The sequence below is a fragment of the Photorhabdus khanii NC19 genome (assembly GCF_000517265.1).
GTDB classification, from domain to species: domain Bacteria; phylum Pseudomonadota; class Gammaproteobacteria; order Enterobacterales; family Enterobacteriaceae; genus Photorhabdus; species Photorhabdus khanii.
This window is the reverse complement of record NZ_AYSJ01000014.1, coordinates 422,740-480,410: the sequence shown is the minus strand read 5'-3', so window position 1 is coordinate 480,410 and position 57,671 is coordinate 422,740. Positions and strand designations below refer to the sequence as shown.

General features: G+C 42.5%; 53 protein-coding genes and 1 pseudogene. 19 read left to right on the top strand and 35 right to left on the bottom strand.

Going from position 1 to position 57,671, the window contains the following annotated elements; all coding sequences use genetic code 11:
• Positions 1-69: 69 nt before the first annotated feature.
• Positions 70-213, bottom strand: a complete 144-nt coding sequence (mgrB, locus tag PTE_RS27455) for a PhoP/PhoQ regulatory lipoprotein MgrB (RefSeq protein ID WP_036849285.1) — start codon at positions 211-213, stop codon at positions 70-72.
• 326 nt (positions 214-539) lie between these two features.
• Between mgrB and PTE_RS17655 the strand changes: the two genes are divergently transcribed.
• Positions 540-923, top strand: coding sequence for a helix-turn-helix domain-containing protein (locus PTE_RS17655; RefSeq protein ID WP_036849283.1), 384 nt, complete (start codon positions 540-542; stop codon positions 921-923).
• Between the two features lie 91 nt (positions 924-1,014).
• Positions 1,015-1,821 carry a sugar-phosphatase gene (gene yidA, locus PTE_RS17650; RefSeq protein WP_036849282.1) on the top strand — a complete coding sequence of 269 codons (807 nt, stop codon included), beginning with the start codon at positions 1,015-1,017 and terminating at the stop codon, positions 1,819-1,821.
• Between the two features lie 50 nt (positions 1,822-1,871).
• On the opposite strand, the gene yddG is transcribed toward yidA, so the two are convergent.
• Together yddG and PTE_RS17640 are read right to left on the bottom strand one after the other, a co-directional pair.
• Positions 1,872-2,777, bottom strand: coding sequence for an aromatic amino acid DMT transporter YddG (yddG, locus tag PTE_RS17645; RefSeq protein ID WP_051477444.1), 906 nt, complete (start codon positions 2,775-2,777; stop codon positions 1,872-1,874).
• A 2-nt stretch (positions 2,778-2,779) separates the two neighbouring features.
• Complete coding sequence (locus tag PTE_RS17640; RefSeq protein ID WP_036849281.1) at positions 2,780-3,280, bottom strand: DUF2165 family protein; 501 nt, start codon at positions 3,278-3,280, stop codon at positions 2,780-2,782.
• Positions 3,281-3,619: 339 nt separating this feature from the next.
• Here PTE_RS17640 and PTE_RS17635 point away from each other — a divergent pair, with 339 nt between their 5' ends.
• Positions 3,620-4,048 (top strand): DUF805 domain-containing protein, encoded by a 429-nt coding sequence (locus tag PTE_RS17635; RefSeq protein ID WP_036849280.1) that lies wholly within the window; start codon positions 3,620-3,622, stop codon positions 4,046-4,048.
• 393 nt (positions 4,049-4,441) lie between these two features.
• Here PTE_RS17635 and PTE_RS17630 read toward each other — a convergent pair whose 3' ends face one another.
• The 4 genes from PTE_RS17630 to icd all read right to left on the bottom strand — a co-directional run bounded on the left by PTE_RS17630 (position 4,442) and on the right by icd (position 11,104).
• On the bottom strand, positions 4,442-5,269 hold the full coding sequence (locus tag PTE_RS17630; protein ID WP_036849279.1) for an N-acetylmuramoyl-L-alanine amidase: 828 nt from the start codon (positions 5,267-5,269) through the stop codon (positions 4,442-4,444).
• 253 nt (positions 5,270-5,522) lie between these two features.
• The gene (locus tag PTE_RS17625; RefSeq protein ID WP_036849278.1) at positions 5,523-6,986 is read right to left on the bottom strand and encodes an alanine/glycine:cation symporter family protein; all 1,464 of its coding nucleotides are present in this window, start codon (positions 6,984-6,986) and stop codon (positions 5,523-5,525) included.
• A gap of 2,142 nt (positions 6,987-9,128) precedes the next feature.
• Positions 9,129-9,530 (bottom strand): hypothetical protein, encoded by a 402-nt coding sequence (locus tag PTE_RS17620; RefSeq protein ID WP_036849277.1) that lies wholly within the window; start codon positions 9,528-9,530, stop codon positions 9,129-9,131.
• Between the two features lie 320 nt (positions 9,531-9,850).
• On the bottom strand, positions 9,851-11,104 hold the full coding sequence (gene icd, locus PTE_RS17615; protein ID WP_036849276.1) for an NADP-dependent isocitrate dehydrogenase: 1,254 nt from the start codon (positions 11,102-11,104) through the stop codon (positions 9,851-9,853).
• Between the two features lie 139 nt (positions 11,105-11,243).
• On the opposite strand from icd, the gene rluE reads away from it, so the two are divergent.
• The 5 genes from rluE (at position 11,244) to purB (ending at position 15,526) form a co-directional block, all read left to right on the top strand.
• Positions 11,244-11,873, top strand: coding sequence for a 23S rRNA pseudouridine(2457) synthase RluE (gene rluE, locus PTE_RS17610; RefSeq protein ID WP_036849275.1), 630 nt, complete (start codon positions 11,244-11,246; stop codon positions 11,871-11,873).
• Positions 11,866-12,315, top strand: a complete 450-nt coding sequence (locus PTE_RS17605) for an NUDIX hydrolase (RefSeq protein WP_036849274.1) — start codon at positions 11,866-11,868, stop codon at positions 12,313-12,315. The genes rluE and PTE_RS17605 overlap by 8 nt, the downstream gene beginning before the upstream one ends.
• 84 nt (positions 12,316-12,399) lie before the next feature.
• Complete coding sequence (mnmA, locus tag PTE_RS17600; protein WP_036849273.1) at positions 12,400-13,503, top strand: tRNA 2-thiouridine(34) synthase MnmA; 1,104 nt, start codon at positions 12,400-12,402, stop codon at positions 13,501-13,503.
• A 2-nt stretch (positions 13,504-13,505) separates the two neighbouring features.
• A complete protein-coding gene (gene hflD, locus PTE_RS17595) occupies positions 13,506-14,132 on the top strand; it encodes a high frequency lysogenization protein HflD (RefSeq protein WP_036849271.1) in 627 nt (208 codons plus the stop codon).
• Positions 14,133-14,155: 23 nt separating this feature from the next.
• Entirely contained in the window at positions 14,156-15,526 is a 1,371-nt protein-coding gene (gene purB / locus PTE_RS17590; protein WP_036849269.1) for an adenylosuccinate lyase, read from the top strand.
• A gap of 283 nt (positions 15,527-15,809) precedes the next feature.
• Here purB and PTE_RS17585 read toward each other — a convergent pair whose 3' ends face one another.
• The 3 genes and pseudogenes from PTE_RS17585 to PTE_RS17575 all read right to left on the bottom strand — a co-directional run.
• Positions 15,810-16,163: a hypothetical protein gene (locus tag PTE_RS17585; protein ID WP_036849267.1), complete on the bottom strand. Its 354-nt coding sequence runs from the start codon at positions 16,161-16,163 to the stop codon at positions 15,810-15,812.
• Positions 16,160-16,462 (bottom strand): hypothetical protein, encoded by a 303-nt coding sequence (locus PTE_RS17580; RefSeq protein WP_036849265.1) that lies wholly within the window; start codon positions 16,460-16,462, stop codon positions 16,160-16,162. Before PTE_RS17580 ends, PTE_RS17585 begins: the two co-directional genes overlap by 4 nt.
• A 193-nt stretch (positions 16,463-16,655) precedes the next feature.
• Positions 16,656-16,955 (bottom strand): annotated as a pseudogene (locus PTE_RS17575) (tail assembly protein); the annotation flags it as partial.
• Between the two features lie 731 nt (positions 16,956-17,686).
• On the opposite strand from PTE_RS17575, the gene phoP reads away from it, so the two are divergent.
• The 3 genes from phoP to PTE_RS17560 all read left to right on the top strand — a co-directional run bounded on the left by phoP (position 17,687) and on the right by PTE_RS17560 (position 21,105).
• Complete coding sequence (phoP, locus tag PTE_RS17570) at positions 17,687-18,355, top strand: two-component system response regulator PhoP (protein ID WP_036849263.1); 669 nt, start codon at positions 17,687-17,689, stop codon at positions 18,353-18,355.
• Between the two features lie 19 nt (positions 18,356-18,374).
• Complete coding sequence (gene phoQ, locus PTE_RS17565) at positions 18,375-19,838, top strand: two-component system sensor histidine kinase PhoQ (protein WP_036849596.1); 1,464 nt, start codon at positions 18,375-18,377, stop codon at positions 19,836-19,838.
• Positions 19,839-19,983: 145 nt separating this feature from the next.
• Positions 19,984-21,105, top strand: a complete 1,122-nt coding sequence (locus PTE_RS17560; protein WP_036849261.1) for a ribosomal protein uL16 3-hydroxylase — start codon at positions 19,984-19,986, stop codon at positions 21,103-21,105.
• Between the two features lie 206 nt (positions 21,106-21,311).
• Here PTE_RS17560 and pepT read toward each other — a convergent pair whose 3' ends face one another.
• The 5 genes from pepT to lolC form a co-directional block, all read right to left on the bottom strand.
• Positions 21,312-22,571, bottom strand: a complete 1,260-nt coding sequence (gene pepT / locus PTE_RS17555; RefSeq protein ID WP_036849259.1) for a peptidase T — start codon at positions 22,569-22,571, stop codon at positions 21,312-21,314.
• A gap of 55 nt (positions 22,572-22,626) precedes the next feature.
• The gene (gene cobB, locus PTE_RS17550) at positions 22,627-23,469 is read right to left on the bottom strand and encodes a Sir2 family NAD+-dependent deacetylase (RefSeq protein WP_036849257.1); all 843 of its coding nucleotides are present in this window, start codon (positions 23,467-23,469) and stop codon (positions 22,627-22,629) included.
• A gap of 91 nt (positions 23,470-23,560) precedes the next feature.
• On the bottom strand, positions 23,561-24,808 hold the full coding sequence (gene lolE / locus PTE_RS17545) for a lipoprotein-releasing ABC transporter permease subunit LolE (RefSeq protein ID WP_036849255.1): 1,248 nt from the start codon (positions 24,806-24,808) through the stop codon (positions 23,561-23,563).
• A complete protein-coding gene (lolD, locus tag PTE_RS17540; protein WP_036849253.1) occupies positions 24,808-25,512 on the bottom strand; it encodes a lipoprotein-releasing ABC transporter ATP-binding protein LolD in 705 nt (234 codons plus the stop codon). The genes lolE and lolD overlap by 1 nt, the downstream gene beginning before the upstream one ends.
• Entirely contained in the window at positions 25,505-26,707 is a 1,203-nt protein-coding gene (gene lolC / locus PTE_RS17535; RefSeq protein WP_036849250.1) for a lipoprotein-releasing ABC transporter permease subunit LolC, read from the bottom strand. Before lolC ends, lolD begins: the two co-directional genes overlap by 8 nt.
• Before the next feature lie 197 nt (positions 26,708-26,904).
• On the opposite strand from lolC, the gene mfd reads away from it, so the two are divergent.
• From mfd to PTE_RS17510, 5 genes are all read left to right on the top strand, one after another.
• On the top strand, positions 26,905-30,351 hold the full coding sequence (mfd, locus tag PTE_RS17530; protein ID WP_036849248.1) for a transcription-repair coupling factor: 3,447 nt from the start codon (positions 26,905-26,907) through the stop codon (positions 30,349-30,351).
• Between the two features lie 698 nt (positions 30,352-31,049).
• Positions 31,050-32,027: an L-tyrosine isonitrile synthase gene (gene pvcA / locus PTE_RS17525; RefSeq protein ID WP_036849246.1), complete on the top strand. Its 978-nt coding sequence runs from the start codon at positions 31,050-31,052 to the stop codon at positions 32,025-32,027.
• 12 nt (positions 32,028-32,039) lie between these two features.
• Positions 32,040-32,885, top strand: a complete 846-nt coding sequence (locus PTE_RS17520; RefSeq protein WP_081738259.1) for a TauD/TfdA dioxygenase family protein — start codon at positions 32,040-32,042, stop codon at positions 32,883-32,885.
• Positions 32,886-33,020: 135 nt separating this feature from the next.
• On the top strand, positions 33,021-33,284 hold the full coding sequence (locus PTE_RS17515) for a GNAT family N-acetyltransferase (protein WP_241826042.1): 264 nt from the start codon (positions 33,021-33,023) through the stop codon (positions 33,282-33,284).
• Positions 33,285-33,495: 211 nt separating this feature from the next.
• Positions 33,496-35,163: a S8 family peptidase gene (locus PTE_RS17510; protein ID WP_036849244.1), complete on the top strand. Its 1,668-nt coding sequence runs from the start codon at positions 33,496-33,498 to the stop codon at positions 35,161-35,163.
• Positions 35,164-35,250: 87 nt separating this feature from the next.
• Here the strand turns inward: PTE_RS17510 and PTE_RS17505 are convergent, their stop codons facing one another.
• The 18 genes from PTE_RS17505 to yceD all read right to left on the bottom strand — a co-directional run bounded on the left by PTE_RS17505 (position 35,251) and on the right by yceD (position 50,599).
• Positions 35,251-36,555: an NAD(P)/FAD-dependent oxidoreductase gene (locus PTE_RS17505; protein ID WP_036849243.1), complete on the bottom strand. Its 1,305-nt coding sequence runs from the start codon at positions 36,553-36,555 to the stop codon at positions 35,251-35,253.
• A gap of 244 nt (positions 36,556-36,799) precedes the next feature.
• Complete coding sequence (gene nagZ / locus PTE_RS17500) at positions 36,800-37,846, bottom strand: beta-N-acetylhexosaminidase (protein WP_036849241.1); 1,047 nt, start codon at positions 37,844-37,846, stop codon at positions 36,800-36,802.
• 50 nt (positions 37,847-37,896) lie between these two features.
• A complete protein-coding gene (gene thiK / locus PTE_RS17495) occupies positions 37,897-38,760 on the bottom strand; it encodes a thiamine kinase (RefSeq protein WP_036849240.1) in 864 nt (287 codons plus the stop codon).
• On the bottom strand, positions 38,747-39,313 hold the full coding sequence (lpoB, locus tag PTE_RS17490; protein ID WP_036849239.1) for a penicillin-binding protein activator LpoB: 567 nt from the start codon (positions 39,311-39,313) through the stop codon (positions 38,747-38,749). The genes thiK and lpoB overlap by 14 nt, the downstream gene beginning before the upstream one ends.
• A 195-nt stretch (positions 39,314-39,508) precedes the next feature.
• Positions 39,509-39,859, bottom strand: coding sequence for a purine nucleoside phosphoramidase (gene hinT / locus PTE_RS17485; RefSeq protein WP_036849238.1), 351 nt, complete (start codon positions 39,857-39,859; stop codon positions 39,509-39,511).
• 70 nt (positions 39,860-39,929) lie between these two features.
• The gene (locus tag PTE_RS17480; protein WP_036849237.1) at positions 39,930-40,715 is read right to left on the bottom strand and encodes a metal-dependent hydrolase; all 786 of its coding nucleotides are present in this window, start codon (positions 40,713-40,715) and stop codon (positions 39,930-39,932) included.
• Positions 40,716-40,740: 25 nt separating this feature from the next.
• The gene (gene holB / locus PTE_RS17475; RefSeq protein ID WP_036849236.1) at positions 40,741-41,730 is read right to left on the bottom strand and encodes a DNA polymerase III subunit delta'; all 990 of its coding nucleotides are present in this window, start codon (positions 41,728-41,730) and stop codon (positions 40,741-40,743) included.
• A complete protein-coding gene (gene tmk, locus PTE_RS17470; protein ID WP_036849235.1) occupies positions 41,730-42,368 on the bottom strand; it encodes a dTMP kinase in 639 nt (212 codons plus the stop codon). Before tmk ends, holB begins: the two co-directional genes overlap by 1 nt.
• A complete protein-coding gene (gene mltG / locus PTE_RS17465; RefSeq protein ID WP_036849234.1) occupies positions 42,365-43,390 on the bottom strand; it encodes an endolytic transglycosylase MltG in 1,026 nt (341 codons plus the stop codon). The genes tmk and mltG overlap by 4 nt, the downstream gene beginning before the upstream one ends.
• A 27-nt stretch (positions 43,391-43,417) precedes the next feature.
• Complete coding sequence (pabC, locus tag PTE_RS17460) at positions 43,418-44,242, bottom strand: aminodeoxychorismate lyase (protein WP_036849233.1); 825 nt, start codon at positions 44,240-44,242, stop codon at positions 43,418-43,420.
• A 222-nt stretch (positions 44,243-44,464) separates the two neighbouring features.
• Positions 44,465-45,706 carry a beta-ketoacyl-ACP synthase II gene (fabF, locus tag PTE_RS17455; RefSeq protein WP_036849232.1) on the bottom strand — a complete coding sequence of 414 codons (1,242 nt, stop codon included), beginning with the start codon at positions 45,704-45,706 and terminating at the stop codon, positions 44,465-44,467.
• A gap of 73 nt (positions 45,707-45,779) precedes the next feature.
• Positions 45,780-46,016: an acyl carrier protein gene (gene acpP, locus PTE_RS17450; RefSeq protein WP_011147052.1), complete on the bottom strand. Its 237-nt coding sequence runs from the start codon at positions 46,014-46,016 to the stop codon at positions 45,780-45,782.
• Between the two features lie 153 nt (positions 46,017-46,169).
• A complete protein-coding gene (gene fabG, locus PTE_RS17445) occupies positions 46,170-46,904 on the bottom strand; it encodes a 3-oxoacyl-ACP reductase FabG (RefSeq protein ID WP_036849231.1) in 735 nt (244 codons plus the stop codon).
• 9 nt (positions 46,905-46,913) lie between these two features.
• On the bottom strand, positions 46,914-47,846 hold the full coding sequence (gene fabD / locus PTE_RS17440) for an ACP S-malonyltransferase (RefSeq protein WP_036849230.1): 933 nt from the start codon (positions 47,844-47,846) through the stop codon (positions 46,914-46,916).
• An 18-nt stretch (positions 47,847-47,864) separates the two neighbouring features.
• Positions 47,865-48,818 (bottom strand): beta-ketoacyl-ACP synthase III, encoded by a 954-nt coding sequence (locus PTE_RS17435; RefSeq protein WP_036849229.1) that lies wholly within the window; start codon positions 48,816-48,818, stop codon positions 47,865-47,867.
• A 6-nt stretch (positions 48,819-48,824) separates the two neighbouring features.
• Entirely contained in the window at positions 48,825-49,862 is a 1,038-nt protein-coding gene (gene plsX / locus PTE_RS17430; protein WP_071992999.1) for a phosphate acyltransferase PlsX, read from the bottom strand.
• 29 nt (positions 49,863-49,891) lie between these two features.
• Complete coding sequence (gene rpmF, locus PTE_RS17425) at positions 49,892-50,062, bottom strand: 50S ribosomal protein L32 (RefSeq protein ID WP_011147057.1); 171 nt, start codon at positions 50,060-50,062, stop codon at positions 49,892-49,894.
• 12 nt (positions 50,063-50,074) lie between these two features.
• Positions 50,075-50,599: a 23S rRNA accumulation protein YceD gene (gene yceD / locus PTE_RS17420; RefSeq protein WP_036849227.1), complete on the bottom strand. Its 525-nt coding sequence runs from the start codon at positions 50,597-50,599 to the stop codon at positions 50,075-50,077.
• A 142-nt stretch (positions 50,600-50,741) separates the two neighbouring features.
• Between yceD and PTE_RS17415 the strand changes: the two genes are divergently transcribed.
• Positions 50,742-51,332 (top strand): Maf family protein, encoded by a 591-nt coding sequence (locus tag PTE_RS17415; RefSeq protein ID WP_036849226.1) that lies wholly within the window; start codon positions 50,742-50,744, stop codon positions 51,330-51,332.
• Here the strand turns inward: PTE_RS17415 and rluC are convergent.
• Positions 51,329-52,288 (bottom strand): 23S rRNA pseudouridine(955/2504/2580) synthase RluC, encoded by a 960-nt coding sequence (gene rluC, locus PTE_RS17410; RefSeq protein WP_036849594.1) that lies wholly within the window; start codon positions 52,286-52,288, stop codon positions 51,329-51,331. The two genes, PTE_RS17415 and rluC, sit on opposite strands and share 4 nt — an antisense overlap.
• 559 nt (positions 52,289-52,847) lie before the next feature.
• Here rluC and rne point away from each other — a divergent pair.
• Complete coding sequence (gene rne / locus PTE_RS17405) at positions 52,848-55,913, top strand: ribonuclease E (RefSeq protein ID WP_036849225.1); 3,066 nt, start codon at positions 52,848-52,850, stop codon at positions 55,911-55,913.
• 166 nt (positions 55,914-56,079) lie between these two features.
• On the top strand, positions 56,080-56,712 hold the full coding sequence (locus PTE_RS17400; RefSeq protein ID WP_036849224.1) for an SDR family oxidoreductase: 633 nt from the start codon (positions 56,080-56,082) through the stop codon (positions 56,710-56,712).
• A gap of 46 nt (positions 56,713-56,758) precedes the next feature.
• Here the strand turns inward: PTE_RS17400 and tmaR are convergent, their stop codons facing one another.
• Entirely contained in the window at positions 56,759-57,076 is a 318-nt protein-coding gene (gene tmaR / locus PTE_RS17395; RefSeq protein ID WP_031280984.1) for a PTS system regulator TmaR, read from the bottom strand.
• Between the last annotated feature and the right edge of the window lie 595 nt (positions 57,077-57,671).

The following is a 57,671-nucleotide window of genomic DNA, read 5'->3' as shown; positions in this document are numbered from 1 at the left end:
GTGGATATTGAAGGCATATGTTAGCACAGATACATGATGGGAAAATGGCTGATGAGTATCAGCAACTAATCAGAAAGGCAGATACCGGGTCACAAAACAAATACCTGAATCAAACTTTTCACCCTGATCACAGTAGCTATCCAAAGCTAACAGATACAAGAACAGACATATTCCAAGTAATACTAAGATTGCAATGGTTTTTTTTATGTCCAATTCTGTTTCCTTCAAGTTCGGTCAGTACGCAATATGTTAAGAATAAAGTTGGAAAACGATATTTTACAATAGTGCAACAGGAAAAATATTCATCTCATGCTTTCCGTTGTGAAAAAAACCGTACTGGCTCACAGTTTTATGACAGCAATGTACCAGAACGAATTTAAACAAATACTAATTATGTGGATTCTATTCACCAGAACAAAAAAATCAATTATCACATTCAGTTATAATTTGAATCGCTATGTCAACGCTTCACCATCTTTAGAAAAAATAGAAAAAGTTGTGTATACTCCCTTTCACTTTCAACCAGAACAAAATTGTTAATGCCACAGGATAATCACTCAGCACTTGTATATGCTCTCAGTAAATGGATTGAGAATCACCTTGGCCGGGTAATCCATCTGGAAGAACTGGCTGCTTACTCTGGCTATTCGCTTTGGCACATGCAGAAAATATTCAAGGAAGTTACCGGAATTTCTCTTGGCAAATATATCCGCCAGCGACGTCTGACCGGCGCTGTTCATCTTTTAAGAAACAGCACTTTGCCTATTTTTGACATCGCTTTGGATTTCGGCTTTGGCTCACAATCTCATTTCACTTATATGTTCCGCAAAGAGTATGGCATAACGCCCTATGATTTCCGGCAGAATCCAGATATTGAGCTGGAGGTTAAACGACCTCTGCATTTCGCCACTAACTGTTCATGACACGGCAACCAGAAAGTGCCTTTTAAACGGCTAATTACCCAACAAACGCAGCCATACCACAATCGGGTTACCAGATTTTCAGGAGAGAGATATGTCAATAAAATTGATCGCCATTGATCTTGATGGCACTTTACTGAACGAGAATCATCAGATCACTCCCTCAGTCAAACAAGCTATCCATCGGGCCAAAAAGCAAGGCGTTCATATTGTTTTGGCTTCTGGTCGGCCTTTTACCGGTATCCAGCGATATTTACAGGAATTAGCGCTGGACGAAACCAACAGTTACTGTATCAGCAATAATGGTAGTGTTGTCCATCAAGCGTATGGTGGTGAACATTTGCTGGAAAATTTACTGGATTTTGAAGACTATCTGTTTTTTGAATCACTATCCCGTGAAATTGGCGTTCATCTTCACGCTTTGGAATTCAATAAAATATATACCGCTAATCGTGATATCAGCCCATATACCGTTAGAGAAGCTTTTCTTACCGACACTCCACTAATTTATTGTCCTGTCAATGAAATGGACCGTGGAATGCACTTTACTAAATTAATGATGATCGACCAGCCTAATATTCTCAGTGATGCCATCAACTTCATTCCTGCCGAAGCTTATAAGCACTATACACTGATTCAAAGCAGCCCCTATTTTCTGGAAATTCTCAGCAAAGAAGTGAATAAAGGTACTGCTGTCAAAGCCGTTGCTGATTATCTCGGTATCACCAGAGATAAAATTATGTGTATTGGTGACCATAATAATGATCTGACTATGATCGAATTCGCCGCTGTTGGTGTCGCAATGGGTAATGCCGAACAAGGTGTCAAAGATATCGCTCAGTTTATTACTACAACAAATGAACAAGATGGGGTGGCAATAGCGATAAACAAATTCTTGTAAAGCGATTTATTCTCTATTAACCCCACCCTGATATCTTGGCTTCACAGGTATTATTTGGCTCTGGTCGCTAACCAACAGACAATTGATCCAACTGTGACCATTAGCACACCTTGCCAAAATGAAAAAGAGAGCGCAGTACTCAGTAGCAAGGATGAAAAAGCGGTAGAGATAATCGGCGTGAAATAAGATAACGTAGCCAATAATGCAACATGTCCTCTGATGATTGCCACTGTCCAAGCCGCATTCGCCACACCAATAGCAGTTCCGGCAAACAATAATATGCTGACACTACGAAGAGTTATTACCATTTCAGGGGGAGATGTGAAGAAGTATTGAATCCATAATGCAAAAGCAGTCAGAATAAAAAACAGCGTCATACCATTTTTACCCTCCGCCATGATTTTTGTAATGTTACAATACACCGCCCAGATAATTGCGCCAGCAAAAGCCAGCCCATAACTTAATGGATTACTCTGGATATTCTCCACCATCTGCCTGAATGACCAGCCATTATCACCACTCATCACCCAACCAATCCCCAGAATAGACAATAACAAACCAGGATAGAGCCACCCGTTCACTTTCTGCTTATTAATAATGACCGCCAATAAGACAGTAAAACCTGGCCATAAATAGTTAACCATACCCAATTCAATTGCCTGAGCACGACTATTGGCAAAACCTAATGAGAGTGATAAACAGATTTCATAACCGACAAATAGCAAACTCCCAAGCCACAAATAGACTCTGGGAAAAGTGCTGATTGTTGGGAAACCTATTAGCAAAACCAGAAAAATTGCGCCAACGGTATAAATAAGCGCCGCGCCACCTACAGGCCCAAAACTTTCACTAACACTTCTTATCAACCCAACGATTGTACTCCACAATACAATCGCCAGTACTCCGTATATTGTCGCTTTGTGTTGTTCGATCCTTGTTTTCACATCTATCCTCATATTTATTCTTGGTCGAGTTCTCTGTCTCGCTGAATCAAATAAATCAATACCAGAATGATAGTAACAAAGAAACGGAAAGCGCTGGACACTCCGTTCCATTGTTTAGACATCCACATCCCAAACCATTCACCACCAATTGACATAAATGCCACCTGCCAGGTCAGGAAACCCAAGGTTAGGCCAGCTATCGCGATAGCTTTCTTTTTATTGAAGACAGCAGCATTAGATTTTAAATTCGCCAGTAAACGGATACCGCCAATCCAACATAACACTGCGGTTAACGTTTCTAAAGAAATAATGACGATATAACCAATGTGATGTAACACCGGTGAATGAATTGCGCGATAGGTAATGGTTGCATCAGGGAAAATGGTATCCATCATCAATACATGCTGTACAAATACGAAATTAGTACCATAGTCTGTGATATTGCCAAAAGCGACCAATGTAGCAAACAGCGCTATTGCACAGACCATCAAAACCTTAGATAAACGAATAATCACTTGTCGGGTTCTCCAAAGAATGACTAAAACACCAGAGAGATCATAAAGAACACAAACTATACCCTATAGATTTCAAGATGCATCGAGACGGCAAGGGAGCGAATCCCCGGGAGCATAGCGAACTATGTGACCGGGGTGAGCGAGTGCAGCCAACAAAGAGGCAACTTGAAAGATAACGGGTATATCATATAATTTAACAATCATCACCTTATTCCCACAAATTAAATCGCAGAATGACTTTTAAAATATTTTCATCTAATATCTGACTTATGTTTTTCTGTTCATACCATCATTAAATCAGTTATTATCTATTTACTCTTATTTACCTGACTGTTATTTATGGATGATTCTCTAGTTAGCTCAATAAAAAACTATTTCAGACAAAAACTGAGTAGGAAAGATTATATTATTAGCTTTATTACAGCGGCAGTTATCCTGGGAATGCTGATTTTTCTCTCTGGTTATCTGGCAGAAAACAATTATGCCGCTTATATGCAATATGGATTATCCGTGTGGCTGTACATGATCTCTATTGGCGTATGGGCAATGTGCTCCTTCGCCACTATTTATTATTTAATCATGAAAACCGCTTTCAGATTTAATGGGGTGGGATTGTATGGTTGGCCAATATCTATTTTTATCTATCTATGCAGTGTGTTACCAAACTATCTTTCTGACAAAATAATGAACTATTCACCGTTTATCAGCCTGGTAGGGATCATTCTTGCATTTACTCTCCCGGCAAGAAAAAGCGATAATAAAAGGTAATATTGACTTTATATCTCAAAAACGTTATTTCATCTGACGATTACTTAAGATAGTAATCGTCATTATAAAATAAAACGACGATTATTTATATACATTGTATTATTACTGATTATTTTATTATTCAACCATGACCGGATTTTTACAATCCAGTCTGACGACTACTTTGTTAAAATAATGATGAAAGAGATCTGGAATCAAGACAGTGGAAATGAAATAGGAAATTCTTGATTAATCATTGCCGAAATAGTCTGCGATTACAGATTAAAACAACGTGAAGAGGGATCCGAAGAGCGAACTATGAAAGTTTTATCGTGCTAATTATCGAAAAGCTATACCATAAAAGTCACCCTGATAAAGCAACTTTTATGGCACGATTTTACTGAATGAGACAAACTACCCTTTATATTTCTCAACCAAAGCCAGAGCTATTGACTCAGTTTGCGCATCAGGATTACCACTGATGTCATCTGGTCTGAAATGCATTTGGAATGCACTGATTGTTTTAAGGGTATCTTCATCAAGTACACCGGTTTGTGGAATGGTATAGCCATATTTAGCTAATGTTTTCTGTATTAACGCAACAGAAGCCATGTCATTCCATTTTCTGCCAGCCATATATTTTTCAACTGTTGCATCATCAGGCCATGCACCGATACCTTGTTCAGCTAAATTCTTCCACGGGAAAAGTTTACCTGGATCATATTTTCTCAGCGGCGCGATATCGCTGTGACCAATAACATTTACAGGCTCAATGCCATAACGCTGAATAATATCTTTCGCTAAACGCGTTAACAGATCGATCTGCTGCTCATTAAACGGATACCACTCTTTCTCAAGTAACCTTTCCGTAAATCCTTTATTGACAATTTCAATACCAATCGATGTGTCATTTAAATCTTTTCGACCATTCCATCCACTGACACCAGCATGCCATGCTCTCTTACCTTCAGGAACCAATTCCAGAATGACCGGCTTCCGGCTCACATAATTCGGTAATGATGGGATCAAGTAATGGGCGCTGACACCGTCCTGAGTCAATATACGTAAAGAATCCTCATCATTGACAGCAGTATAATGGAACACCAAAAACCTTACTCTGTCATTCTGACTTTTCGAAGGAAAAGAGCTATCAACTTTATAAGTGCCCCGATCTTCCAGATGACGCTGGCTGGAACACCCGGCCAATAGCATAAATAAGCCAACCAATATGATCTTCTTCATAATCTCCCTGTCCCACCTATTAATTGAAAACAATATAATAACACAAAGAAATCAAATGAATACAAAATAAATTTTATATTTTATATGATCTTTTTATAAAATTATCGGTTTTATTCTTGATATAAAACACAAGAGAAAGTGCCTTATTCCCATAATTTAAATAGGAATAAGGCAAAAGTAACAAGCAAGACCTAAAAGGTAATCAGCTTCTATCTCATTAAATAATATTAACTATACCTTCTGTCCTGGTATCTCACTTGTGGTCGGTCGCTTGATTCGACTGGGCGAGACTTGCTGTTTCCTCCCAAATACCAACTTCAACCTTTTGCTGAATCTCAGGATATTGATTGATATCAAATGTCGGTAACTTACCGGCACGTCTCTGCTGGTTATAATCTCTTGCAAGTTTAAATGCGACGCGGGAAAGTAACAAAATAGCGGTTAGATTGGTAATTGCCATCAATGCCATAGATAAATCAGCCATTTTCCACACTAAAGGCAATTCAGCCAACGCACCAAACATCACCATACCTAGTGCCGCCAGACGGAGGATCATCAAACCCGCAGTATGATTACGTTCAAGAAATACGATATTGCTTTCAGCGTAAGCATAATTCGCAATGATTGATGTGAAGGCGAAAAAGAAGATAGCTAACGCGATAAACTCAGATCCCCAATCACCGACAGCTGAGGATAATGCCCGCTGAGTCAGCTCTATTCCACTTATTCCTGAAATATCACCATCAAGCACACCCGATGAAAGGATGATAACAGCAGTAGCGCTACAGATAACGAGAGTATCCATAAAGACACCCAGCATTTGCACATACCCCTGAGATGCCGGATGAGGAGGATATGGAGATGCGGATGCGGCTGCATTAGGGGCTGAACCCATCCCTGCTTCATTTGAAAACAATCCTCGCTGGACGCCTTGCGTCATTGCCTGCGCAACACCGTAACCAACGGTTCCTGCAACTGCTTCCTGCAAACCGAATGCACTTTTGAAGATCAATGCAAACACTTCCGGCATTCGTTCAAAATTATGCCCGACGACCCAAAATGCCAGGATCAGATAAGCTGCCGCCATAAAAGGGACAACCAGCTCCGCAACTCTGGCAATAGAACGCAAGCCGCCAAAAATAATGACCCCGCTAAGGATCACCAGGCCAATACCAACATATAACGGATTAAAATTAAACGCGAAAGCAGCAGCCTGAACAATTGAATTTGCCTGGACAGCATTAAATACCAGACCAAAAGCAATAATAAGGAATATGGAGAACATAATGCCCATCCAACGTACCCCAAGCCCTTTTTCCATGTAATAGGCCGGGCCACCGCGGTAATTCCCCTTATCGTCTTTTGTCTTGTACAGCTGGGCAAGTGTGCTCTCAATAAAAGAGGTCGCCATCCCAATCAGGGCAACAACCCACATCCAAAAAATGGCACCAGGCCCACCCGCCGTTAAGGCGATTGCCACACCGGTAAGATTGCCCGTACCTACCCGTGCAGCTAAACTGGTACACAACGCCTGGAATGACGAAATACCTGAACTGTCAGATTTTTTGCTGTTTTTCAGTACTGAAAACATATGCCCAAAGTGGCGTATCTGTATAAAACCTGTACATATAGTGAAGTAAACACCGGCCCCAAGAAGAAGATAAATCAGTACGGAGCCCCAAAGGATGTTGTTAAAAAAGTTAATCAGTTCCGTCAAAATATTTTTCCCCTTAAATTAGCAAACCCAGTCTGACCATAAAATCGTATCCGGCAGAATTCATTGCGCTTAATATGCCTTTATAATTAACAACTAACACAATGCCGTTTAAAAAAAACACAGAGATACTGGTCAGAAAAACGCTATGAATGTAACACAAGTTTGAAATTAATGTGTAATGTTTACTGACATTTTTACATTATCCATCAGATTAAATGAATGTTTGATGTACTGTTCTCTTGGCCGAGAGTTAATAGATTTATGTCATTCAATCAACTATTGCCCACCAGTAACTTCATACACACCATTATCTATCACCTCCCGTCTGTGAATCGCTTGTTAATTAAATCAACAAGCAATTAATATCAAGAAAAAAGATTCAAAAATAAGATATTGTGGTTAATTTTGTGAGCAGATTATCAGCTTTAAGAAAAAAATCGCAATTAATTTAAAAAAATTTCGCATAGTGACGACCATCATATAAAACATTAAAAATCAAAAAGATAACTTATCACCTCTTATCAAATCACAATGCAACACCAATATCGAATGCTAATACCGGGAATATCATTTCAATGAATAACCAACATGCAAAAAACTTATAAAAAGGTAAACCTATAACTGCCCTGCAACTATAGGCTTACCAAATCAAAAGAATAAATGATATTTTTCTTTTGATTATTTGTGTTAAGTTATAATTAACATTAGAAGATTTTAACAAATACTCTGCACTTCGTTATATGGTCACGATTAATACATTATCGCTTGTTTTTTGACCACTTGAATATATATGTCCAATCTCTGTTATTGCTGTATTTTCTGTAAATTTATTGTCCAATATTCCCGCAAATAAATTAAAGTGAAATTACAATAGCCCTGATATAGCAAGATTTTTTCTTATAAAATAATCAGACCATTCTCTGGTCGCCTGCGGGAAATAAATAACGATTATCTGGCAGCTTTCCAGTGCATAAATACAAATTCGATCATCTGCCAAATAGTTGGCTAAATCTTCGACAAAAAGCCCAACTCAGCAATTCATTAATATAACCAGAAAAATATAGCCTAAGCGATTGTTTTCCATGCTATCAAACAAGTTTTCCAATTTAGAGGGTTTACAACATTTTTCGCTAAAATCCTGCTCAATATTTGTTTTAACAACTCTTTTACTTTTAAGCATCAATATTCTCCAAAACTAATATTTTCACGATTAATTACAGTCCCATTAATCTACAAAAACAACAGACTTAACAACCATGCATAGTCACAACCAATTTTTTATTAACACTTATTTAACATTTACTATTAATTTCAATAAAATATTATTGCATAACGGAATTAATTTCGTAAAAAATATGAAAAAACTTCTCTTATATGCAACATAAAACTGGATCTTTTATTATCTACTGCTAATATTTTCATTTGTTATCTTTTACAAAAAAAACATGTCTATGAAGTTAATATTGCAAAAATATCTCACTTTTATTCTCAATACATAATTTAAACAATATACGTTGAGGTTATGAATGACGTTAAGAAGAAAAAGGAAGAATCCTACTGATAACAATTTACCTATAAGAGTCTATCGTGGGAGATCTAAATATGAATACCACCCTCCATCAGGGGGTTCTATATCCATTTGTTGCTTAAGCTCACCATTATCTGTCGTTTGGGAGGAATATGAAAAAATTCTTAATAAGAAAAATAATAACTAAATCATAACGATTAAAATATTATACAGTAAGTACTATATTTACAGTTATAAAAACAGCGGGAGAACAAACTCCCGTTAGCGGCTTTTACTTAGTCACATCTACCATAAAGATTTTTACAAGCCATTAAATTAACTATCCAGTTTTAACTTCTATATTCACTGATCGGTCATCAGACCAAACTGAAATAAAAATGATACTCTATAGCGTCGCATTCCCCACTAAAATCACCCTTGACAGCTCACTAACCAGCTAAGGAAGGTCATACTCTACTTATTACAGGATATAGTCATCAGCTTCTATCCAGCCCATATGACGTGTTACAGATGCGGCTACAGTACCATTCCGATATAAACGGGTAAGGCACCGTAGCAGAAGAGAAAATAGTAAAGTCCAAAAAAAACAACTGTAACGTGCAAAATTTTGCACGTTACTGGATAAGAGCAACCGCCTTAAAAATATATTCTTTAAAAAGAAACGCCAGCGTCGCAGCAACAATAGACCATTGAAGACGATCAAATTTACCTTCAAGTTTGCTAAGACGTACATCCACAGACTCGAATTGTTGGTTAAATGTTTTATCCATAGTTTCAAATCGTTGGTTAAAGGCTTTATCCATAGCTTCAAATCGTTGGTTAAAGGCTTTATCCATAGCTTCAAACCGCTGATTAATATCAAATTTAAGTGACGTAAAGCTAGCCTCATTCTCACGGCGCAGATTATCAACACTTTCCTGAGTTGCAAGATGTTGCATATTCTGCCCTCGATGCAAGAGAGCATTTAACACATCACTCGTGCTGAACTCTATTTTTTTATCATCTGAGTCACTCATCTTTCCCCCTCAATATCAGACAGAACAAATATTAACCTCAGTATACACTCTGGCATATGTGACTTGCAAAATTTTGCATTCAATAAAAACAACAAAATATCGCACTTGGGTACTTGAATCTTTCCAATATAATCATTAAGACATAAACGTGTAAAAATGATAGGTAACTACATGATGGCAAGGGAAAATTGATAAATCATAGCAATATCAATAAATACGTTTTTATGGCTATTTTATAAGAGTTCTATAGCAAAAGTTTCAAGAAATGAGAAAACTCCACGGAAATATCAGCTACCGTGAAGTTTTCAGAAGATAACGGATTACATATGCTGGATAATAGCGTCACCAAACTCGCTACATTTCAACAGCTTGGCACCTTCCATCAAGCGCTCGAAATCGTAAGTCACGGTCTTCGCAGCAATCGCGCCTTCCGTGCCTTTAATGATGAGATCAGCAGCTTCTGTCCACCCCATATGGCGCAACATCATCTCAGCGGAAAGAATAACTGAACCAGGGTTCACCTTATCCTGACCCGCATATTTAGGTGCTGTACCATGAGTTGCTTCAAACAGAGCGCATTCATCACCGATGTTTGCTCCCGGAGCGATACCGATACCACCAACCTGAGCAGCCAGTGCATCAGAAATATAGTCGCCATTCAGATTCATACAGGCGATAACATCATATTCAGCAGGACGCAGCAGAATCTGTTGCAGGAACGCATCAGCAATCACATCTTTGACAATGATCTCTTTGCCATTTTTCGGGCTCTTAATTTTCACCCAAGGACCACCATCCAGCAGTTCACCGCCGAACTCTTCACGAGCAAGCTGGTAACCCCAGTCTTTGAAAGCACCTTCGGTGAACTTCATAATGTTGCCTTTGTGAACCAGAGTGACTGATTCACGGTCATTATCAATCGCGTATTCGATAGCAGCACGAACCAGGCGTTTAGTGCCTTCTTCAGAACAGGGTTTCACACCGATACCACACTGCTGTGGGAAACGGATTTTATTCACGCCCATTTCGTCTTGCAGGAATTTGATCACTTTATCCGCTTCCGCAGAGCCCGCTTTCCATTCGATACCGGCGTAAATATCTTCTGCGTTTTCACGGAAGATGACCATATCGGTCAGTTCAGGGTGTTTAACCGGGCTTGGCGTTCCCTGATAGTAACGAACAGGGCGAAGACAGACATACAGATCTAATTGCTGACGCAATGCCACGTTCAGAGAACGGATACCACCACCAACCGGCGTCGTCAGAGGGCCTTTGATGGCGACGCGGTATTCACGGATCAGATCCAGAGTTTCATCCGGCAACCAAACATCTTTACCGTATACATGAGTAGATTTTTCACCGGTGTAGATTTCCATCCAGGAAATTTTACGCTCACCCTGATAGGCTTTCTGAACCGCTGCATCGACCACTTTCAACATTGCAGGGGTAACATCGACACCAATCCCATCCCCTTCGATATAAGGGATGACCGGGTTATTCGGAACAACCAGTTTACCTTTAGCGTCGACTGTTATTTTTTTACCTTCCGCCGGAATAACTACTTTGCTTTCCATTAACCTCTCCTTTCAAGTAAGCGTAATACCTTGTTAATTTTTTGTAAGGGACCTGTCAATACTACTTGAATATTCTGCAAACGCCAATCGATAGCAGACTCATGTATAATACCCACCCCATTTCGCTTAGTGATCTATGATGACAAATTTCTCTATTAAAAAACGCAAAGTTAACCAATTCAGCCAAAGAAAAACATCACATTCTGCCAAAAAACTAACAGGACCTCGCCGGGTGTTAGTATTTAACAAACCTTACGATGTTTTGCCCCAGTTCACCGATGAAATGGGCAGAACAACGCTGAAAGATTTTATCCCCTTCCCTGATGTGTATGCCGCCGGACGTTTGGATCGTGACAGTGAAGGACTGTTGATTTTGACTAATGACGGTAAACTTCAGGCACATCTGACTCAACCGGATAAAAAAACCGCCAAGGTTTATTATGTTCAGGTTGAAGGAGTTCCAGATGAAGCCTCGCTCGATCAGCTGCGTGACGGTATTGTTTTAAAAGATGGGCCTACCCTGCCCGCAGGTGCCGAGTTAGTTCATGAACCAACATGGCTCTGGCATCGTCATCCACCGATTCGTGAACGTAAAAGCATTCCGGTGAGCTGGTTAAAAATAACACTTTATGAAGGCCGAAACCGCCAAGTGCGCAGAATGACAGCACATATTGGTTTCCCTACCCTTCGGCTGATTCGTTTTAGTATGGGAAACTGGCAATTAGACGAGATGAAACCCGGCGAATGGAAGGAGATCGATTTTGTTTAACCCCCACATTACCGTTGCCTGTGTTGTCCATGCCCAGAATAAATTCCTGGTGGTTGAAGAGACAATTAATGGCAAAGCATTATGGAATCAACCTGCGGGTCATCTTGAAACAGATGAAACGCTATTACAGGCAGCAGAGCGTGAATTATGGGAAGAAACCGGTATCCGGGCTAAACCACAAGCGCTGCTGAAAATTTATCAGTGGGTTGCACCGGACAGCACACCATTTATTCGCTTTCTGTTTCTGGTTGAAATGGAACAGCAAACAGCACCTCATCCACAAGACAGTGATATTGACTGCTGCCACTGGGTTACCGCAGAACAAATATTAAAGAGTGATCGTCTGCGTTCGCCACTCGTTGCAGAAAGTATCCGCTGTTATCTGCAAAACGAAAAACATCCTCTCACCCTGCTGGATAACTATGTCTCTGCGGTTAATTAATGGCAAAACAGTAATGAGTTTAATGCACCCCCGTTTACAACGTGTTAAAGTACGGCGCTTGTTTTTTTCTCCAGTGAGATTCCCATGTCAGATAACAGCCAGAAAAAAGTCATTGTCGGCATGTCCGGCGGTGTAGATTCCTCCGTTTCCGCCTACCTGCTGCAACAGCAAGGTTATCAAGTGGCTGGCTTGTTCATGAAGAATTGGGAAGAGGACGATGATAAAGAGTACTGTTCAGCCGCGACTGATCTGGCCGATGCTCAATCCGTTTGCGATAAACTGGGTATTGAACTTCATACCGTCAATTTTGCTGCCGAATATTGGGATAATGTTTTCGAGCATTTCCTTTCTGAATATAAAGCGGGCAGAACCCCTAACCCAGATATTCTATGCAACAAAGAAATTAAATTTAAAGCATTTCTGGAATTTGCCGCTGAAGATTTAGGTGCGGATTACATCGCTACAGGTCATTATGTCCGCCGCAAGGATATTAACGGTAAGAGCCAATTATTGCGGGGGCTCGATAACAATAAAGACCAAAGCTACTTTTTATATACCCTGAGCCACCAGCAAATCGCGCAAAGCTTATTTCCTGTCGGTGAATTGGAAAAACCAGAAGTTCGTCGTATCGCTGAAAAAATCGGTTTGGTGACGGCAAAGAAAAAAGATTCAACGGGCATCTGTTTTATCGGTGAGCGCAAATTCCGTGATTTCCTTGGCCATTATTTGCCCGCCAAACCGGGCCAGATTATGACTGTGGATGGAGAAACCCTTGGCGAGCATCAGGGGCTGATGTACCACACGCTGGGTCAACGTAAAGGCCTGGGGATCGGCGGAACTAAAGAAGGCAGTGAAGAGCCGTGGTATGTCATAGACAAAGATGTTCAAAATAACATTCTGATCGTGGCTCAGGGACACGAACACCCCCGTATGATGTCTGCCGGCCTTATTGCTCAACAACTTCATTGGGTCGACAAACAGCCACTGACTGAAGAAATCCGCTGCGTGGTTAAAACACGTTATCACCAGCAGGATATTCCTTGCACTGTCACACCAATAAACGAAGACAAAATAGAAGTACGTTTTGCTAACCCTGTCGCCGCAGTCACCCCCGGCCAGTCAGCCGTCTTTTATCAGGGGGAAGTTTGTCTTGGCGGTGGCGTGATTGAACAACGTTTGCAGGAGTAATTGTGGCAAAGAATTATTACAACATTACACTGGCTCTGGCGGGAATTTGCCAGTCAAGTCGTCTGGTACAGCAACTTGCTCACGAAAACCAGTGTGATACCGATGCTGTTGCAACTATGGTTAATAGCATTCTGAACACCAACCCGGCATCTGTTTTAGATGTGTTCGGCAATCATGAACACAATCTGCGAATTGGTCTGGATGCCATGCTAGGGATGTTCAATGGCTCTAACAGTCGTGTTTCTGCCGACCTTACCCGCTATATGTTAAGCCTGATGGTACTGGAGCGCCGCCTGAGTAAAAATCAGGACGCTTCCGATGCACTGGGCAACCGCATTAGCCAGTTAGAACGCCAACAGACTTATTTTGAACCCATGTCAGAAGGCATGTTCAATGCATTGGCCGGTATTTATGTTGATGTTGTCAGCCCATTAGGTCCAAGGATCCAGGTGACAGGTTCCCCTGATATTCTGCGCAATCCACTTGTACAAGCGAAAGTCAGGGCTATTCTACTGGCAGGAGTTCGTTGTGCTGTCTTATGGCAACAAGTTGGCGGTAGTCGCTGGCAATTAATGTTTTCTCGTCAACGCCTACTCCAACAGGCGAAAGATATTCTTGCTCATTGTTAAATAAAATCAGGGAGTTGCTACCAATGGAATTATCCTCACTAACTGCTGTTTCTCCGATTGATGGCCGCTACGGCGATAAAGTCAGTGCATTACGTGCCATTTTTAGTGAGTTTGGCTTATTGAAATTCCGCACGCAGGTTGAAGTACGTTGGCTACAAAAACTGGCAGAATGTGCTGAAATTAAAGAAGTTCCGGCTTTTGATGCAGACGCAAACGCTTACCTGAATGAAATTATCGCAAATTTCAATGAACAGGATGCAATGCGTATCAAAACGATCGAACGCACGACTAACCACGATGTCAAAGCGGTGGAATATTTTCTGAAAGAGAAAGTGGCAGATGTTCCGGCGCTGCATAAAGTTGCCGAGTTTATTCACTTTTCCTGTACTTCTGAAGATATTAACAATCTGTCTTATGCGCTGATGCTGAAAACAGCCCGTGAAGAAGTGATTTTGCCACAATGGCGCCAGGTGATTGATACCATTAAAAAAATGGCGGCTGAATATCGGGACTTGCCGCTGTTATCCCGCACTCACGGTCAACCTGCCACGCCTTCCACGGTGGGTAAAGAGTTTGCCAACGTTGCTCACCGGATGGAACGCCAGTATCGCCAATTGGAGCAAAGCGAAATATTAGGCAAAATCAATGGCGCAGTGGGTAACTATAATGCCCATATAGCTGCTTACCCGCAGGTTGACTGGCACCAATTCAGTGAAACGTTTGTGACTTCACTGGGCATCAAATGGAATCCCTACACGACTCAAATCGAACCTCATGATTATATTGCGGAATTGTTCGATACCATCGCCCGTTTCAACACGATTCTGCTCGATTTCAACCGTGACATTTGGGGTTATATCGCACTCAACCATTTCAAACAGAAAACGGTTGCCGGTGAAATTGGCTCTTCCACGATGCCGCATAAAGTCAATCCAATTGATTTTGAAAACGCTGAAGGTAATCTGGGGTTGGCAAATGCCGTACTGGGTCATCTGGCAAGCAAGTTACCGGTTTCCCGTTGGCAGCGTGATCTGACTGACTCAACCGTATTACGTAACCTTGGCGTTGGTCTGGGATATGCTCTGATTGCTTATCAATCTACAATGAAAGGCTTAAATAAGCTGGAAGTCAATGAACAGAATCTGCTGGATGAACTGGATAAAAATTGGGAAGTCCTTGCTGAACCTATCCAAACCGTCATGCGTCGCTACGGTATCGAAAAGCCTTATGAAAAGCTGAAAGAGCTCACTCGTGGTAAACGCGTTAATGCTGAAGGGATGAAAACCTTTATTGATGGGCTGGATTTACCTGAAGAAGAGAAAACACGCCTGAAAGCAATGACGCCGGCAAATTACATTGGCCGCGCAATCACGCTGGTTGATGAATTAAAGTAATTGATATTCCACAGACGGATAAAATATCCGTCTCAGACCGCTGACAAACCTCGTTGAAAATAACGAGGTTTTTGCTTTTATCATGAATAATAATACTGACTATTGTTCCTTATTAACCTGTTTTAACTGTCTGTAAAGACGGGTAAAAAATTCAATGCTCAACTGACATTGGGAGAGAAAACATCATTTTACCCATAAAAAACCGCAATTAAGCGGCTAGTGGATTTTAAGTAAAAGAAAAGCCTCCGAAGAGGCTTAAGCTAAGCATTTGTATACTATGTAGTTAAGCAGCCTTATGATGCTTATTGGATTTTCTTTTTTCACTTTTCATTACTTTACTGTGAGCTTCGACAAGTATCCGTTTTTTCTCACTATTGGCAAACCGATTTAAAACTTGTCTGATTAATGGCTGATAGCCTAAGCCATTAAGATCGGCTATCATTTTTAAGTCTTCTATCAGAGATCTATTTAATCTGATTGAAATAGGCTGTAACTCCAGCGCATCGTTAATCAGATCTTCTGTTATATCATCAGATACTTTAATGTGAGCCTCACTACAACCAAGCTCACCGTTTTCCCACGCTTCGTCAGTGGAAGCTATCAGGTCATTTGCTCGCTTCTCAGTTTGATTGCTCATTTCTCTGTTCCTAGGCCGTATTTTCTGTAAATTCTCAATTCATCTTCGTTGGGTGCATAAGCTGTCCTTATTGCAATCCCTTTTTCAGGGTAATAGATAAAGACTATTTTTAACTTAACACCGTAATCAGTTTCGGATATAAACCATTTAGTGGGTGGATCGGTTCTGTTATCTTCCCTTGTATCTTCAAGAAAACGCCCAACCCGATTAGAAAAACATTGGAGTATATCTTCTTCATTAACAGGCGGGTTTTTGCCTGCTAATTTCAATCTGATGTTCGATGATATCAAGAGCTTCATGTGCTTTAACTCATGGTTAATCTGTATATACAGAATATACCACGAAACAGATCTAAACAACTCACAAAATATCAATGTGTTTTGCACAATTAAATAGGTGATATGTATTACTTTAATATGAAATTTGTATATACAGATAATGATTAAAATATTTCAGATTTAAGCCATCCCTAGCCGAGCTGACTACTGTTGATTCGGTATATATCCCGGCTGAAATGATTGTTCCGCCTATCTCATGGGTTCCATATAACACAGGAACGGGGTTACCTTGCGCTGTCGTGTTAACCGGGCCGCCAAACGCGTAAGAAGGTTTATTGTCCAGTGACTCACGCATTCGCAAGCCAGGCTGTTGTGGTGAGAGCATTTGGACAACACCGCCGAGGGCCATTGATGCACCTACCATTTCAGTCATTCCCCACAACCCACCCGCCGTAAATGCTGCCGCTATCCCCCGGGATGCAATAACTGCTGTGGTAATTAAAGCAACACCTAACCGGGACATTACCCTGATTTTGTACCTGTGTGTGGTGATTATCCGGCGTTATGCCGGCGGCGATAGCCGGATGAAGGGGATAAACGGCGGTAAGATAAATTAAAAAGATAACTCGTGGCCCTGACCACCGGGGTGTTGCGCTTATCCATCGTACTGTCTCTTTTCTTAAGTTAATCTGGCTTTGGTGATAAAACGGTAATCTTTCCATAGAAAATATTGATAATTTGATAGTGACATAATCAAACTATTCTAATTTGTGATTAATTATCCGCCTGAATGAATAGCACGAAATGTGATCAAGATCGGGTTGTTTAATCCTGATAATGGGGAATGCAACGTATTAAATGCTAGGAAGTGGCGATAAGGATGGAAATACTCTTTTTTATATCAATAAAAGTACTTTCAGTTTCTTAATGGTATTACATCCCCCAACTCAGCAGATGTGTGGCATTCTGCTTATGTATTTTAGGATGTTTTTAAATGGATTGGTCAACAACCTGAGACGAATAAAATATCCATTTTTTTCTATCCTTTTATAAACCAATTCCAAACACACATTGAAGTTATATTCTATATTTCTACTTGATGACTTGCTGTTACAGATCCATATATCTAACATATTCAGCCAGGCCCATTGCATTGCATTTTTTACCGGCAATTTTGTCCATATAACAGTTTGAGTAAATTGATTATTACAATACTGCCAGTTGGCGTTTTAGAAGGAATATTCCATGCGGATATTGATCGTTGAAGACAACATGCTGCTGCGTCATCATTTGACAGTACAGCTTCGTGACACAGGCCATCTGGTTGATGCTGCGGCAAATGCCAAAGAAGCCGATTACTATCTGGCAGAAAGCGAACCCGATATTGCTATTGTTGATCTTGGTTTGCCCGGAGAAGATGGTTTGAGTCTGATCCGTCGCTGGCGCCAAAAAGATGAAAAACTCCCCATTCTTGTTCTGACAGCCCGTGAAAGCTGGCAGGAAAAAGTCACCGTTCTTGATGCAGGGGCGGATGATTATGTCACCAAGCCATTTCATCTTGAAGAAATTATTGCCCGGATGCAGGCACTCCTGCGCCGTAATAATGGGTTAGTTTCTCAGGTTATTGAATTTCCCCCCTTCCGAATTGATCTGTCACGCAAAGAATTAACGGTACATGGTGAAAATGTCAAACTAACCGCGTTTGAATACCGGATTATTGAAATACTGATGTGTAATAGTGACAAAGTGGTTACTAAAGATGCATTAATGCGCCAGTTATATCCCGATGCTGAACTACGCGAAGGCCATTCCATTGATGTCTTAATCGGTCGGTTAAGAAAGAAAATACAAGATATATGGCCTTATGAAGCTATCGTGACTGTCCGTGGTCAAGGCTATCGCTTTGATGTATAAAACTTTGATGGGTAAAACAGTGCTGAAACACAAAAAGAAACCTTTCTCACTCCGTACCCGGTTTTTAATGGCGACTGCTGCCGTTATTCTGGCGCTGACAATGTCTTACGGTATTGTTGCCATTGTCGGTTATCTGGTCAGTTTTGATAAAACCGCTTATACATTGCTACGCAGTCAGAGTAACCTGTTTTTCAGTCTTGCCCAGTGGAATAACAATAAACTGGATATTTCAGCCCCTCCCAATTTCACCCTGAATAACCCATCACTGGTGCTGATTTATAACAACAAAGGGACTATCCTCTGGCGTCAACGTCATCTCCCGAAAATAGAGAACTCGATTCCAAGTGAATGGTTGAAGGAAGATGGTTTGTATGATCTGGATACTGACCTGAAAAACAGCCGGGATTTGTTAAAAGACTCGGCCAATATGCAAGGACAATTAGGTAAACTTAACGAGCTCGACGAAAATGAAGACAATGAGCTGACCCACTCCGTTTCTGTTAACAAATACAGTGCGACAGATCATCTGCCGGCATTAACCATTGTCGTCATCGATACTATTCCCCAGGATTTACAAAAAACGGTTATGGTGTGGGAATGGTTCGGCTATGTATTGATTGCCAATCTGATTCTGGTCATCCCCTTAATCTGGCTGGCGGCACACTGGAGTTTGCGGCCAATTAAGTCGCTGATTCATCAAGTCAGCTCGCTGGAAAAAGGTGAACGGGAAAAACTGGATGAAAACCCACCGACCGAGCTGCGGGGATTAGTGCGTAACCTTAATGTGTTGCTCAATAATGAACGCAACCGCTATACAAAATACCGGACAACGCTGGCTGATCTGACACACAGCCTGAAAACCCCACTGGCTGTTTTACAATCAACCCTCCGTTCTTTACGTAACAGTAAGCAAATGACTATTCAACAGGCCGAACCCATCATGCTTGAGCAAATCAGCCGTATTTCTCAGCAAATAGGCTATTACCTGCATCGGGCCAGTATGCGCAGCGAACACAGTACTATTATGCGGAAAGTTTCTTCTGTTCCTGCTTTATTGGATAGCCTGTGCAGCGCTTTAACAAAAGTCTATCAACGTAAAGGGGTCAGCCTTACGTTAGATGTCTCGCCGGAGATCACCTGGCTTGGTGAAAAAAATGATTTTATGGAAGTCATGGGCAATGTGCTGGAAAATGCCTGTAAATATTGCCTTAAATTTGTCGAAATCTCAGTCAATGTTGATCACGATTCGGTGATGATTATTGTCGATGACGACGGCCCAGGCGTTCCAATTGACAAACGGGAAATGATTTTCCAACGGGGCCAGCGTGTCGATACTTTACGGCCTGGTCAGGGGCTTGGGTTGTCAATTGCTTCTGAAATTATTGAACAATATACCGGCGATATCAGTATCAGTGACAGCCCGCTTGGCGGTGCCAGAATTTGCGTCATATTCCGGTGTCAGCAAATTGATGATGACGATTAAGCGACTGCTCTCCACTCTTATATCTCCGCCCGCGTTGGACGAAGGTTTACGGCTATTTTTGCTAAATATGCCTGTGCAGTCTGATACTCGATTCAACTAATTCGTTATAATATCCTGAAACTCACTTCACACTCAGGATGTCACTATGGACTATCAGTTGAATCTGGACTGGCAGGCGTTTTTGCAAAATCACTGGCAAAAACGCCCTTTACTGATTAAACAAGGCTTCCGTCAATTCATTGATCCACTTACTCCCGATGAGCTGGCAGGTCTGGCTATGGAGAATGAAGTTGACTGCCGTCTGGTCAGCCAGAAAAATGGCCGTTGGGATGTCTCTCATGGTCCATTCGAAAGTTACGATCATTTAGGTGAACAGGATTGGTCACTGTTGGTACAAGCGGTTAATCACTGGCATCATCCTTCCGCTGCATTAATGCAACCATTCCGCGTGTTATCTGACTGGCGAATGGATGATCTCATGGTTTCCTTCTCTGTTCCCGGTGGGGGTGTTGGCCCGCATCTCGACCAATATGATGTGTTTATCATTCAAGGAATGGGTCGCCGCCGTTGGTGCGTTGGGGAAAAGATCCCCATGAAACAGCGCTGCCCTCATCCCGATCTATTACAGGTCGATCCATTTAACGCCATTATTGATGAAGAGATGGAACCCGGTGATATTCTCTATATTCCACCTGGGTTTCCGCATGAAGGTTATGCGACTGAAGACTCACTGAATTATTCAGTTGGTTTCCGCGCCCCCAATTCCCGCGAATTGTTCAGTAGTTTTGCCGATTATGTGCTGGCTAATGATTTAGGCAGTTATCGCTATAGCGATCCTGATCTGACTTCCCGCGAAAACCCGGCACTGGTCCAGCAACATGAATTATCTGCGCTGCACGCAATGATGAACGAGTTATTGGCACAACCTGAAACTTTCCAACAATGGTTTGGTGAATTCATCTCTCAGTCCCGACATGAGCTTGATATTGCCCCACCAGAGCCGCCCTATGAAAGTGATGAAATTTATGAATTAATGAAACAAGGTGAAAATCTCCACCGCCTTAACGGACTGCGCGTTATAAGAATTGGTGATCAGTGCTTTGTTAACGGTGAATTAATAGAGACACCTCATATTAAAGCCGCTGATGTTCTTTGCCACTATTATGAGATTAATGCAGAAATGCTGGGTGAAGCGATAGATGATGTGCGTTTTATCAGCCTGCTCACTGCATTGGTAAACAGTGGCTACTGGTACTTTAATGATTAATACATCATCATAAAAGGTGTGCCTTTAAATAATTTTGTGTCACTTCTCACCCGGTTATTAACTCACTGCCTTTTAATCAGATCTTCCGATTAAAAGGCAGTTATCGAAAAGTTGTATTAATCGTGATTGCTTTAATTATCGTTATACCCGCCTGAGAAAATTTTAAATAATGGATGAAGTAAATGCAAAAGCCTGTGGCGCCAGGATTAGTGTAAAGCTCTTGGATTTTTCTCAACTTTTTCAGACAACAGTGCAGTCAACTCAGCAATACGCATGACCACACTCACAGCCTGTTCCATTCCCTCCAATGAAACAAATTCATGCTTGCCATGATGATTATACCCTCCCATGAATATATTCGGGCAAGGCAAACCACGGAATGACAATTGTGCCCCATCAGTACCACCACGAATGGGTTTAATAATGGGGTCAATGTCACAATCCAACATCGCCTGTTTGGCAATCTCAATAACATGTGGGTATTTGATAACTTCATCATGCATATTGTAATAGTTGTCATCGATAGTCAGCTCGATATAACAATCAGGGTGCAATCCCTCACCGGCTTTTTCCGCAATTTTGATCATCTTCTTTTTACGTTCTTCGAAGTTATTCCGATCAAAATCACGAATAATATAGTGCATTTCGGCGCGCTCCACCGTACCTTTAATACGTTTCAGATGGTAGAAACCTTCGTATCCGTCGGTATGTTCCGGTGTTTCTTTCGATGGCAATTCCTGATGAATACGGATTGCCAGCGATAAAGCATTAATCATGACATCTTTAGCATTACCAGGATGAACGTTGTTGCCAACAATCTTGACTGTTACCACCGCCGCATTGAAGTTTTCAAACGCCAGTTCACCCACACCACCACCATCTACGGTATACGCCCATTCAGCATCAAATGAATTAATGTCAAAATAGCGAGCGCCCTTGCCGGTCTCCTCATCAGGCGTAAACGCTATCCGAATATCACCATGTAAAATATTGCTGTTTTTCAGGCGAACCATTGCAGTAATGATTTCTGCAATACCCGCTTTATCATCAGCACCAAGCAGCGTTCTGCCATCTGTGGTAATCAATGTTTTCCCCAACATGCTATGCAATACAGGAAACATGACTGGCGATAGCACTTCATCACCCGCCCCCAGGGCAATCTCACCACCCCGGTAATCTTCCAGCATTTGTGGGCTGACATTTTTTCCAGGAAAATCTGGCGAAGTATCAAGATGAGCAATAAAACCGATAGCCGGTACAGGCCACGGTGTATTGGCAGGTAATGTTGCCATAACACAGCCATAATCATTCTGTATCACATTGGAGAAACCCAGCTCGGTCAGCTCTTGTTTCAGCGCTTTGGCCAGTTCAAGCTGACCATCACTGCTGGGAATGGTTTTCACTGACGGCTTTGATTGAGTATCAAAAGATATATATTTTAAAAAACGCTCTAGTAGTCTGTCCATTATTCTCTTCCCCCAGGAACCTGACAGCCCATTATGAGGAAGAGAAACAGAATAATTATTGCGTCAAGTCAGCTTTAAATTCTTTTATCTTATTAATTAATCTTCGGACATACTCATCCACTATCTTACTGGCTGGTCCATAATGCTTTTCATCAAACAGACTCTCTACCTGACTCGGCTCCAGATTCAGCTCTACTGTGTGTGCCCCTGCCAGTTTAGCTTCATGCACAAATCCAGCCGCAGGATAAACATGCCCGGAGGTACCGATAGCAATAAAAATATCCGCCTGAGCCAGTGCAGAGTAGATTTGCTCCATAGCAAAAGGCATTTCACCAAACCAAACAATATGCGGACGCAACGGTGATGGAAACTGACAACAATGGCAACGTTCATCAGTTGTCAGAGGACCTGTCCACTCAAACACTTGCCCAGACTGACAGCAACGGACTTTGAGTAACTCACCATGCATATGCACAGTACGATAGCTGCCCGCCCTTTCATGAAGATTATCGATATTCTGGGTAATCAGCAGAAAATGATCGCCAAGCTCATTTTCCAGTGCCGCCAAAGCATAATGCGCCGCATTCGGATTTATTTCTGGCTGCTGAAGTTGATGACGCCGGGCGTTATAAAATGCCTGTACTAATTCTGGATCTTTCTGAAAACCTTCAGGTGTAGCAACATCTTCCACCCGGTGCTCTTCCCACAATCCATCAGAGGAACGAAAAGTCCGAATACCCGATTCAGCTGAAATACCCGCACCGGTCAATACTACTACATAGGGTTTTTTCATATTCAGAGCCAATCGATTATCCCTATAAAAAATTCGGCTACGAAACCTCTGATGCCGCAAACGCTTAACCTTACGAAACCGACCAAGCCGACGACGAACACGCATATGATTTCCTTATAAGATTTCTCAATATTGCTTAGGTTTCTGTTTTTTATACCATAGCGCCTTTGTTTAGCTCATGCCAATAGCAGGTTTATTATTTCCCACTTAAAATCCGCGCCGGATCAAGTTTGCTTGCCCGTCTGGCCGGATACCAACTTGCCAGTAAACTCAGAATCAAAGCCGTCGCCAGAACATACAGCACATCCATGCTATGTAACTCAGATGGCAGGAAATCAATGAAATAAACATCGCCAGAAAGAAATTGATGGCCGATCAGTTTTTCCAGACCATGAATCAAGGCCGTCAGATTCAGTGATGCCAACACGCCGACTACCGCGCCGGCAATACTGCCTGCCATACCCGCCAGTAATCCATACCAGAGAAAAACCGCTCTGATTTGCCCATCTTTCGCGCCGAGGGTTCGCAAGATAGCGATATCCCTGCTTTTATCTTTTACCGCCATAACCAGCGTAGAAACGATATTAAAACATGCCACGCCAATCACCAAAATCATCGCCAGATACATAATGCCGCGTACCATCTGAATATCCTGATACATATAACCGTAATTTCTTATCCAACTACTGATATAGACATATTCTTGTGATGCTTCACCGGCAGCTCTTACCCGTTGATCAGCGGCAAACACATCATCAACCTTGATCGCAATGCCGGTGATCCCCTGGTCATAATCCAAATATTGCTGTGCATCAGCCAAAGGAATCAAAGCCAAGCTATGATCAAGTAAGCCACTTAGCTGAAAAATTCCACTAACCTGTAAACGGATCCGCTTTGGTTGCAATAGTTTCATTTCTGGATCACTGTTCGGGATCATGACAGTCAGCCAATCGCCCTGCTTAACCTTCAAAGCATTAGCAACCCCCTGCCCAAGAATGACCTGTTGATGACCTGCCTGAAAGTTTTGCCATGCATTACCTTGTACAAACTGTGGTAATGAACTGACCTGAGCCTCAGTGACTAAATCAACACCTTTCACCTGAACAGCATGTAAGCTGGCACCTTTTTCCATTAATCCGGTAAAAGTAATATAAGGTGAAGCAGCCACTACGCCGGTTGTGTTTTTTACCCGTTCCAATGCTGGCCGCCACTGCTCAAAAGGCTGATTGACCGCATAGATTTCACCATGAGGAACGACAGAAAGGATCCGGTTTCTCAATTCCCGTTCAAAACCATTCATGGCACTCAGACCAATAATCAGAACAGCGACACCAAGCATAATCCCCAGCGTAGAAATCACTGAAATCAGGGATACCATTCCACCCCGACGACGCCCCCGGCTAAATCGCAGAGCCGTGACTAAAGAGAGAGGCAAATTCGCCATTACAATGCCCCCGCCAGGGTCAATTTATCCTGTAAATAACCATCCCGCATCTCCACCTGACGATTCAATCTGCCAGCCAGTGTCAAATCATGGGTGACAACCAGAAATGCTGTGCCTTGCTGTCTGTTAAGTTCGCCCAATAATTCAAAAACGCTATCTGCATTACGTAAATCAAGGTTACCGGTAGGTTCATCAGCCAAAACTAAAGACGGCTCATTAACCAAGGCCCTGGCAATCGCCACTCGCTGGCGCTCACCCCCTGATAATTCTGACGGGCGGTGATGGGCCCGTTTCTCCAGACCAACAGCCGCCAACATTTCCAATGCTTTCTTTTGTGCCTGACTGCGGTTCTTTCCGCCAATTAACAGTGGCATCGCCACATTCTCTATTGCGTTAAAATCAGGCAACAAATGGTGAAACTGATAAATAAAACCCAATTCATGGTTGCGCAGTGCTGCTCTGGCTTTGGCAGACATTTTATTCAAAGAGTGCCCTTTAAAAAGGACTTCACCGGAGGTCGGTGTATCCAATCCACCAAGCAAATGCAGCAGCGTACTCTTACCTGAGCCGGAACTCCCCACAATCGCCATCATTTCACCCGGTTTGATAGCAAAAGCGACATTTTTCAGCACTTCGGTCAGTACTTGCCCTTCCTGATATTTTTTACATAAGTCATTACACAGCAGTAATGGTTGATTATTCATAACGCAAAGCCTCAGCAGGTTGAATGGCAGCAGCACGCCAGGAAGGATATAACGTAGATAACAAGGCGATTACCATCGCTGAAATTGCAATTGTGGCTACCTGTAATGGCTCAATCGCAACAGGCAATTCAACACCTGCGGTTAACAGGCCAACCAATGGCATTAAGTTATTAAGCTGGCTGGAAAGCAGAACACCAAGCCCGGTTCCCAGTAATGTACCGATGATCCCGGCACCTGCTCCCTGGATCATAAAAACGGTCATAATCTGACGACGTACCAATCCCTGTGTTTGCAAAATCGCCACTTCACCCTGCTTTTCCATCACCAGCAAGCCAAGCGAAGTAATGATATTGAATGCAGCTACAGCAATAATCAAACTCAGCAATAAACCCATCATGTTTTTTTCCATCCTGACAGCCTGGAAAAATTCACCTTTACGTTCACGCCAATCTTTCCACAACAACCCTTCGGGCAAGGTTTGTAAACTCAAACTATCTACAGCCAAGGGTTCTGTGAGATAGAGACGCCAGCCGGTGATGTTACCCTGCGGATAACGCATCAGACGAGCCGCATCTTGCTGATTAACCAGAACCTGTGTGCCGTCTACTTCACTGTTAGAAGCAAAAGTACCCACAATGGTAAACAGGCGCTGACTGGGAATACGCCCCATCGGTGTCAATTGGCTGGCCCCCGGCACCATGAAGCGGACCCGATCACCACGCTTTATCCCAAGCTCCCTGGCCAGTTTTTCGCCCAAAATCGCATTATAGCTGCCGGGTTCAAGTTGCTGACGATAAGTGCTGATCAGATATTCCGTCAGCGGCTCATATTCATCAGAAGTGATACCCAACATCACGCCTACACCGACATTGCGGGGGCTTTGTAATACGACATCTCCCATCACCAAAGGTGTAATCCTGCTAACTTGTTTCAAATCCGCAAGCTCGCTGGCCGGATGTTTTTCCGGATCCAGAGAACCCTTCACCGACGTCACAACAGCCTGTGGCATAAAACCAAGAATACTGGTTTCCAGTGAACGCTCAAAACCATTCATCACGGACAGTACTGTAATTAATGCAGCAACACCGAGAGTAATACCAATTGCCGACAGCCATGAAACAAACCGGCCAAATCTGTCAGCCGCACGGCCACGCATATACCGCAAACCTATAAATAATGAGACAGATTGAAACATGAAATCTGTTACTCCCCTGTTGCCAAAGCAAAGTGTTCGGGGATAATAAAGGGTAGCTATACTTTATGGAACCACCAACGCCCGGATCTGTGGTTTTTTTTATTTTCTCTCAACCTGCCAGCGTATTTACTTTAAGACCATTATGCGTCGAAAATCTGTTGGGAATGGACTGAATCATAGAGAACACATTAACGCTTATGTCCTCAAAATACCGTTATGAACTTCCTGAACGCCGCGGTGATAGCCGCCAGTTAGGCCAACTTACTGGCGCCGCTTATGCTGTAGAGTGTGCTGAAATTGTCGAACGCCATCAAGGCCCTGTGGTACTGATAACCAAGGATATGCAAAACGCTCTACGTCTGCATGATGAAATCCATCAGTTTACCGATTGTCCTATTGATCTCCTTTCTGACTGGGAAACATTGCCGTATGACAGTTTTTCTCCTCATCAGGAAATTATTTCCAATCGCCTGTCCACACTCTACCGTCTGCCAACAATGACCAAAGGTGTTTTAATCCTGCCGATAAATACCTTAATGCAACGGGTTTGCCCGCATGAGTTTCTGCACGGGCATGCGCTGGTTATGTGCAAAGGTCAGAGGCTTTCGCGGGATAAACTGCGTACTGAATTGGAACAAGCGGGCTATCGCAGTGTTGAACAAGTTCTTGAACATGGCGAATTTGCTACCCGTGGCGCACTGCTTGATCTTTTTCCAATGGGGAGCGAGCACCCTTATCGTATTGATTTTTTCGATGATGAAATTGATAGTCTGCGAATTTTCGATGTTGACAGCCAACGCACGCTGACCGAAGTCAAGCAAATCAACTTACTGCCTGCTCATGAATTCCCAACGGATAAAGAGACGATTGAACTGTTTCGTAGCCAGTGGCGGGAACGTTTTGAAGTCCGTCGTGATGGTGAGCATATTTATCAGCAGGTCAGTAAAGGGACATTACCGGCAGGGATAGAATACTGGCAACCCCTGTTTTTCAACCAGCCCTTACCTTCGCTATTTGATTATCTGCCAGACAACACCTTGATTATCAATCAAGAGATAAACCCCTCCGCAGAACGTTTCTGGCAAGATGCTCAACAACGTTTTGAGAGCCGTAAAGTTGACCCCATGCGTCCTCTCTTACCACCGGAAGAACTTTGGCTTCCGGCTGATAAGCTATTCTCAGAACTCAAAAACTGGCCCCGCATTCAACTCAAAACAGAAGAGCTCAGTAAAAAAGCCAGCCACATCAATCTTGATTATCAGCGACTGCCGGATCTCGCCGTGGTTGCACAACATAAGGCACTGCTGGATAAGCTTCGCCGTTTCCTTGAACAGTTCACTGGCCGCGTTATTTTCTCCGTTGAGAGTGAAGGCCGAAAAGAAACGTTGCAAGAATTGTTGTCACGAATAAAGATTAAACCAATTAAAATCAGCAAATTACATGAAGCACAACAATCAGGCCACTTTTTAATGATTGGTGCGGCTGAACATGGTTTTATTGATGCAAAGAATGCGCTTGCTCTGATCTGTGAAAGTGACATGCTCGGTGAGCGTGTTGTTCGCCGCCGTCAGGATACCCGCCGCACAATCAATACAGATACCCTGATCCGTAACCTTGCAGAATTACACCCCAGTCAGCCAGTGGTCCATCTGGAACATGGCGTTGGCCGTTACCAGGGGTTAACCACTCTGGAAGCAGGGGGGATCAAGGCTGAATATCTGATCCTGAGTTATGCCGGTAACGACAAACTCTATGTTCCGGTGTCTTCCCTGCATCTGATTAGCCGCTACGCAGGTGGCGCAGATGAAAATGCGCCATTACATAAATTGGGCGGAGAGGCATGGAGCAAAGCCCGCCAGAAAGCAGCTGAAAAAATACGCGATGTGGCTGCGGAGCTGCTTGATATTTATGCTCACCGCACCGTGAAACAAGGATTTGCTTTCAAACATGATTGGGAACAATACCAACTGTTCTGTCAAAGCTTTCCATTTGAAACTACGCCAGACCAAGAGCAAGCGATTAACGCTGTCCTCAATGATATGTGTCAACCCGTAGCGATGGATCGCCTGGTTTGCGGCGATGTGGGATTCGGTAAAACCGAAGTGGCAATGCGCTCTGCATTTCTGGCAGTCCATAATGACAAGCAAGTGGCGGTATTGGTTCCGACAACCCTTCTGGCTCAACAACATTTTGATAATTTCCGTGACCGCTTTGCTAATTGGCCGGTACGAATTGAAATGATCTCCCGTTTCCGCAGCGTGAAAGAACAGCAGCAGGTCGTTGAAATGGCGGCTGAAGGTAAAGTCGATATTATTATTGGTACTCATAAATTGCTGCAAAGTGGCCTGCGCTGGAAAGACCTTGGTTTATTAATTGTCGATGAGGAACACCGGTTTGGTGTTCGCCACAAAGAGCAGATCAAAGCTATGCGCGCCGATGTGGATATTCTGACGCTCACCGCAACCCCAATCCCACGAACGCTCAATATGGCAATGAGTAGTATGCGGGATCTCTCGATCATTTCGACACCGCCCGCCCGTCGCCTGGCGGTCAAAACATTCGTGCGCGAATATGACAGCCTGGTTGTTCGGGAGGCAATGCTGCGTGAAATTTTACGCGGTGGTCAAGTCTACTACCTCTATAATGATGTTGAAAATATTGAGAAAGCGAAACTGCGCCTCGAAGAGTTAGTGCCAGAAGCACGGATTGCCGTTGGTCATGGGCAAATGCGTGAACGGGATTTGGAACGGGTGATGACCGATTTCCATCATCAGCGGTTTAATGTCCTGATTTGCACCACCATTATTGAAACAGGCATTGATATTCCCAGTGCCAATACTATCATTATTGAACGTGCTGACCATTTCGGCCTGGCTCAATTGCATCAGCTACGAGGACGTGTCGGACGCTCTCATCATCAGGCTTATGCTTATCTTCTGACGCCACATCCGAAGGCAATGACCACCGATGCGCACAAACGTCTGGAAGCAATCGCCTCCCTTGAAGATTTAGGCGCTGGTTTTGCACTGGCGACTCATGACCTTGAGATCCGCGGAGCCGGTGAACTTCTCGGTGAAGAACAAAGTGGTCAGATGACAACTATTGGCTTCACACTCTATATGGAGCTACTGGAAAGTGCAGTCAATGCATTAAAAGCAGGTCGTGAACCTTCACTTGAAGACTTAGTGAATAACCAGACAGACGTTGAATTGCGTCTGCCTGTTTTACTGCCTGATAATTATATTCCTGATGTCAATATGCGTTTATCTTTCTATAAACGCATTGCCAGCGCCAGAGACGAATCAGAATTGGCAGAATTAAAGGTTGAATTAGTAGACCGGTTCGGCACATTACCTGATCCTGGGCGCCATTTATTACAATCAGCGGCCATTCGCTTATCCGCTCAGAAATTAGGGATTAAGCGCATAGAAGCCCATGAAAAAGGCGGTTTCATCGAATTTAGTGAAAAAAATAAAGTTGATCCCACTTATCTGATCAGCCTGTTACAGAGACAGCCTGAGATTTACCGGTTGGATGGCCCCGCTAAATTGAAATTCATTACTGACCTGAACGAGAGGATGGCGCGTCTGGAGTTTATTCAGCAATTACTGAGTACTTTTGAACACCATCAAGTGAGCTTCTAAGCTGTTTTTTTACACTTCCCCTGTGATTAATTATCAGTCCGTGGGGAAGTACTGTGATTTACTCATTAATATTTATTCTGAAATAATCATAATACCGCCATATTCATATGGAATCCGGACTATTGCCTGATTGAATTAGAGGAAAATTCAGTTTTCAGAAAATAATAGCCAAATAGAGTTATATTCATAATAGCAGCTTATATTATCAACCTTATATATAGTTTACTTTTTTAACTTAAATCCTATTTCTCTTGTTATAATCATAACCATTACTTATGTAATTTACACATTTCATAACCAGAAACAATATATTAGATAAAATAAAGATATGCCTTACTCGTCTTATTTGCGATAAGTTTCAGAAAAATTGCTGATATAAAATGGTGCAACAACCTCATTTAGCTAACCTCACCTAACCTTAAGTGGTATCTAATTAAAGTGATCGTACCAGTAATATGAGATTCTAATAACCCAGGAAAACTGTGCTTTATTGAAACAATCAATCAAATATATTGAGTGATTATAAAAATTACATTCAAACATATTGTTTGTTAGAAAATAAATTATTATTTATTCCTAAATATTATATTATATTTTAATTGCACTATTTTACACTTCGTCTATACCAATTAGTTAAACTCGTATTTATCTGTTTTTAAGAGAATAGATATTTATGACAAGAAAGAGAAATAGTCATTATGCAAAGCATTACTTACAATAACGTTACTTCTGATAATGTTTCTTCTAGCAATATTTCCATGCAGATTCTACATGAGTTGTTACAATACCGCAGACGTCTTACCGACTCAGAAAGAGATTTAGCGCAAGAAGAAGCGCTTGTTAAAAGCGTACAATTACCCAGAATTGCATATTTCATCAGGAATAAAAAACCTATCGAATTTATTTTGCCGGCATTCCCAACAAAATCACCAAATAAAAATAAAGTGCTTGGCACTGCTCCCGACATGGCAGAACGCTTATCTTTGAGTTTTCTTAATTCTCTGTGCCAGCGAATACAGCTTTATTATCCTCTTGGCGCCCGTATTATTATCTGTTCCGATGGGCATGTTTTCGGCGATCTCATTCGTGTCAGTGATGAGGTTATCAGTCAATATCATGAAGATATTAAACAATTAATCAATGAGATGGGGGCTATAAACTTAAGTACATTTAATCTCAATGACGATAAGAACCTCTGCGAGCACAGTGATGATTTCGATTTACAGAGGCATATGTTAGTAAAACATTACGCCCGAACTGAGGAATCCATTAAAAACCAACTGTTACAAAACAGTGATGGATTGCAATTGTATCGCGCGGTTACCCGCTTTTTATATGAAGACAGCTTATTACCCGGCTATACCGGCTCAAACAATGCCCTGCAAAAAGATGCCAAACAAAGAGCTATTGGTGTTATTCAGCGGAGTTGGGCATGGGGAAGTTTATTAGATACGCATTTCCCAGAAGCCATACGTCTGTCTATTCATCCTCAACCAGCAGACAGTATTAAACTCGGTATTCATATGATGCCAACCAGGGATGATTGGTTAACCCCTTGGCATGGTGTCGCAGCCAATGTAAATGGGCAGTTCATATTAATGAAACATAAAGAAGTTCAAATGATGGGCGGAAAATTAGTAAATATTCATGGAAAACCCAGCCATTATGTAATTTAAAGGAAAATGACTATGACAAATTTAAATAAATTTCAGACAGAAGAGATGACACCTTTTGGCCTGAAGATTACACCGCAATATTCCGGCCAGCATATTAATACGTTATCAGTGGAAGAATTAAAAAAACTGACCAAAAAACATCACTTACTGATATTACGTGGCTTCAAATCTGACTTATCTGATCACGAAAAATATGAAGATTATGCCCGTGATTGGGGAGAAATAATGATGTGGCCGTTCGGTGCTGTTTTAGATGTCCGTGAACATCAGGATGCGACCGATCATGTATTTGATAACAGTTATATGCCGCTTCATTGGGATGGCATGTATAAACCGACCATTCCCGAATTTATTATGTTCCATTGCGCACACGCGCCAGATGGTGACCAAGGAGGTAGAACAACCTTCGTCAATACCCACCTTGTGGTTGCTAATGCAACTCAGCAGCAATTAGAACAATGGAAAAATATATCTGTTACTTATCGTATTAATAAAGTCACTCATTATGGTGGCGAAGTCCATTCGCCTTTATTGGAAAAACATCCCGATGGAAATGGATTTGTTATCAGATATAATGAACCCGCAGTAGATGGTGAGAAATTTCTGAATAAACATGCTATTGAGTATCATAATATCAATCCTGATCAGGTAGCAGAATTTCAACAAGATTTTATCAATACGCTATACGATAAGCGCCATTTATATGCTCATGCATGGCAAAAAAGTGATTTAGTGATTGTGGATAATTTCTCTCTGCTACATGGGCGTGAAGGATTCACGTCTAAATCAGAACGACATTTGCAGAGGATCCATATTCAGTCTGATCCGGTCTTTAACAATCAAGCATTAATCGCATAAAAAGGGCTAAAAGAATCCATTATCTTGACTCCCGTTGTAGTATGCTGGTCACTCTGCCACTACAATGTAGCTAACAACTAAAACAGATATAAATGTTGGGAGTCAATCATAATCCGCCCTTTTAACGCGCAGGATATGGATACTATTCTGGATATCTGGCTATCAGCATCATTGATTGCCCATAAATTCATTGTTTCACCACCAGCGCAAGGAAGAGGTATCGGTAAGCAGCTGATCAACTATGCCAAAAATCTACGAAATAAACTGGAATTAGAGGTTTATTGTCAAAATAAGAACGCTATCGGTTTCTATCTTAGCTGTGGTTTCGTAAAAAAAGGAGAAGCAATAGATAAAAACACGAATAACCCTGCACTATTCATGGAATATATTCATACCTGATTTTATTAATAAAAACCCTCCGTTCATTCCAATGAGAGATAAATTCCAAACAAACAGAACTATATATTCAACTTAAAATCACATTCAGTAACAATCAATACAGATAATACAGCCACTCTCTAACAGAATAGTGGACTAAGAAATAATAATAATATGAAATACCCACTTATAGTTATACTAAGGAGGCAATTAACCAAAGAGGAGAATGACAATGTCTATATCCCTTGAGTACTTTAAATCTGCAAAATTTGACGGTAATCTATATCTTAAATGTTATGGTGAAATGAGTGACAACATAGAAGTAAAATACAAGCTAATAGATCCAGATACACAAGATATATATGAATACTATAGTGACGACAATCAATTAGCCTGTTTTACCTCACTTAAACCTGCAAATTACACAATAGAAACCACTATCATTGAGAATGGAAAGGTAACTAAAAAACTTCCACCAGAAAATATAGAAATAAAAGAATCAGATTTTCTGTTTGATATAGATAGAGAAATAGATAAAATCATTAAAAATGAAAGCAACAATATTAGCTATCCATTACTTAAACAAATACCGTCTGAAGATAATGTTATTTCTTTAAAAGGAAATAATCATATCCCAAATGATAATTTGAAGTATAATCTTGAAATCATGTTTTCCCCAGATGGATTAAAAAGATTAGAATCTGAAAAAAATGACTCATTACCTGTTTTTAATGCATCTAAACATAAAATGGAGATAAAACCTGTTTTTAATAAAGACGATTTCGATAAAAAAACCTGGAAAACCCAAGAATTCAATAAATTAATTTATCTTTACAAAATAGAAGCGAATATTAATCATTCTGATTTAGTCAAGTTAGCCGATGAATTGGAAAAACTGGATTATATCGAATTTTGCTCTCTCACTCCTGTTTTAAAATATCAGCCTCCGCCTCCTTTGATTTCATCCAAAACAGAAGAGGTGATTGCCGAATTTGATTCTCATATCGTTACGCCTGATTTTTCATATCTGCAAGGGTATTTAGATGAACACAATGGGATGAATATCAGAAATGCCTGGGCTACTGGTTATAAAGGTCGGGGCATCACTGTGCACCATCTTGATTTTGGTGTTTACCGAAACCATGAAGATTTGGTTGGTAATATTACTGTGGTCAACAGTCGCCCTGAAACACAAGACTGTAACCATGGTACAGCATCCACCGGATGTATTGCAGCAAAGAATAATGAATTGGGTGTGACAGGTATAGCTCACGAATGTCATTTCCGTTTTTACGACATTGATGATTTTGACAGAATAATATATAGTTTTTCGCCAGGAGATATTATTAGTTTAAATATTCAAATTGTCGCCAATAATAGATATTACCCTTTTACCTATATCGCATCTAATTGGCAGAAAATAAAAAGCTGTGCTGACGCAGGTGCAATTATTATCTTTTCTGCCGGTAATGGCGGTATTAATTTAGCCTATGATTTCACCTTCCCTAATTATGGCGATCATGGCGGTATTATGATTGGCGCCTGTACATCAATTAATGGATACAGGTTAGGTTTTTCCAATCATAATCTCTATACCAGTTTAAATTCCTGGGGTGAGAATGTCGCAACCACTGGATATTCAAACTTGCAGCACCTGCCAGGAAATAATAGGAACTATACCCGTAGTTATAATGGGACATCCAGTGCAACACCTTTAGTCTCCGGGGCGTTAGCACTCATTCAATCCTATGCCAAATTAAAATATCATAAATATTTTAATTGCTCTCAAATAGCGACACTGGTTAGAAATAGTGGTTTTTCAACAGGAGAACTACAGGGGGTTGGATCACGTCCAAATGTTGCGAGTGCTTTCAAATTAATTGATCGTCTACTTTCTTAATTAAGATAAATTATTTCAAACTAAAGAAGTGATGCCTTATCAAGGCCACCCCATTATTTCACGGGTGGCCTTATATCGGTTAAGTCATTAATGCAATTTTAACCGTGGACGGATCACACGGTTAATTCCACCGACCAACATCATCAGGCCAGTTTTAATATAACCATGCAAAGCTACCTGATGCATTCGATATAATGAAATATAGACAGCACGAGCCACACGCCCTTCTATCATCATTGAACCGCGCATTAAATTACCCATCAGACTACCAACCGTACTGAATTTAGATAATGAAACCAGAGATCCATGATCTTTGTAGATATATTCTTTTAACGGTTTGTCATTCAACAACGCCATAATATTGCTATGGCAACGGCTAGCCATTTGGTGAGCCGCCTGTGCCCTTGGAGGAACAAAACCCCCTTCTTTCTTCGGACATGATGCACAATCACCAATGGCGAAAACATGGTCATCAAATGTCGTTTGCAGCGTTGGCTTCACCACCAGTTGATTAACCCGGTTAGTTTCAAGGCCTGCAATATATTTCATAAAATCAGGTGCTTTGATACCCGCCGCCCATACCATGAGATCCGCTTTAATCAACTCACCCTCTTTGGTATTCAACCCATGTTCATCAGCACTGGTTACCATAGTTTTGGTCAATACATGAACGCCAAGCTTTGTCAGCTCCTGATGCGCCGCAGCGGAAATGCGTGCTGGCAATGCAGGTAAAATACGCTCACCCGCTTCTACCAACGTCACATTCAGCGCTTCTGAACTCAGTCCCTCAAAGCCATAGCTGTTAAGCTGTTTTACCGCATTATGTAATTCAGCTGATAACTCAACACCTGTCGCTCCACCACCAACAATAGCGATATTAACCTTATCTTGCTGACCACTGTTTGCAGAATATTTAAGAAACAGATTCAACATCTCATTATGGAAACGGTGTGCCTGTTGTGGGTTATCCAGGAAGATGCAGTGCTCTTTCACACCCTGCGTATTAAAATCATTAGATTTACTGCCCAAGGCCATAACCAGAATGTCATAACTCAGTTCACGTTCAGGAACCAACACCTCGTTATATTCATCCCGGATCTCAGCCAAAGAAATCTTTTTGGTGTCACGATGAATATCGGTCAACGTGCCTAATTGAAAACTGAAATAGTGATTACGGGCGTGAGCCAGATAACTCAACGCATCAACCCCATCGTCGAGTGATCCTGTCGCGACTTCATGTAATAACGGCTTCCATAAATGACTTTGGTTACGATCCACCAGCACAATTTCTGCTTTCTTTTTACGCCCCAGCTTATGCCCCAGACTGGTTGCCAGTTCCAAACCACCAGCACCTCCACCAATGATCACAATTCTCTTCTTTGGTGTTGACATGACTACTCCACTAAAAATGTAAATCAAATGTTATCTAAGGATATTAAAACAATATCCTTAGATAACATTTAGTTTGAAATAAATAACTGATGTGATAGTACCAGAATATCACGGCTGGTTAGTTGGTCATACCAAAATTGAACAACATCAAATTCTTTTGAATAAATAAACATCAGAAAACCGGATAGGTAATAGCGCACACCAGATTCGATAAACGGGGAGTATGTAACTCACCCGTATTCCCCTATTTCTTCTCAGACAAGTTGGGAACTTTTCCACAACACTGCCATTTCTCATGTAAAACCGTTAATGCTTCATTAGCCAGCTGCCAGCGTTTTGAACCCTTTAGCTCATTCAAACTGAATTGACCGCCCTGATGATACAATTCTGATATTTTCTCTGCTTTGGTCTGAGGCAAGTTATCAAGCACACTGACCGCCCCATCACGGTGATTACACACCAGGATCATGTCACAACCTGCATTCAGCGCAGCCTGCCCGCGTTCAGCATAACTGCCCATAATCGCCGCCCCCTCCATCGAGAGGTCATCCGAAAATATCACGCCATTAAAGCCCAATTGCTGACGCAGCACTGATTTCAACCAATATGACGATCCGCTGGCAGGATGCTTATCCACCTGAGAATAGATCACATGAGCCGGCATAATCGCATCCAACAAATTACGCTGGATAAAATCACGGAAAATAGACATATCATGACGGCAAATAACGTCCAGCGGACGATCATCATGAGGTGTTTCTTTATGAGAATCGGCACAGACAGCACCATGCCCCGGAAAATGTTTACCCGTTGATTTCATACCGGCAGAATGCATTCCTTTAATAAATTGCTCCGCCATCATCTTGGCCTGCTCAGGATTTTCATGGAATGAACGCTCACCAATAGCCACACATTGATGACCTAAATCCAGAACAGGCGCAAAACTGATGTCAATATCCATTGCAATCATTTCAGATGCCATCAGCCAACCTGCTTCTTCCGCCAATTTAATGCCATTGAAATTATCACTCAATCCAGCAAAAGATTGGGCCGCCGGTAAGCAAGTGAAACCTTCACGGAAACGCTGAACTCGGCCACCTTCCTGATCAACGGCAATCACAAGGCGATGACGGGATGCCTGACGAATTTGACGTACCAATTCACGTAATTGCTCAACATCATGAAAATTGCGGGTAAACAGAATTAAACCGCCCACTAATGGATGTTGCAAAATTTCCTTCTCTTCATTATCCAGTTCATAACTGACAACATCTAACATTACCGGACCCATTATATTCCTCACTTGCATTCATATGCTGCAATCAATGCAGCGTAATAGATTTAAAACGTTAGACCAAAAGAGAGGCGCAACGGTTGCGCTAACGCTAAAAATTGCGGATCACCACTCTGTTTCCAACGCACTTCAAACCACATCAAAAACATATAGTCAACCCAAGGTTGCCAACGTTTAATCTGACGCGTCAATAACATTCGATCCCGGTATCCTGATGGCTGACTGCAATAGCAGTGCAAAAAAGCCTGTTGCTGCGGTTCATCCCAATGATTGGTGCAAAACAGTGTCGCTAACGCAAATCCGATATCGGTATCAGTTGCATATTCCCAGTCAATGAGTTTCAGCCCCTGAGGGGTATTAAGCAAATTACCGCAATGAACATCCATATGAGCAGGTGATAGTTTTAGTATTGAAGGCATCGAAGACGATATAAATTGTTTATGCAACCGCAACCAACGAGGAGTAAGACGCGCTTTATCAATTTGCAACCAGTAGCTTGCTAACTGATGCCGTAGTTGAAGCGGATAACCGAACAGTGACTGATGATGCAAAGTGGTCAGTAATGCCGCCAGTTTTTGCAGAAAATCGGGCTGAGAAAACTCATTTTGCTCAATAATATGACCAGGCAACCATTCCAATAACAACCAATGGGGATCCATTGCAATGACTTGCGGAGCAATTTTTGTCTGGCTGAGATGACGCAAGATGGCATTTTCACGCTGACGGTCAACGCCAAGCTGCTTCCCTTGCTGCCACTGTCTGCGGCCGACAATATGATATTCGCCATCGGTGGCATAATAGCTTTCATTTGTCAGACCGCTTAACGGCCTTATCTTCCAGCTGTTTGCTGTTGTATAAGGCCATTGCCTGCATAACGCCCGCAATAAACCATCTTGATTACTTAACGTCACCGTGCCCTGACCAAAGAATCTCACCTGTCTGTACAATCATCAGTTGCATGACAATATCACGCTTATCACTGTTCCCTGAAACGATAGAATAGAGAACATAATCCGCATTTAAATAACGAGCCAAACCAATCGCTTTGCTGCGTAACCCCAGACTATCTTCTTCAGACAGACCCAAAGATTGGCGGGCGTTCTGTACCTGATTTTGCGGTACTAATACAAAAACATTCTTGCTATTGATGGCTTGATGCAAGGCATCAGTGACTTGCATGGTTTGCAACACACCGTTGGTGTTATTCTTTACTGTATCAACTAACAGTAACTTGCCGCTTCCCAGCCCATTCGCCTTAACCATTTGCTCGACTAATGGTTGTACAGTCCCTTCCCAGTCAATTTCGCGCGTTTTAGGTGGCTCTGGAACTTTTTCAGGTGGTGGCGTCGGTTCCGTTGGGGTCACCGGTATAACCGGAGTGGGAGGCTCAGGCTGCTGCGGAGGCAAAGATGGACAACCAGCCAGAAACATGACAGATAGTGCTACAAAAACAATTCTTTTCATCAACCTATATTCCAATTACAGAGTTTAAAGAAACAGATAAATTTCTGCTGTGACACCAGCAATCTATTATCGGTTCAATCTCAGTAATAAAATCAGTAGCATTTATTAAAAATCAAGATATCCGGGACCATTTTAAGAACAATACCCCCGAATATCTGGCTATATACTATATAGACGAATTTTGGGACTTCACATTTACTTCAACAGTAATGGCCCCAAATGGCGGCCGCCAATCAGATGCATGTGAATATGGTAAACTTCCTGTCCCGCATGACGGTTACAGTTCATAATCAAGCGATATCCATCTTCGGCAATGCCTTCCTGTTCAGCAATTTTCGCTGCAACCGTCATCATTCGTCCCAACGCGGCTTCATGCTCTGCCTTGACATCGTTCACTGTCGGGATCAAGACATTGGGAACAATCAGAATATGAATCGGTGCCTGTGGAGAAATATCGCGAAACGCAGTGACCAGATCGTCCTGATAAACAATATCAGAAGGTATTTCACGACGAATAATTTTGCTGAAAATAGTTTCTTCTGCCATCACATTTTCCTTTTATTCAAATAACAAGAGATATATGAGCGCTTACAAATCACAAATTCAAGTTAATAAATCAAATTTTGCATACATCAACATGAAATAGATCGCAAAAATTCTGCGTGGTAACCTGAGCCAGTTCCTCAATACTCACACCTTTGAGCACAGCCATATATTCCGCAACATCACGCACGTATGCCGGCTGGTTTTCTTTGCCACGATGCGGCACCGGTGCAAGATAAGGCGAATCGGTTTCAATCAGAATACGATCCAGCGGTACATATCTTGCCGCTTCACGAATTTGCTCCGCATTACGGAAAGTCACAATACCGGAGAACGAAATATAGAAGCCTAAATCCAATAATTCTCTGGCGGTATCTTTATCCTCAGTAAAACAATGCAAAACACCACCACATTCTTGTACCTGTTCTTCACGCAATACCCGCAAAGTATCATCACGGGCACTGCGGGTATGAACAATAATTGGCTTATTGAGTTTACGTCCGATACGAATATGTTCACGAAACGAGGTTCGTTGTAGTTCAGCATTATCCTGCTGATAATAGTAATCCAGTCCGGTTTCACCCAATGCGACAACTTCATTCCCGGCAGCTAAACGTGCCAACTCATCAAAATCGTAGCCTTCATCCAGGTTAAGCGGATGAATACCACAGGAAAAGACAATATTTTCCCGTTCACCGATCAGGGTTTTCATTTGCTGGAAACCAGGTAGCGTAGTCGCTACTGCCAGCATAAATTTAACCTCCCGATCCGCCGCTTTTGCGACAACATCATCTACATTTTTATGTAGTTTTTCATAATCAAGACAATCAAGATGACAATGCGAATCCACTAACAACATATTAAACTCGTATACAAAAAAGATTTCAGAATTGTGAAGTAAACTGTTTTTCCCAATTGAGCAATTGCTCTGTCAGTAACAATTCTCTGTTTACGCCCACGACTGAGAGTAGCTGATGACGACAATGCATCCAGTCATCAACGCCTTGTAGTAAAACAGCCATAGTATGCACGGAACTTAATTGATAAATCAGCGTTTGTTGATCCTGATTGATGCAATAACTCTGCGCCTGCTGTTGCCACTTTACCGCATCAAGTAACAAACTGATAAGCCAATGAAGGCGGTGCGGCGCATCATCTTGATTTAACTGGGATAAAAGTGACAAAGCATCACGTTTATCCAAAGCTTGTTCAACAGCCTGACAGAATTGCCTCCGAATCTGCCATCGTTCCGGTTGCAGCAATTGTTCTGCCGCAACAGGTGCTCCCTGAGACAGTTTCAAAGCCGTCATTGCATCAACCGAAGAAATGACAGGTAACTGTTTTTGCAACCAATAAAAGCTGGTTTCTGCTTCAGGTACCGGCAGAAAATAGTAAAAACAGCGACTGCGCAACGTTGCCAAAAGGTTGGCTGGCTGACGACATTCCAGAAGAAAATAGGTATGTTCCGGCGGCTCTTCCAAAGTTTTCAATAATGCATTGGCAGCAGCATCTGTCAGACATTCAACCAAAGGCAGCCAGACAATTTTTACGCCGCCTTGCTGAGAACGACTATAAAGCTTTTCTGTAATCTGACGTACCGCTTCTACACCAACACTGGTTTTACCCTTCTCCGGTGACATAATATGCCAATCAGGATGAGTTTCTGCCATCATCAGGTGACAACTATGACACTCCCCACAACTTTTCATCCCCTGTTTATTCCGACACATCAACCAGCGGCTTAACCCATATATCAATACATCAGCCCCAGTGCCGGCATTAGCATGAAGCAATAAAGCATGATGGCCTCGTCCTTGCTGATGGAATTCTACCAACTGACGGTATGCCTGATTAAGCCACGGATACCACTTCATCAGCCATTTTCCTGCTGTTTCAGCCATTGCTCAAGGGCTTGGCAAATATCGGCTTGTACCTGCTCTATTGGTTGAGCAGCATCAACCGTCACAATACGCTTATCTTGTGCCGCAAATTCCAGATAACAGCTGCGAGTACGATCAAAGAAATCCATCGATTCCTTTTCAATTCTGTCTAATTCCCCACGCTCCCGGGCGCGTAGTAGACCCATCTGAGGAGGAAGATCGAGATAAATAGTCAGATCAGGGCGAAAATCACCCAGAACGGTATCACGCAGCGAGGTCATCAAGTTTTTATCAATACCACGTCCTCCTCCTTGATACGCCTGAGAAGAGATATCATGACGATCACCCACAACCCATGCACCACGGGCCAGAGCAGGTTTAATCACATTTTCGACCAATTGCACCCTGGCTGCATATAACATCAGCACCTCTGCTTTATCCGTCAGAGATTCACCTTCAATACCTTGCTTAATCAACTCACGTAGTTTTTCTGCCAGTGGTGTTCCACCCGGTTCACGGGTAAAAACTAAGTCCTGAATACCGTGCTGCTGCAATCTTTCAACGACCGTTTTCATCGCTGAAGTTTTTCCTGCACCCTCTAGCCCTTCAATAACAATAAATTTGCTGTTCATCTGCTCTGTCTTAATCCCTGACGGTAAATATTCACCGCTCTGTTATGCGCCGCCAGATTGGTCGTAAAAGTATGGCCGCCTTTACCATCCGCTACAAAATAGAGAAATTCAGTTTTTGCCGGGTGCGCAGCTGCTTTTATCGAAGCAAGACCGGGCATACCAATTGGCGTAGGTGGCAAGCCATTAATCATGTAAGTATTGTATGGCGTCAGTGTGGTTAAATCTTTGCGAAAAATAGTGCCGGTATATTTTTCGCCTAAACCATAGATCACGGTCGGATCAGTTTGTAGCCGCATATTCAACCGTAAACGGTTAATAAATACAGAAGCCACTTTTGTCCGTTCAACCTCAACACCGGTCTCTTTCTCAATTATCGACGCCATAATCAACATTTCATAAGCACTTTTATAAGGCAGGTTTTTATCGCGCTTTTGCCATTCTTCTTCAAGCGTCATTTCCATCTGCCAGTATGCCCGTTTTAGTAATGCAACATCGCTCGTCCCCGCCGTATAGTGATAAGTATCCGGATAGAGCCTCCCTTCCAGAGTATCAGTCTCTTTGATACCCAGTATCTCAGCCAATTCCTGAGCACTTTTATCATTCAGTTCATGTTTAAGATACTCAGATTGTTGGAGTATTTTCCACCAGTCAGATAAACGGCTGCCTTCGACAAAACGAACCGTAAATTGCGCCTCTTTGCCACTGGAGAGTAATTGCAACATTTCCCTCAATGTCATTTCTCGTGTTAACTGGTAAGTTCCCGCTTTAAATTCAGCAAGTTTTGGCTCCAGCCTTAATAACCAAGGGAAAATATGACTGTCTTTAATCAGGTTATCCTGAACCAATAATGCTTCCAGACTATGACGGCCAATACCTGCCGGCAATGTAAATACCCGATCTTGTTTGATTGCCAATGTTTGATCTGCAAATCTTTCAACTTTCTTATAGCCGGCATAGAGTAATATTGCCGCTACCATGACAATCAAAGCCAATAAGGTAAAAAAGTGCTTTTTCCGTTTCATCAATTAATCACTTAAACACAGAGCGAATTACAACTTCAAACATTCAGGAAGCAAATATTCATACAGCTCCCTTGACTGATATTTCCATACGGGCTGATTTTCATGAGCCTGAATTTCACTAACAGGTATCACCGGCATTAAAGAATTGCAAACTATTACCTCGTCTGCATAAGCCAATGTTTCAGGATAACGATTTACACAGGAAAGGTAATAATCGCTTTCTGATAATAACTGTATTATTTTTTCCCGCATCACACCTTCAACACCACAGCCCCGCAAATCAGGAGTATACACATCTTTTCCTTTACGCCAGAAAATGTTTGCAGTACAGCACTCAACCAATAAACCCTCTGTATCGAGTACCAAGGCTTCATCAGCATTAGATTTTTCGATAAATGATTTAATCAATATCTGTTCCAATCGGTTAAGATGTTTAATTCCGGCAAGATAAGGGTTTATTCCCATCGGTATCGGACTGAGAACCAGAAAGAGGCCTTTCTGACGTTGTTTCAGATATTTTTCAGGATAAGGACTGAGAGACAGGATCTGATTTGGTTGCGTGAAACCCTGTGCACTATAACCGCGCCCTCCGGCTCCACGGGAAAGGATAACTTTAAGTACACCTTGTTCAGTAGTGGAAGCAATCTGCTTTATATGGTTTTCAAGCTGTTGCCAATCGGGTTGGGGAAGGTATAACCTTTCAACACCTTTCTGTAATCTTCGGATATGCAATGACAACAAAGCGGCCTGCCCCTGCTCTATTTTTGCTGTTGTAAAACAACCATCCCCGAATTGAACTGAACGATCGTTCACTGGCAAATAGTCGCACCGCTCACCATTAATCCAATACATATCACTGTGTTCTTAATTGCTCAGAAAAGGTATTTCAACCAACTTATCAAGAAGCGGTATCATAGTATATAGCTGGCATGAGTGCAAAAATGCCCGCAGAACTTGCCATGTAAAGAGCTCCAATAATTATTAACTATTGGAGCTCTTTATTCTGTCGCCTGAAAGTATTCACAAAATCATACTGTAGAGAAACTCAGCAACATGTTTAAGTTCACATCAGGCTTATATCTTACGGAAAATCAATGAGCCGTTAGTACCACCGAAACCGAAAGAGTTACACAACGCATATTCCAGGCCTTCCACCTTACGGGATTCGTTAGGAACGAAATCCAGACGGCAGCTCTCATCCTGGTTTTCCAGGTTGATAGTTGGCGGAACAATTTGATCACGCAGTGCCAGGATGGTGAAAATAGATTCCACTGCACCAGCAGCGCCCAACAAATGGCCAGTCATTGATTTGGTAGAACTGACTAAAACATCTGTGCCTTCACCAAATACTGACTCAACTGCATGGGATTCCGCTAAGTCGCCGGTGGGTGTTGAAGTACCGTGAGCATTAATATATCCCACTTGCTTGGTGGTAATACCGGCATCTCTCAGGGCGTTTTCCATCGCCAGCGCAGCGCCAGCACCATCTTCTGGTGGTGATGTCATATGGTAGGCATCACTGCTCATACCAAAGCCAACGATCTCCGCGTAAATTTTCGCACCGCGTTTCTTCGCGTGCTCATACTCTTCCAGCACCAGAATACCTGCGCCATCCCCCAGAACAAAACCATCGCGGTCTTTATCCCACGGCCGACTTGCGCCCTGTGGATCATCATTACGGGTAGACAAAGCACGGGCAGCGCCAAAGCCACCAACCCCCAGAGGCGTACTGGCTTTTTCTGCGCCACCTGCCAGCATAATATCCGCATCATTGTAAGCAATAATACGAGCAGCATGACCGATATTATGCACACCTGATGTACATGCTGTGGCGATAGAAATACTTGGGCCACGTAAACCGTAAATGATACTCAGATGACCTGCCACCATATTTACAATCGTGGAAGGAACAAAGAACGGGCTGATCTTACGAGGACCACTAGCCACTAACGCACCGTGATTCTCTTCAATAAGACCCAAACCACCAATACCAGAACCAATAGCAGCACCAAAACGACTAGCATTGGCTTCTGTTACTTCGATTCCAGAATCTTCAATAGCTTGCACACCTGCTGCAATACCATATTGAATGAAATCATCCATCTTTCGTGCATCTTTGCGCGAAAGATTAAAATCTTCATGATTAAAATCTTTAACCAGACCAGCAAATCTAGTTGCATGGCGACTGGTGTCAAAATGGTCAATCAGGCTGATACCACTCTGTCCGGCACAAACAGCTTTCCAAGAAGATTCAGCTGTATTACCGACAGGAGATAACATGCCTAGTCCGGTCACAACTACTCGACGCTTAGACACGCTTATCCTCCAAGGAGGGAAATAATTTAGGGCAGAAACATAGGCGGTCGAGTGACCGCCTAGGTGTGTTCACTTATTCGCTTTGGTTCTGGACGTAATCAATAGCTGCCTGAACTGTAGTGATCTTTTCTGCTTCTTCATCTGGAATTTCGATATCGAACTCTTCTTCCAGAGCCATTACGAGTTCAACTGTGTCAAGAGAATCAGCGCCCAAGTCATCAACAAAAGAAGCTGAATTGACAACCTCCTCCTCTTTAACACCAAGTTGTTCAACGATGATTTTTTTAACGCGTTCTTCAATAGTGCTCATGCTATTAAATTTCCTATCAAAATTCGCTTTCGCGATGGTTTTCGTAGTTTATAAAATACAGGAAAAGATGCAACCAAATCCCGGCTGGTCGAACCACAATCTTGCTCTATTTTGCGTTATTTAACACAAAAAATGCAACTGGTTCGCTCATTTTTAGTTCATGTACATGCCGCCATTGACATGTATTGTTTCACCTGTGATGTAGGCCGCTTCATCAGAAGCTAAAAAAGCCACAGCACTGGCAATTTCTTTCACATCGCCAAGTCTCTTAACGGGTATGTCTTTCGAAAAGTTTACCAACTGCTCATCTGGCAACTTCCTGAGCATATCCGTTTCAACAAGCCCTGGAGCAACAACGTTAACCGTAATACCCCGAGAAACGACTTCACGGGCCAATGTTTTACTAAAACCAATAACTCCTGCTTTTGCCGCGGCATAGCTCGCTTGCCCAGGGTTACCCATTACTCCAACAACAGAACCAATAGAGATAATACGGCCATAACGTTTTTTTATCATAAAGCGCATTGCCGCTTTTGACATACGGAAAACGGAAGAAAGATTAGTGTCAATAACATCCTGCCACTCATCATCTTTAATGCGCATCACCAAGTTATCACAAGTGATACCGGCATTATTCACTAAAATATCAATTCCACCAAACTCTGTACGAATGATGGACATCAGCTGTTCAATAGATTCAGGATCAGCTACATTCAGTACAAAACCTTTACCTTTTTCACCAAGGTAAGCACTGATAGCTTCAGCGCCTTTTTCACTGGTTGCGGTACCAATAACATGGGCTCCACGCTCTGCTAATAGTTCAGCAGTTGCACGGCCGATCCCACGGCTGGCACCTGTTATCAATGCAATCTTTCCATCTAATCTCATGTATTGTCCTCAATTATTTTCCAATGTGGTTACTAATGAAGTTGTGTCATTTACCGCTGCTGCGCTTAAGGTATTGACAATTCGTTTAGTTAAACCCGTCAAAACTTTACCTGGCCCTATTTCTAATAGCTGTCCGATACTCTGTCCAGCAATAAATTCAACTGTTTCCGCCCAACGGACAGGATTATACAGTTGTCGTACCAGTGCATCACGGATAGCTTCAGCAGATTGTTCTATTTTCACATCAACATTATTTACCACCGGGAACTGAGGATGACTGAATTCAATTCCTTCCAAAACAACTGCTAGCCTATCTGCGGCTGGTTTCATCAATGCGCAATGCGACGGCACACTGACAGCTAAAGGCAGCGCACGCTTTGCGCCTGCGGCTTTACATGCAGCACCAGCACGTTCTACAGCCTCTTTCTCACCGGCAATAACAACCTGCCCAGGCGAGTTAAAGTTAACAGGGGAAACAATTTGCCCCTGAGCAGCTTCTTTACAGGCTCTGTCAATGGATTCATTATCTAAACCAATAACAGCATACATTGCACCAATGCCTTCAGGTACAGCTTCTTGCATCAATTTGCCACGCAGTTCAACAAGTTTAATCGCTTGTTTGAAATCAATGACACCCGCGCAAACCAGTGCAGAATATTCACCAAGGCTGTGTCCAGCCATCAGTGATGGCAGTTTTCCACCTTTTTCCTGCCAGACCCGCCAAATAGCAACCGAGGCTGCCAATAACGCGGGCTGGGTTTGCCACGTTTTGTTTAATTCTTCTTCCGGCCCCTGTTGAACCAAAACCCAGAGATCATATCCCAGCACATCAGACGCTTCAGCAAAAGTTTGCTCTACAACCGGGAACGCTGTGGCCAAATCAGCCAACATACCAAGGGACTGAGAACCCTGCCCTGGAAATACCATTGCAAATTCAGACATGTTCATTTTCCTGTCAAATTAAAAACGTATCAGTGCTGAACCCCAAGTCAGTCCACCACCAAAAGCCTCAATTAAGATTAGCTGATCACGTTTAATCCGACCATCACGCACTGCCTCATCAAATGCAGTAGGTACCGATGCCGCGGAAGTGTTACCGTGACGATCCAGCGTTACCACCACTTTATCCATAGTCATATGCAATTTCTTAGCTGTCGCCGCGATAATACGCAAATTAGCCTGATGAGGTACCAACCAATCCAGCTCACTATGCGATAGATTGTTAGCCTCTAATGTTTCATCAACCAGATTAGCCAATTCACGGACTGCAATTTTAAAGACTTCATTACCGATCATACTGGCATACGCAGGTTCTTTCCGATTCTGGCGATCCTGGTAAGGCAATACCAACAATTCACCATAGCTACCATTTGCATGAAGGTGAGTCGAAAGAATTCCTGGCTCATCAGAAGCACCTACCACCATCGCGCCCGCACCATCACCAAACAGAATAAGTGTTCCGCGATCGTCTGGATTAAGCGTTCTGGTAATAGAATCAGAGCCAATGACCAACGCATGCTTTGCCGCACCCGTTTTAATAAACTTGTCAGCAATACTCAGTGCATAAGCAAAACCAGAACAAGCAGCAGAAATGTCAAAAGCAGCTGAATTCTTGGTACCCAACATGTGCTGAATTTGGCACGCTGAACTTGGGAAAGCATGACTGGATGAAGCTGTTGCCACAATGATTAAATCAATCTGATCTTTATCAATGCCAGACATTTCAATTGCTTTTTCCGCAGCCCAAAGACCCATCATCGCAACTGTTTCATCATCAGTAGCAATACGGCGTTCACGGACACCTGTGCGGGTAACAATCCACTCGTCAGAGGTATCCACCATTTTTTCTAAATCAGCGTTAGTGCGCACTTGCGCAGGCAGATAACTACCTGTACCTAAAATTTTTGTATACATGTATGTTCAGTCACTCTTGGGTAATGCTGTTGCCAGGCGGGCAGCAATTCTGTCAGGAACCTGCCTTTCAACGGCCTGAACAGCCTGTTCGATTGCGGCTTTAAACGCATGCTCATTAGCCGCCCCATGGCTTTTGATTACGACTCCATGTAATCCTAACAGACATGCGCCATTATACTGGTCAGGGTTCAGGTGACCGAAGCGTTTTGTCATCCGTTTTTGCAACCACTTCTTGACTATTTTCAACAACCAGGAGAATTGTTTCTTTTGTCCATCCGATGATTTGAGCAAAGATAAGATAATCCTGATTGCTCCCTCCATCGTTTTTAACGTCACATTACCTGCGAAGCCGTCACACACCAATACATCACTCTTGCCTGTCAGCAATTCATCGCCTTCCAGATAACCAATGTAGTTTATTGCCGGAATGTTCTTTAAAATAGTGGCGGCTTCGCGGATATTATCCAGCCCTTTACTCTCTTCTGTACCAATGTTAAGCAATGCTACCGCAGGATTAGCCACACCGACCACTTCCTCTGCCATTACTGAACCCATAATGGCGAATTGCACCAACATACGGCTATCGCAATTAACATTGGCGCCCAAATCCAGTACTACCGTTTTCTGCTGCTTCAGATTGGGCATTACTTGCATCAAAGCAGGTCTGTCGATGCCATCAATAGATCTTAGCACCAATTTGGACAGCCCCATCAATACCCCAGTATTCCCTGCACTGACGCACGCTTGTGCTACACCGGATTTCACTAAATCCAGTGCGACACGCATTGATGTCCCACGGCTGGCACGAATTGCCTGCGATGGTTTTGCATCGTTAGCCACAACCTGTTCGGCAGGAACCACTTGCAAACGACTGAGCAACTTAGCATCAATATTTGCAAAAAAAGGAGAAATGGTATCGGGGATCCCGACCAACAATAATTTAAGTCTAGGATTAGACGCCAGCGCCTGCAACGCAGCAGGCACCGTAACGCGAGGACCAAAGTCCCCGCTCATGGCGTCTAACGCTAAAGTCAGATTAGTCAAGGTATCAACTTGCTAATGACTGGCGGAGATTATTTGTTGATGACCTTGCGGCCACGGTAGTAGCCATCGGCAGTCACATGGTGACGCAGGTGAGTTTCACCAGAGGTTTTATCTACAGACAATAGTGGTGCGGTCAGTGCATCATGGGAACGACGCATACCACGTTTAGAACGAGTTGGTTTATTCTGTTGTACGGCCATTGACCTTACTCCTTAAGTACTTTTCTTTAAACTGGCTAATACGGCAAATGGGTTTGGTTTTTCAGCCTCTGGAGGTAATTCACCAAACACCATATCCGCGTCGGACACTTCACAGTGTTCAGAATCATGTACCGGGACTACCGGCAGAGAAAGAATTATTTCATCTTCAATCATCGCCAGCAAATCTATTTCGCCAAATTCGTCAACGCCAATTGGCTCATACTCTTCCGGTAATGCTTCAGCCTGCTCATCATTGATGACCGGACTGAAACAATATGTTATGTGAACGTGATGGCTGAAATTACCGCCACAACGCTGGCATTCAAGCGTAACATCCACATTGGAATGCCCTCGCACAACTGCCAGGCGTTGATTATCTATCTGAAACGATAAAACGCTGTCTACATCATTGTCCACGCTAACCACAGATTCCGCGATACGCAAAACTTGCTCAGGTGAATAACTACCTGTGTAGTCTAATCTTTTCTGAGCTGCGCGAAGCGCATCAATGGTCAGGGGTAATTTTACCTTTTGCATAAGGCGCGCATATTATCTTTGTAATGAGATATAGTCAAAGAAAAAGGCCACACATCTGCACCTTTCCGCCAAATATTCGCTTATTAAGCCGAGCTTAGTTTAAAATGCCTGCAATTATTTCGCCATGTATTTTGGAAAAAATATGACACAAATCGTTTTAGCTTCCACATCAGCTTACCGCCGTATGCTACTGGAGAAACTCCGTTTGCCCTTTATATGTGTGGCTCCCGATGTTGATGAAACACCTCAGATTAATGAAAATGCAGAACAGCTCGTTATGCGCCTGGCGCAAGCCAAAGCACAGGCATTACAAATAAGATATTCTCAGCACTTGATTATTGGTTCTGATCAGGTTTGTGTTATTAATGGCGAAATTACCGGCAAGCCACACAGTTTTGAAAATGCATTTAAACAATTACGGCAAGCCAGTGGTCATTGCGTCACCTTTTATACCGGCATTTCTCTCTTCAACAGCAAAACCGGGGTAATTGATACCCGCTGTGAATTATTCAATGTCTATTTCAGGGATCTGACTGATGATGAAATCCGGGCTTATTTAACAGCAGAAGAACCGCTTAATTGTGCCGGAAGCTTTAAAAGCGAAGGATTAGGGATCACTTTATTTGATCGGTTTGAAGGAAAAGATCCAAATACTCTGGTCGGCTTACCATTAATTACATTGACCGAATTATTAATCCGCCAGGGGGTAAACCCACTGACGGCGATATATTAATTACAATTACTTTTACGCAGTACTTTTATACAGTAGCGCAATTGTTCATCCATTGGTGCTTCAAGTCGCAATGTCTCCCCCGTCGAGGGATGGGTAAATTTCAACGCACTGGCATGCAAAAACAGGCGATTAAGGCGGGTATCTGATAGCTGAGAATCAAAAGCCTTATCGCCATAACGATCATCAAAAGCGATCGGATGCCCAGCGTATTGAGCATGCACCCGAATTTGATGGGTTCGGCCGGTCACCGGACTGGCTTTCACCAGTGTTGCATCGGCAAAACGCTCTTCTATTTTAAAACGGGTTTCAGAAGGTTTACCTTCGCCGTTCACTTTCACAATCCGTTCACCACTTTGCAGGATATTTTTCAGCAGTGGCGCCTGAACAACCTTGCAATGTGATTGCCATTGCCCCCGCACCAAAGCCAGATAATCTTTTTGCATCTGTTTAAGTCGTAATTGCTCATGCAAGGCCCGTAAAGCTGAACGCTTTTTAGCAATTAACAAAATTCCAGATGTGTCACGATCCAGACGATGCACCAATTCAAGGAATTTTGCCTCCGGGCGCAAAACCCGTAACCCTTCAATAACGCCAAAACTTAAGCCACTGCCTCCATGCACAGCGGTACCGGCAGGTTTATTGATCACCAGAATATAGTCATCTTCATATAAGACACAGTCGTCCAGTACAGCCACTTTATCCAGTTTGGCTGAAACCGGCACCGCCTGCCGTTCTGCAACCCGGACAGGCGGAATTCTAACGACATCTCCCGCAGACAATTTATACTCAGGTTTTATCCTGCCTTTGTTTACCCGGACTTCACCCTTACGTACAATCCGGTAAATCATGCTTTTAGGAACACCTTTCAGACGTGCTAATAAAAAGTTATCAACACGCTGTCCAGCCTCATCGTCATCAATAGTGACAAATTGTACAATTTGATTATTCGTTTTCATGACAGTGATTTTAATTACCACTCAAGCAGAGCGCCACTCATTTTTAAATATGAGTAAAAATCATGCATACTTTCCGGCTGTCGCCTTTCCTACTTTAAGAGAAAGACTAAATATTAACTATTTCTTCCTATTTCATCAGAAAAACCGCTTAAAGGCATAAAGTCACCTTGCTATCACCCCAACAGCAATGGAATAATGCGTAGCCACCATCAGTTTTTTAATTCTGAATGGCGAAGTTAAACGTTTGTTCTTTGTTTGATTGCACAAAAACGCAGCAATGGCGTAAGACGTACTGGGGAATCAAATAATTAGCGGGCTACGGGTAGCAGCTTACTGGAATTGGATCAAATCCGCTTCATTCATATTTGCAGATTATTCCTAGAAAAGAGTGCTGTTTTTTAAGTGAAAATTCAGGCTCGCCGAAAATATGCGTCTCTATACAAACGACAACCGGGAGGTTGGCGGATTTGTAAAAGACACGAGACCATCGGTTATCAGTAGCTCATCTATATTTGCCCGTGGCTCTATAACTAATGTAAAAAATAATGAGTAAGTTACAATGAAAAGAATGCTAATCAACGCAACTCAGCAAGAAGAGTTGCGTGTTGCTCTGGTTGACGGGCAACGTCTTTATGATTTGGATATCGAGAGTCCAGGACACGAGCAAAAAAAAGCAAATATCTACAAAGGTAAAATCACCCGAATTGAACCTAGTCTGGAAGCCGCTTTTGTTGACTATGGTGCTGAACGGCATGGTTTCCTTCCTATTAAAGAAATAGCCCGCGAATACTTCCCCAGCAACTATCACCCTCATGGTCGCCCTAATATCAAAGATGTTCTCAGGGAAGGCCAGGAGGTTATTGTTCAAGTCGATAAAGAAGAGCGTGGCAATAAAGGGGCTGCATTAACCACGTTTATCAGCCTGGCAGGCAGCTATCTGGTATTGATGCCTAATAATCCCCGTGCCGGTGGTATTTCCCGCCGTATCGAAGGAGATGACCGCACAGAACTGAAAGAAGCCCTGGCATCTTTAGAAGTGCCGGAAGGAATGGGGCTGATTGTCCGCACTGCCGGCGTCGGTAAATCCGCCGAAGCGCTACAGTGGGATTTATCGTTCCGCCTCAAACACTGGGAAGCGATCAAAAAGGCGGCGGAAAACCGTTCCGCTCCATTCTTAATCCATCAGGAAAGCAATGTCATCGTCCGTGCTTTCCGTGACTATCTGCGCCCGGATATTGGCGAAATATTAATCGATAATCCCAAGATTCTCGATCTGGCACGGCAGCATATCACCGCACTTGGCCGTCCAGATTTCACCAGCAAAATTAAACTGTATAGTGGCGAAGTTCCCCTGTTCAGCCATTATCAGATTGAATCCCAGATTGAATCTGCGTTTCAGCGTGAAGTTCGCCTGCCATCAGGTGGGGCTGTCGTTATTGATACCACAGAAGCATTAACCGCGATTGATATCAACTCTTCCCGTGCAACACGCGGAGGGGATATCGAAGAGACAGCGTTTAATACCAACCTTGAAGCAGCGGATGAAATTGCCCGTCAGCTACGCCTGCGTGACCTTGGTGGCCTGATTGTTATCGACTTTATCGATATGACGCCTGTACGCCATCAACGGGAAGTGGAAAACCGTTTACGTGATGCTGTCCGTCAGGATCGCGCCCGTATTCAGATTGGTCGTATCTCGCGCTTTGGCCTGCTGGAAATGTCCCGTCAGCGTCTTAGCCCATCTCTGGGTGAATCCAGCCATCATGTTTGTCCGCGTTGCAGTGGCACCGGGACTATCCGTGATAACGAATCTCTGTCACTGTCCATCTTACGTCTGATTGAAGAAGAAGCGCTGAAAGAGAACACGCATCAAGTACATGCCATTGTTCCGGTACAAATCGCTTCATATCTGTTAAACGAAAAACGCCAGGCAGTCAGTGCAATTGAGCGTCGTCAGGGGGATGTTGGCGTGGTGATCGTTCCTAACGATCAAATGCAAACGCCGCACTTCTCTGTTCTGCGCGTGCGTAAAGGTGAAGAAGTTTCTACACTGAGTTATCTGCTTCCTCAGCTTCATGAAACTGGAATGGCAAATCCTCAAGAAGATGTCCAACCTGAACGTAAACGACCTGAGCAGCCCGCTATTTCTGCTTTTGCCTTACCAACCGATGCGACAGCACAACAGCCATCACATAAAGCAAAAGAGAAAAAGCCTAACCACCCTGCTCAGATTAAAACAGAACAACCTGGCCTCTTAAGCCGCATCATTACTGCTTTGAAAAAAATGTTCAGCGCAGAAGAAGAGAAGCCTGTACAGAAAAAAGACGATAAATCACCAAGTAATGATAACCGTCGCTCTTCTGAACGACGCAATCAGCGCCGCCAGCATCCACGCAAAGATCGTGATGATAATAATCCGCGTGATGAGCAACGTAATAACCACGACCGTGACGAACAACGGAAAAATCGTCATACTCAACAGAAAAATGGTGCTCAAGATAACAACGCAACTGCAACTACTGCAACTATAGATATCGCTGCTCGTGAGACCCAACAGCAACAACGTCGTGAGCAACGTGCAGAACGTCAACGCCGTCGTCAGGAAGAAAAACGCCAGCAGCAACTTGAAACTCAGAAACCAGAAGTCGTTGAAAGTGAGGTTGAAGAACGTCTGCAGGTTATCCCACGCCGCCAACGTCGTCAGCTTGAGCAAAAAATTCGCATCACAGATGAAGTGAAAGAAACAACAACGATTACTCCACTGCCTGTACCTGTTGTTACAGAAGAACCATTACCTGCACCAGTTGACATGCAAGCAGAAACCGTTCAGCCACAGCAGCAGACTGAAAATAAAGAGCAACAAGACAATGTGATGCCACGCCGCTCTCGTCGCTCACCTCGCCATCTGCGTGTCAGTGGTCAACGCCGCCGCCGTTACCGTGATGAGAGAAATCTACCTCAATCACCGGTACCATTATCGCTGGCTGTTGCATCACCGGAAATGGCTTCCGGCAAAGTTTGGGTTCGCTATCCGGTGGTGCCGGTTTCCACAGAAATTCCTGAGGAAATTGCTGTTGTCGAACAACAGAATGAAGTACTGGTAACAATAACAGCAGAAACAGCACCTGCGGTAATCGTTGTAGCTGAATCTGAACCAACCATCACTGAATCACCTCAGGTAGCAGAGGTACCGGAAACTTATCAAGATGAAATTAAGCCTGAAGCAGCCATTGCAGAAGAAGATGATATTGTTGTTCTGCAACAAACTGAATCAGTGCCGCAAGCATTGCCAGTTATTGAGGTTGTTGCAATAACACCGATTATACCTGAATTTGAACAGCAACCAGAGACAGGAGAAGTTGTTACTTCTGAGGAAATTGCAGAAGTGGTTACTGTTGAAGAGAGTAAAGATAAAACAGTTAAACAGCCTGTTGCTATAGCCAAAGTTCATCATGCATACGCACCAATGACCAAAGCACCCGCTCCAGAGATGATCGAACAATCTATTGTTATCAACGAATGGCAACGCCCTTCTTCTTATTTCGAAGGGAAAGGAGGCGCTGGAGGCCATTCAGCTACTAACGCAGCCACTTCCCCGATGGTTAAACCGCGATCTTTTGAATAACAATATCATTTAATATTAGCAAAATGGCTCTTTTTTGGGAGCCATTTTTTTTGCCACCACTCCCACAAAAATACTTATCGTTAGTTCCATTCCATCTGAATGAAGTTTAAAATTGAGCAATTATCACTCTACTAATTCATTATTATTTGATCTGGAGAACAACCCTATGAAACCATGGCTTATTTTCGGTGCAGGTAGTGGGATTGGACGCCATTTAGTCACTATCGCATTACAACAAAAACGCCCCATAACTGCATTGATCCGCAATTCTCAGCAAGCTTTTGAGCTCAATGCCTTGGGCGTCAAAGTGATACAAGGTGATGCCTGTGATGCTATCAATGTAGAAAAGGCCGTACAGGATGCAGGTTCAGAAGCCGTTGTGTTTTCTACTATTGGTGGAGTTGATTCAGATCTCTTCGGTAATATGACTATCATTAATACCATTGAGAAAACCGGAATAACACGTATGTTACTGGTCACATCAATAGGTTGTGGAGAAGGTTGGAAAACCCTGTCACCCAGGGCTAAATCACTATTTGGTCAATCTGTCCGACGCAAATCAATGGCAGAAAGCTACCTTCAAACTAGCTCTCTGAATTACACAATTATCCGCCCAGGCGGATTAACAGATAAACCAGGAACAGGCCATTGCCAACGATATCAGAATGACATTCATGGTGTCGTCAGCCGCAAAGATGTTGCGCATCAACTGGCAATAATGGCAGAAGAGGAATCTTCATATCAGCAGATTTATGCCTTGGTTGATCCAGAGCTTAAACCTGATTGGCCTGTTGCGTAATCGCTAAGAAAATAACCACGCAATCATGCGTGGTTATCTGATGATATTACTTGGGTTCACCCATTGTTTTCAGTTTCTTAGACAACTCACGGCGCTCTTTGGAAAGATCCGCATTTTTAATAATGTGATCATCTATACGGTCTTCATAATCACTACGCATGTTCATAATGATGCTTTGAATATCCTCAATTGACATACCCGGCTTGATGTATTCACTCAGGTTATCAAGCAACAAAACACGTTTCTGGTTGTCACGTATTTTCTTTTCGTTATCCACGATCTCACGCTGTAACTTATTCTTACGGCGAAACATACGCACAAACTCCAACACATTGTGGAATGACGGTTTATTTACGTTATCCATTTTCATACCTTTCTTTAACCCAAACATACAAATTATCCAATCTGATCACACAATACAGGCTAAAGCCATTAATAGACAAGTCAGTTTCCATTCTTTATTGATTTTAATTGATTATAACAACCAGCTAGCTTCCTATTTTTAGCTGAAAAATTCAGCAATTCGATTAATCGAAAACAATAGGTCAATGTAGATGAATAACAAACAGTCAATCTTTCACTGGTAGAAACACAAGTTTTTTCTTCCCTGCCCTCTCCATTTCTTACTACAGTTAGTTCCGAGGCACGATGTTTGTTAAGCACTATAATCGCTACAATGGCCTAAAGAAGGAATTATATATCTATCAGAGAAAAGACTTATATGTGATAATCATTTCATGGAAATTAAATGAGAAAAAATAAAATAATCTTATTTTTCTGGAAATAGAAGCACTAAGCCCATTATCAAAAAAACAATAAAATAAAGCTAGTTGATTACATGTAACACTATTAAATCTTTAGATAATAAACATCTTGCATAGCCTGAACTATCGTAACAGATATAATTTCCAGAAAATCCATTTTAATAAAAACATAAAATAATAACAAAAATAATTATT

Bases quoted from the DNA above. Each gene is read 5' to 3' on its own strand.
- PTE_RS17655 (WP_036849283.1), top strand. From the start codon at position 540: ATGCCACAGGATAATCACTCAGCACTTGTATATGCTCTCAGTAAATGG.
- yidA (WP_036849282.1), top strand. From the start codon at position 1,015: ATGTCAATAAAATTGATCGCCATTGATCTTGATGGCACTTTACTGAAC.
- yddG (WP_051477444.1), bottom strand. From the start codon at position 2,777: ATGAGGATAGATGTGAAAACAAGGATCGAACAACACAAAGCGACAATA.
- PTE_RS17635 (WP_036849280.1), top strand. From the start codon at position 3,620: ATGGATGATTCTCTAGTTAGCTCAATAAAAAACTATTTCAGACAAAAA.
- PTE_RS17630 (WP_036849279.1), bottom strand. From the start codon at position 5,269: ATGAAGAAGATCATATTGGTTGGCTTATTTATGCTATTGGCCGGGTGT.
- PTE_RS17620 (WP_036849277.1), bottom strand. From the start codon at position 9,530: ATGAGTGACTCAGATGATAAAAAAATAGAGTTCAGCACGAGTGATGTG.
- icd (WP_036849276.1), bottom strand. From the start codon at position 11,104: ATGGAAAGCAAAGTAGTTATTCCGGCGGAAGGTAAAAAAATAACAGTC.
- rluE (WP_036849275.1), top strand. From the start codon at position 11,244: ATGACAAATTTCTCTATTAAAAAACGCAAAGTTAACCAATTCAGCCAA.
- mnmA (WP_036849273.1), top strand. From the start codon at position 12,400: ATGTCAGATAACAGCCAGAAAAAAGTCATTGTCGGCATGTCCGGCGGT.
- purB (WP_036849269.1), top strand. From the start codon at position 14,156: ATGGAATTATCCTCACTAACTGCTGTTTCTCCGATTGATGGCCGCTAC.
- PTE_RS17585 (WP_036849267.1), bottom strand. From the start codon at position 16,163: ATGAGCAATCAAACTGAGAAGCGAGCAAATGACCTGATAGCTTCCACT.
- PTE_RS17580 (WP_036849265.1), bottom strand. From the start codon at position 16,462: ATGAAGCTCTTGATATCATCGAACATCAGATTGAAATTAGCAGGCAAA.
- phoP (WP_036849263.1), top strand. From the start codon at position 17,687: ATGCGGATATTGATCGTTGAAGACAACATGCTGCTGCGTCATCATTTG.
- PTE_RS17560 (WP_036849261.1), top strand. From the start codon at position 19,984: ATGGACTATCAGTTGAATCTGGACTGGCAGGCGTTTTTGCAAAATCAC.
- pepT (WP_036849259.1), bottom strand. From the start codon at position 22,571: ATGGACAGACTACTAGAGCGTTTTTTAAAATATATATCTTTTGATACT.
- cobB (WP_036849257.1), bottom strand. From the start codon at position 23,469: ATGCGTGTTCGTCGTCGGCTTGGTCGGTTTCGTAAGGTTAAGCGTTTG.
- lolE (WP_036849255.1), bottom strand. From the start codon at position 24,808: ATGGCGAATTTGCCTCTCTCTTTAGTCACGGCTCTGCGATTTAGCCGG.
- lolD (WP_036849253.1), bottom strand. From the start codon at position 25,512: ATGAATAATCAACCATTACTGCTGTGTAATGACTTATGTAAAAAATAT.
- lolC (WP_036849250.1), bottom strand. From the start codon at position 26,707: ATGTTTCAATCTGTCTCATTATTTATAGGTTTGCGGTATATGCGTGGC.
- mfd (WP_036849248.1), top strand. From the start codon at position 26,905: ATGTCCTCAAAATACCGTTATGAACTTCCTGAACGCCGCGGTGATAGC.
- pvcA (WP_036849246.1), top strand. From the start codon at position 31,050: ATGCAAAGCATTACTTACAATAACGTTACTTCTGATAATGTTTCTTCT.
- PTE_RS17520 (WP_081738259.1), top strand. From the start codon at position 32,040: ATGACAAATTTAAATAAATTTCAGACAGAAGAGATGACACCTTTTGGC.
- PTE_RS17515 (WP_241826042.1), top strand. From the start codon at position 33,021: ATGGATACTATTCTGGATATCTGGCTATCAGCATCATTGATTGCCCAT.
- PTE_RS17510 (WP_036849244.1), top strand. From the start codon at position 33,496: ATGTCTATATCCCTTGAGTACTTTAAATCTGCAAAATTTGACGGTAAT.
- PTE_RS17505 (WP_036849243.1), bottom strand. From the start codon at position 36,555: ATGTCAACACCAAAGAAGAGAATTGTGATCATTGGTGGAGGTGCTGGT.
- nagZ (WP_036849241.1), bottom strand. From the start codon at position 37,846: ATGGGTCCGGTAATGTTAGATGTTGTCAGTTATGAACTGGATAATGAA.
- lpoB (WP_036849239.1), bottom strand. From the start codon at position 39,313: ATGAAAAGAATTGTTTTTGTAGCACTATCTGTCATGTTTCTGGCTGGT.
- hinT (WP_036849238.1), bottom strand. From the start codon at position 39,859: ATGGCAGAAGAAACTATTTTCAGCAAAATTATTCGTCGTGAAATACCT.
- PTE_RS17480 (WP_036849237.1), bottom strand. From the start codon at position 40,715: ATGTTGTTAGTGGATTCGCATTGTCATCTTGATTGTCTTGATTATGAA.
- holB (WP_036849236.1), bottom strand. From the start codon at position 41,730: ATGAAGTGGTATCCGTGGCTTAATCAGGCATACCGTCAGTTGGTAGAA.
- tmk (WP_036849235.1), bottom strand. From the start codon at position 42,368: ATGAACAGCAAATTTATTGTTATTGAAGGGCTAGAGGGTGCAGGAAAA.
- mltG (WP_036849234.1), bottom strand. From the start codon at position 43,390: ATGAAACGGAAAAAGCACTTTTTTACCTTATTGGCTTTGATTGTCATG.
- pabC (WP_036849233.1), bottom strand. From the start codon at position 44,242: ATGTATTGGATTAATGGTGAGCGGTGCGACTATTTGCCAGTGAACGAT.
- acpP (WP_011147052.1), bottom strand. From the start codon at position 46,016: ATGAGCACTATTGAAGAACGCGTTAAAAAAATCATCGTTGAACAACTT.
- fabG (WP_036849231.1), bottom strand. From the start codon at position 46,904: ATGAGATTAGATGGAAAGATTGCATTGATAACAGGTGCCAGCCGTGGG.
- fabD (WP_036849230.1), bottom strand. From the start codon at position 47,846: ATGTCTGAATTTGCAATGGTATTTCCAGGGCAGGGTTCTCAGTCCCTT.
- PTE_RS17435 (WP_036849229.1), bottom strand. From the start codon at position 48,818: ATGTATACAAAAATTTTAGGTACAGGTAGTTATCTGCCTGCGCAAGTG.
- rpmF (WP_011147057.1), bottom strand. From the start codon at position 50,062: ATGGCCGTACAACAGAATAAACCAACTCGTTCTAAACGTGGTATGCGT.
- yceD (WP_036849227.1), bottom strand. From the start codon at position 50,599: ATGCAAAAGGTAAAATTACCCCTGACCATTGATGCGCTTCGCGCAGCT.
- PTE_RS17415 (WP_036849226.1), top strand. From the start codon at position 50,742: ATGACACAAATCGTTTTAGCTTCCACATCAGCTTACCGCCGTATGCTA.
- rluC (WP_036849594.1), bottom strand. From the start codon at position 52,288: ATGAAAACGAATAATCAAATTGTACAATTTGTCACTATTGATGACGAT.
- rne (WP_036849225.1), top strand. From the start codon at position 52,848: ATGAAAAGAATGCTAATCAACGCAACTCAGCAAGAAGAGTTGCGTGTT.
- PTE_RS17400 (WP_036849224.1), top strand. From the start codon at position 56,080: ATGAAACCATGGCTTATTTTCGGTGCAGGTAGTGGGATTGGACGCCAT.
- tmaR (WP_031280984.1), bottom strand. From the start codon at position 57,076: ATGGATAACGTAAATAAACCGTCATTCCACAATGTGTTGGAGTTTGTG.